Source organism: Mycobacterium sp., assembly GCF_050701515.1.
Taxonomy (GTDB): Bacteria; Actinomycetota; Actinomycetes; order Mycobacteriales; family Mycobacteriaceae; genus Mycobacterium.
Genome location: NZ_JBOGDB010000168.1, coordinates 1 through 46,117 on the forward strand (window position 1 = coordinate 1; position 46,117 = coordinate 46,117).

A 46,117-nucleotide genomic window follows, 5' to 3' on the forward strand; every position below is an offset into this window, starting at 1 on the left:
TTGCTGGCCGATGTGGAACCGGCACAGCGGGAACGCATTACCGCGGCCTATCCGGGCTATCCGGATCCGGCCGCGTGTATCCAACTCGGCGGTGACTTCGCATTCGGGTCGGCGGCGTGGCAGATAGCCGAGGCGCACAGCGCGCACGCACCGACTTACCTGTACCGGTATGACTACGCGCCGCGCACGCTGCGCTGGTCGGGTCTGGGCGCCACCCACGCCACGGAACTCCTGGCCGTGTTCGACGTGTATCGCACCCGGTTCGGCTCATTGCTCACCGCGGCCGCCGACCGCAGGGCGGCACTGCGGGTCAGCGACGACGTGCAATCGCGGTGGCGGCAATTCAGCCGCACCGGAGTGCCCGGCGAGGACTGGCCGGCCTACGCCGACCCCGATCGAGCGGTGATGGTGTTCGACCGCCGCTCCAGGGTCGAACACGACCCGGACGCCGACCGGCGACTCGCCTGGGAAGGTTTCTCGCTGGCCGCACGGTAACCGAAGTTCCTGCGCAGATTCGGCCGATGTGATTGCGTGATCGGGTGGACTACCCATTGGATCCGCTCTCTGGTGACGAGTTCACGGCGGTGGCAACAATCCTGCGGCGCGAGCACGACGTAGTCGCCGGAGCCGCTGGGTCGGCGACATCAGACCTGGGTTGGCGGATCGCCTCGATCGAACTGGTCGAGCCGGGCAAGGCCGAATTGGCGGCGTTCGACGACGGCGGGACGACTCCGTCGCGCCGCGCCGCGGTGATCTGCCTGCAGCGCGCCAACAACGCCACCTACAAGGGCGTGGTGTCGCTGACCGACAACCGTGTCGAATCGTTCGAACACATCCCGGGCGTGCAAGCGAACTTCACCGTCGACGAGTTCGTCGAGTGCGACCAACTGGTGCGCAACCACCCCGATGTCATCGCCGCACTGGCCAAGCGCGGCATCACCGACATGGACCTGGTGTTCATGGACACCTGGACGTACGGCGACGCCGTGGCTCCGCCGGAATATCGCGACCGGCGGCTGGGCTGGTCGGACACCTGGCACAAGGACGCGCCCGGCGCCAACCCCTACGCGCATCCGGTGAGCGGGCTGCACGCCGTCATCGACCTCAACTCGATGGAGGTGCTGCGGGTCGAGGACAACGGCGGAGTGGACGAACCCGACGTGATGGGCGAATACGTGCCCAAGCACATCCCCGAACGGATCCGCTCGGCGTCGCGCCGCGAGCCGCTCAAGCCGCTGCACCTCACCCAGCCGGAAGGAGTGTCGTTCACCCTGGACGGCAACCTGCTGCAGTGGCAGAACTGGTCGCTTCGGATCGGCTTCAACCATCGCGAGGGGATGACCCTGCACACCATCCGCTACCGCGACGGCGACCGGGTCCGCTCTGTGGCACATCGGATTTCGCTGGCCGAGATGGTCGTGCCCTACCGGGACGCGTCCGAGGACCATTACCGGCGCACCGCATTCGACATCGGCGAGTGGGGCCTGGGCTTCATGACGACATCGCTGGAACTGGGCTGCGACTGCCTCGGCGAGATCCGATACCTGGACGCGGTGCTGCACAACAGCAAGGGCGAGCCGTACACCATCGCCAACGCCGTCTGCATCCACGAGGAAGACAACGCCGTGCTGTGGAAGCATGTCGACCACGACGCGGGTGCCGAGGTGCGGCGGATGCGACGTTTGACGGTGTCGTCGCACATCACCGTCGCCAACTACGAGTACCTCATCTACTGGCGGCTCTACCAGGACGGCAACATCGAGTGCGAAATCCGGGCCACCGGCATCATGGTGACGACACCGGTGGCTGCGGGTCAGCCGCATCCGAACGGCACCCTGGTCGACGAACGCACGTATGCGCCCTTCCACCAACACTTTCTGGTGGCACGACTGGATCTGGACATCGACGGCGGCGACAACACGGTCTACATGTCGGAGTCCTATGCCGAGCCGATGGGCCCGGATAACCCGCATGGACTTTCGCTGGTGCTGCGCGACATCGCACTGCGAACAGAGAGCGAAGGCAAACAGGACGTCAGCTTCGCAACACAGCGATCATGGAAAGTGGTGAACACCAACGTCGTCAACGGGCTCGGCACGCACCCGTCGTACAAGTTGGTTCCCGGCGGTGCCATTCCGATGATGTTCGATCCAGATTCTCCGGTCTTCCAGCGTGCCAATGTGATAGGACACACCTTGTGGGTAACCCCGAATCATCCCGACGAACGTTGGCCCGCAGGTGAATTCGTCAATCAGTCCTCGAAAGACACCGGCCTCGCCGAATGGACGAAGGCGGATCGCAACATCGAGAACACCGATGTGGTGCTCTGGTACGTCTTCGGCATCCACCACATCACCAGGCCCGAGGACTGGCCGGTGATGCCTGTCGACGTGGTCTTCTTCTGGCTCAAGCCGTACGGGTTCTTCGACCGCAACCCGGCGCTCGACGTGGTGGGCACGCCGCCCGACACCTGCCACACGGACAGCACGAGTGCCCAGCACTAGGGTGGAGCGCCCGGCGGACCTGACCGCGGAGTGGCTGACAACCGCCGTCGGCGCCGGCACGGTCGAACGCTTCAGCACCGAGCGGATCGGCACCGGCCAGATGAGCGAGTGCTACCGCATCACGATGGCTTACTCCGACGAAGCGGCCGGTCCGGAATCGGTGGTGCTGAAGGTCGCCGCCACCGACCAGGTCAGCAGGCAGACCGGCCTGGCACTGGGTCTATACGAACGCGAAGTGCGGTTCTACACCGATATCGCGCCCCGGATCGGCGGTCCGCTGGCACCCTGTTACGACGCCGGTTTCGACGCCGAATCGGGTGTGTTCCATCTGCTGCTCGGCGACGCCGGCCCTGCGGTGGTCGGCGACGAAATCCGCGGCGCGACAATCGAACAGGCGACGCTGGCGCTCAGTGAGCTGGGGCGGCTGCATGCGCCGCTACTGGGCGACAGTGCGATGGCGGAAGCGCAGTGGCTCAACCGCGAGTCGCCGATGAACCAGGCGCTGATCGGGCAGCTGTATGCCGGGTTCGCCGAGCGCTACCGCGAGCGCATCGCGCCCGAGCACCGCGCGGTGTGCGAACGCCTGGTCGCCGGCTTCGACGGCTACATCGCCGACGCCGCCGATCGCGTCCAGGGCCTGGTCCACGGTGACTTTCGGTTGGACAACATGCTTTTCGGCGAGCAGGGCGCCGATCGGCCGCTCACGGTGGTGGATTGGCAGACCGTCACCTGGGGGCCGGCGATGACCGATGTCGCTTACTTCCTCGGCTGCGCGCTGCCGGTGGCGCAGCGCCGCGACCACTACGAGGCACTGCTGCGCGCCTACCACGACGCGTTGGGGCCAGATGCCGCGGTGAGTCTGGAAGATGTTCGCGAAGGTGTTCGCCGGCAGAGCTTCTTCGGCGTGATGATGGCGATCGTGTCGTCCATGCTCGTCGAACGCACCGAGCGCGGCGACGAGATGTTCATGGTCATGTTGCAGCGACATGCCCAGCACGTGCTCGACACCGATGCCATCGCGATGCTGCCCGAGCCGTCGAGTCCCGCGCCGCTGCAACCGTCGGCCGGGGACGAGGACGCTCACCCCGCCGGTGAGGAGCCGCTCTGGAGCGAGAGTTGGTATGCCGATTTCGTCGACGAACGGCAGGGCGTGGGCGGCTGGTTCCGGCTTGGCGTGATCCCGAATGAGAACACCGCGTGGGTCAACGCCCTGCTGTGCGGGCCCGACATGCCCACCATCGCCGCCAACGACTTCGACGCGCGAGTACCCGACGATCCCGGTGTGGTGCACACCGGTGACCTTGAGCTCACCCAGACGGCCACCGAACCGTTGCGGGTCTACCACGTCAGCCTGCGAGGTCACGCCCGGGCCCATGACGACCCGGCCGCGCTGTTGCGGGGCGAACCGGGGCGGCCGGTCGAGCTGGCCATGGACCTGACCTGGACGACGGTCGGCATCCCGTACCGGTACCGGCTGACGTCGCGGTACGAGATTCCGTGCACGGTGTCGGGCAGCGTGTCCGCCGACGGCCGGACGTACTCCGTGCAGGGCGTGCCGGGTCAGCGCGACCACTCCTGGGGTGTGCGGGACTGGTGGAGCATGGATTGGGTATGGAGCGCGCTGCACCTGGACGACGGCTGCCATCTGCACGGTGTGGACCTGCGGATTCCCGGATCACCGCCGATCGGCGTCGGTTACATCCAGCCGCCCGGCGAGCCGCTCATCGAACTGCAAACTGTGTCGGCACGGGAAACCTTCGGCGACAACGGTTTACCGCTAACGACGATCCTGAGTCTCGATCCCGGTGACGTCGCTGCGACGGTTGACATCCGCGGGCACGCACCGGTGCGGCTGACCGCGGCCGACGGCCGGGTGAGCCAATTCCCGCGCGCCTGGGCGACTGTCAGCACCACCGACGGCCGTCGCGGTGTCGGCTGGCTGGAATGGAACCGCAGTCAGCGGCCCTGAACTCGTTCAGGCCAGATCGGCGCTGTCGTCGAGGCCGTCTCGACTCAGGCCCATCGGTGTGTCGATCGGGAGGTCGCCGGCCGCGACGACCGCCCTGGTGATCGGGGTGAGAGTCCGGAAGAGCTGCTCGACCTCGGCGTCGTCCAGCGCGTCGAGCGCGGTCAACGCCAGCGCATCGGTGGTGTCCTCGATGCTTTGCTCGAGGGCGCGGCCGGCATCGGTCAGTGCGCCGTCACGGTCCAGCAGGCCGCGTCGGGCCAGCCGGTCTTGGTAGTGGCGCCACTGCTCGTCGTCGTAGTGACGGCTGCGCTCGATCATCTCCCGCGTGACCCGACCCGCCACCGCATGCAGCACGTTGGCCTCGCGACCGCTGATGCCGGATGCGGCCAACACCGCCACATGCCCGTCGCCGCGCTGTTCTCGTAACAGCGTGGCCGCATGCCACAGCGCGGCCAGCGGTTCGGACGGCCACGACAGCGCGAGATTGGCGGCGAACAACGGGCGGGCGTCGAGCGGGGCACCGCGCGCCGCCTTGCCGGCCAGTTCGGCTGCGATGCGAACGCCGTCGTCGGTAAGGCCGTACCGCCGCAACGCGGCGACGGCCGAGTCCTCGCGGGCCCGCAACGCCGCTGCGGGAGATGCGATCTCCCAGGCGGCCGGCAGTGACTTGGCGACCCGGTCGGGCGCGAAGTTGTAGAACAGCGCCGACACCACTTCGGCCGGCACGACGCCCAGCGGCGCCGACCGACCGGCGAAGTATCCCATCCAGAAGCCCCGGAAGCCGAGGCCGTCGAAGGCCGCGCGGGCTTCCGGCGAAAAGTAGGTGACGGCGTGCACCGGCTCGAACCGATTGAAGAGGCGGCGGGCCAGTCGGGGATCTCTGTTCACGTCCGCAGTTAATCATCGCGGCGGCGCTCCGGTGCGAACTCGTCCGCCACCGCCGCTGCGTCGATGATCGCGCGCATGGCGCGTTCGGCGGCTTCCTCGTCGCGTAGCCGGATGGCCCGGGCAACCTCGTCATGTAGTTCGATGACCGCGGGGTTCGGTGTCGCCGGCATCATGTGACGATGGGTTTGGCCGGTGAGGATTTCGGCCACCATGTCGTTGAGCGCGCGGAACATCTCGTTGCCGCTGGCTTCCAGCAGCGTGCGGTGAAAGACCTTGTCGGCCAGTAGGTAAGACTCGAGATCGCCGGATCGGCCATGCATCACCATGTCCGACACTGCCGCGGCCATCACCCGGCACTGATGCGGGTCGGCACGGCGTGCGGCCAGAGCCGCTGCCGCCGGTTCGAAGCCACGGCGCAGCTCGGATAGCGTTACCAAAAGCGCTGCGCGGTTACCGGATTCGAGCCGCCAACGAATCACCCTTGGGTCGAAGACATTCCAGTCCTCCGACGGCTGGATGGTGATGCCGACCCGGCGGCGGGATGCGACCATGCCCATCGATTCGAGCACTCGGATGGCTTCGCGGGCGACGCTGCGTGACACGCCATGCTCGGTGCTCACTCCCTCCAGAGTGAGCACCTGCCCGGCCGGGTACTTTCCGGACGCGATGCGGGCGCCGAGGACAGTCAGCAGGTTCCGGTGCAACGCGCCGACGTTTGATGGCGAGGCCACCCATACATCTTGTCATAGGTTTGCCAACGTCACTAAGAACAGATGTTTTTGTGACTGACTCTACGATAGTATGATGATTAGTGCATGCCGTGTGCCGCCAGGACAACTGGTTAGGTGGAGGGGGATGGCTTCACCAATCGTCGTCATGGGTGTGTCCGGCTCCGGCAAGTCCGCGGTTGGCGCGGCGCTGGGTCAACGTCTGCGGGTGCCGTTCGCAGACGCCGACGACTTTCACCCGCCGGCCAACATCGCCAAGATGACGGCCGGCGAGCCGCTTAGCGACGACGACCGGTACCCGTGGTTGGAAGCCATCGGAGAGTGGTTGGCGGCGCGCCGGGACAGCGGCGGCGTGATGAGCTGCTCGGCGCTCAAGCGAATGTATCGCGACCAACTGCGACGGCATTGCCCGGACGTGATTCTGCTTCATCTCACCGGCTCGCCGGAGGTGATCGCCAGGCGCCAGGCCAGCCGGCCGGGGCACTTCATGCCCGCAGCACTGCTGGCATCCCAGTTCCAAACACTCGAGCCCCTCGAGCCCGGTGAACGCGGCGTCACCATTGACGTCGACCAGGACATCGATTCCATCGTGGAAACCTATCTCGCGTTATCCGCTTCCGGCGCAACCGAACGGGAGAAGAATTGACAAGTACGGAACCGCCGACACAAACGTGAAGGCGCTACGGACCGCCGACTTCGCCACGAAGTGAAGGTCAGTACACCGGAGAGCAGGCCGATGATCGCCGATGATCCCAAACTTGCCGCCACTCACGCGGTCCGGGCGGCTAACGATGCGGCCGAAGTCAGGCCCAGCGGCGGCGACGTTGCTTAGTTTGGGTGCGGGCCGTGTCGGCCAGTTCACCGCCTCGCTCGCGGGCCACGTCGGCGAGTTCGGCGGCTCGCTCGCGTGCTACCTCCGCCAACTCGGGCGCTCGTTCGCGGGCGACGTGCGCGAGTTCACGTCCTCGCTCGGTGCCGACTTGGAGCCCGTGGCCCAACTTCTCGGCAATCGCGCTGTCGGCGAGATGTCCGCCCGACGCCGCCCCGGAGGGCACTGCCGCGGTCACCGCCTCGGACACCTTGCGGGCCGCGCGTCGGCCGCGCCAGCCGAGTGAAGGTTTGCCCTCGGTGTCCACGGTGGCGATGATCAGCCCGCCGAGCAGGCTGAGGTCGGTCATGAATGCGCGCCGCTCGTCGACCTTGCGCTGCGGATCGGACTCGTTCCAAAACATGTGTCCACCGAGGCTGCCGGGAATGACGGTGAATGCCAGCGCTGCGGACGCCAGCCGTGGCATCTTGCCGGTGGCGAGCAACAGTCCGCCACCGATCTGCACCGCGGCATTGATGCGGGCGAAGGCTTCGGCGTCAGTCGGCACATTCGTCCCGACGGGATCCGGCAGCTTGCGCATGCCGTCCAGCGCGGGACGGGCCGCATCCGCGGCGGGTTTGGGGTTCCGAAGTGCATCCACCCCTTGCCCGATGAAAGCCACTGAAAGTAGGGGACGGGCGATTCGTCGGATCAACATGGGCCAGGAGTTCCCCGGCGCAGCGCTTCACAAACCCGTCAGGAGTTGTCCTCCGGGGTCCTTTCCCGCATCGGCAGAAGGAACCAAAACAGGGTCAGGGCCACCAACAGGCATCCACCGGCAATCCACGCCCCGGTGGTTCCGACGACGAGGAAGAAGACCATGATCGCGACGCCGGCCAGCGCGATGCCCAACAACATCAATCCGGCAATGGCATAGCCATGGGAGGCCGACACCAGCACGCTCAACCGATGCCGGCGAAACAGCACCCGATGCATGCCGACCGGCGCCACCAGCAACGCCGTCGCTCCGAGCGAGCACGAAACGGTGACCAGGTACACGCCGCGCATCACGCCGTCAAGCTCGGTGAATCGCTCCTGGAACGGCAGGATCAACAAGAACCCGGTGAGCAACTGGACACCCGTCTGCGCGACCCGCAACTCCTGCAGCAGGCTGGCCCAATTACGGTCCAGCCGTTCGGTTTCCGTCTCGGCGCGATCCGGGTCCCAGCGTTTGTGCGAACCCGGATGCTCGATGTCCATGCGCTGATTGTCGCAAGGCCAGCTCTCAAAGTGGCCCGATCGGTGGCATTCAGGTGGCGTAACGCAAGAGGGTAATCCCGGACCGGAACGACTTCGGCGGCTCGACCAACCTCAAAGTCGGAATCGACATGCCGTCGGGGACCAACCGGCGGCCGCGACCCTGAACGGCGGGGTAGACAAACAACCGGTATTCGTCCACCACGCCCGCGGCAATCAGGGTGTGCGCCAGGCTGATGCTGCCGGTGAGCACGATGTCTTTGCCCGGTTCTTCCTTGAGCGCTCGTGCGCGCTGCACCGGATCCCCGGTGAGCACCGTGGAGTTCTGCCAACCGGGATCGGTCATCGTCGACGACACCACGTACTTGGCCACGTCATTGAGGTAGTCGGTTATCCCGGTCGCATCGTCGGTCTGTTGCGGCCAGTAGCCGCGGAAATCTTCGAACGTCTGGCGCCCGACCAGCAGGGCGTCGGCCTGCTGGTCCTGGCGGTGCGATTCCTCCAGGATGTCGTCGTCCTGCAGCTGCGGGTCGAACCAGTCGTCGAGCATCTCGATCGACCCGTCCAGCGTCATGTTCTCGGTGATCACTAGCTTGCGCATATCCATATAGACGGTCTGGTGGCCCCGAAGTCATCGCGGTTTGGCTGACTACGCTGGGAACGTGGCTCTTGTTGCCGGGATCGACTCGTCTAGCCAGTCCTGCAAGGTGCTGGTGTGCGACGCCGACACCGGCGAGATCGTCCGCTCGGCGACGTCGCCGCATCCCGACGGCACCGAGGTAGCTCCGCAACTGTGGTGGGCCGCCCTGCAGGCGGCGATCAACGCCGCCGGCGGCCTTGATGACGTGGCGGCCTTTTCGGTGGCGGCCCAGCAGCACGGCATGGTGTGCCTCGACGAAGCCGGTGAGGTCGTTCGGGATGCGTTGCTGTGGAACGACACCCGGTCCAGTGCGGCTGCGGCGGCGCTGGTCGACGAGCTGGGTGGGCCGGGTGAATGGGCGAAGCGCGTCGGCGTGGTGCCGGTCGCCGCGATAACCGCCAGCAAACTGCGCTGGCTGGCCGAGCATGAACCCGCACACGCCGCGGCGACCGCCGCTGTCTGCCTGCCGCACGACTGGCTGACCTGGCAACTGGCCGGTGCGGCCGATATCGACGCGCTGCGCACCGACCGCAGCGATGCCAGCGGAACCGGGTACTTTTCCGCCGAATCCGATACCTACCAACACGATCTGCTCGAACTGGCGATGCAAGGCAGGCGGCCCGCGCTGCCGACGGTGCTCGGCCCGCACGACGCCGCCGGGCAGACGGCGAGCGGCGCGATGCTGGGCCCCGGCGCCGGCGACAACGCCGCCGCGGCGCTGGGTCTCGGTGCCCAACCCGGCGACTGCATCGTCTCGCTCGGCACGTCCGGCGTGGTGAGCGCCGTCGGGCAGGTCGCGCCGCACGACGCCGAGGGGATCGTGGCCGGGTTCGCCGATGCGACCGGCCGGCAGCTGCCGCTTGTCTGCACCCTCAACGGCGCGCCGGTGCTGGCCGCCGCGGCGACGGTGCTCGGCGTGGATTTCGAAGAGTTGGACCGACTGGCGTTGTCGGCGCCCGGCGGAGCGGAGGGGCTGACGCTGGTGCCGTACCTCGACGGCGAACGGTCGCCGAATCTGCCGGACGCCGCCGGCGCGCTGCACGGCATGACGACGCGCAATCTCACCGCGGCCAATGTGGCCCGCGCCGCGGTCGAGGGCCTGCTCAGTTCGATGGCGTACTGCATCGACAAGATTTCCGGGCAGGGCGTCGACGTCGAACGCATCATCTTGATCGGCGGTGGGGCGCGCTCGGAGGCGATCCGCGGCATCGCGCCGGCGATCTGGGGCAAACCGGTTCAGGTGCCGACGCCTGCGGAGTATGTGGCGCTGGGCGCCGCCAGGCAGGCGGCATGGTCACTATCGCGGGCGGATTTGCCGCCGGACTGGTCGTTCGGAATCACCGCGACGTTCACCGCTGACGCGACGCCCGAGGTGCTCGACCAGTATCGGCATGCCCAGCCGCTGACGCTCGGCCGCTGATCAACACGGTGTGACGAATTTCGCACTGTTGGCGTGACCTGATTCATTGCTTTTTCGCCCCAGGATAGGGCACCCTAACTTACTTAAATCGTGTGACTGAAGGATGACAGGTACCCATGGCCGACCTCGACTTTGCCTATGACATGACGCTGGACGAGGCGCGCCGACGCACCGCGGTGCTGGAGGCGATCGGTGACCACTGGGACCCGATCGAGGTCCTGGCCGAAGAGGAGAAGGCCTACGACATGCTCTACTCCGGCCTCGACGGCGAGCAGCAGCGCATCTACGACGAGCTGGTCAACGCCGGCGTGCTGCCCGACCGGGGAGGTGAGCGTGTTGCCGATTGATCCCACCGCCGACCGTGCCCGGCGCGCCTGGCTGGCGTGCCCGCTGTGTGACCACGGCCGTGACTGCGCGGTCTGCCAGAGCAGCCGGAATTGCGGAACGCATTGGCAATACCTGCTGAGTAACCGGGGCACGGTGGTGCATCTGCAATGCCCCGACTGTGCGTATCTGTGGTCCACCGATACCCGTAAACGCGTCGCCGCGAAGTCCAAAGCGGCCTGACCTGATCGCGGTAGGTCAACTTGTCAGGTTCTGATACTGCTGAATGATGACCAAAACCGAAAGCGTGCCGAATAGGGCGACCGCCCACACCAGCGCGAGGAGCCGCAGCCCACGGATCCGCAGCGGTCCAGACAAGATGGTGCGGTTGATCCAGATCAGAAGGCCGGAGTAGATGAACATCATCAATCCGCCGACGACAGCCGAGATGACGATCAGCACCAGCGGCTGGTCGAAGCCCACCAGCAGCACGACGCAGCCGATGAGCACGATCGCCCACACCAGCCCGAAGTAGAGCTTGCTCTCGTTGGCCTCGCGGACGTAGGCGGTCTTCAGCACATCGGCGACCAAGCGGCAGGTGTAGTCCACGATGCCGAGGGCCGCGGCGAACAGGGCGAACGCCCCGATCACCCAGAAGAACGCTCCGAACCATGCTCCGACGCTGTTTTTGAGCGCCTCGCCCTCGTCCTGCAGAAAGCCGATGTCGTCGCTTAGTTCCGGGTCGCCGAACACGGTGGCGTACGCGAGCAGGGAGGTGAAGAAGATCGATACGAACGTGATGAGCACGAACGTCGTCAGCTGCTCGGTGTTGGCGAAGCGCCACCACGTCCGCCACCGAGCGAGGTTCGACTCCGTCGGCTCGAAAATGAACCCGGTGCTGGGCGCCGCCTCGGGCTCGCCGGTGACCGGGCTTTCGATTCGTGGCACGTAGGCGCCCATGCCGAAGCCCTTGTCCCGGATCCAGTTGCTCTGCACCAGATTTTGCCCGCCGCCGCCTCCGGCGAAGGCCAACGCGCCGAGGAGTACCGCGAAGCCGAGCTCGGCGACGGGAATGCTGGCGGTGGTCACGATCTTGGGTACGTCACGCCAAGCGTCGGCGCCGACCGCCACCACCGCGCCGACGACGAAGAGCACGATTACCGCGGCGACCTTTAGCATCTGGATGCGCTCCAGCGCGACGTAGACGACCGGTGCCAGGGTCAAGATGACGGCGATGGACAGCAGCATGCCGATCGCGATGTAGTTTGCGTTACCGCCGAACAGGTACGTGACGAGGGTGGCCGAGCTGGTGGCCCAACCCGGCCACAGGTTGGCGAAGAACGTCATCAGAGCGAACACCAGGCCCCAGTGCCTCCAGTAGCGGCTGAAGCCGGTCAGCGCCGTCTCGCCGGTCGCCAGCGTGTAGCGCTCGATCTCCATGTTGATGAAGAACTGCGTGACGACGCCGACCAGGGCGGCCCAGACGAAGACCAGCCCGACCTGGGAGGCGATGTAGGGATACAGGATGAACTCGCCGCTGGCCAGGCCGACGCCGGCGGCGATCACTCCTGGGCCGATTAGCCGCCACCAGTTTGCCGGCGGCTCGGGCAGCTCGCGAACCTCCGGACGGGGCATGACTTTGGCCGGAAACTGGTCAGCCGCGGTACTCATGCATTCGTATTACCACACGGCTCATCCCTCATCCATTAGGTCAACGTGACGCCTATTCCTTAGGTGCGGACAGTGGGGCGGGGCCAATCTTGCTGTGCCGGCGGTCGGGCGGCGTGGGCGCGGAGCCGGTCGAGAATTAGCCGGAGTGGCGGCCAGCGGGAGCGGCCGTGTCGAGTTACGGCATAGGCGGTGAGGATAACCCTGGGATCCGACAGCGGCAGCACACGGATGCCTTCGCGGGTGGGTCGATTGATAGGCAGCAGTCCCACGCCGTAACCCGCCAGGATGAGGTCTTCGACGAGGTCGAGACTGTCGATCTGGTGGGCGATGCGCGGGGTGAAACCAGCAAGGGCCGCCAGTGTACGGACTGCGTCTTCGTCAGCGGTATTGCGTGAGTTGACAATCCACACAGAATCCGCATACGCGCTCACGTCGGCCACTGCGCTGGCAGCGATGCTGTCGGGGACACCCAATCCCCAGGGAGTTGACCACAAACCGACGGCTTCGAGCACCGGGTCGGGGGAGGCGGGTGCAAGGTTGTAGTCATAGGTGATGGCCAAGTCGAGGTCATCATTGACAAGCAGTTCGAACGCCTCGATGGGTTCGTACTCGCTAATCACGACATCGACTTGCGGGTGGGCGACGGACAGATCGTGCAGGATCGGCAGCAGGGATACGCGGATGCCGGTGGCGAAGCCGCCAACGCGAACGGTCCCGGCCGGCTCGGCGTCCGGATCGAGGTCCAGCCGGGCGGCGTCGACGGCGGCCAAGATGATGACCGCGTGATCGGCCAGCCGGCGACCGGCCGGAGTGAGACGCACTCGTCGACCATCCGGCTCAATCAGCTGTTCTCCGGCCTCCCTCGCCAGCGCCGCGATCTGCTGCGACACCGTCGACGTGGTGGTGTGGTGCGCCTCGGCGACCGCACGCATGGATCCGAGCCGTGACAGCGAAAGGAGTAGCTGCAGTCGCCGGGCGTCCATGACTAGCCGCGCATCAGGCTGTCGGCGGAGAACCCGTCCACGATCGCTTCGCGCGACGCGAACAGCCAGCGGTCCGCAACCGGAATCAGGACGTCCCGATACCGGCCCCAATGATCGACACCGATGTCGGTGAGAGCCAGAAAATAGCTACTCACTTCGACGCGGTCGCGAGCCACCGCACCGAACCGCACGCTCGAGACATGGTGTCGGACATGGGTCAAGGGCACCGGCCCTGCCCGGAACCGCTGCGCCTGGGCACCCAGGCCGGCCACGATTGCCGCCGGCCCGACCATCGGCTCCCCGCCGCTGAACTCGAGCACACCAGTCGGAGCGAAGCACGCCGCAATGTCGTCGAGTCGATTGCGGTCGGTGCCCGCCGTGTAGTCGGCCAGCGTCTGTCGGACGGACTCGCGGATCGAAAGTTCCCAGATCTCCACCCATCTACTGTTCATGATTATCGAACGGTATGTCCAGGAAAATCACGTGGACGCGAACGTTTGTGGTGTCGTTCAATGCAGGGGTGACCGACAACCAAGCCCGCACCGGAGCCCTGATGGCGATGGTGTCGATGCTGTGTGTGCAGCTCGGGCTCGCGATTGCCGTCACGTTGATCGACCGCATCGGCGTCGAGGGCGCCGCGTGGCTGCGGCTGGCATGGGCCGGCCTGCTGATGCTCGTCATCGTCCGGCCGCGCGCCGCGGCGTTCACCCGGAAAACTTTCGCGGTGTGCGTGGTGCTCGGGGTGGTCACCGCGGCGATCACCCTGTTGTTCATGGCCGCACTGGACCGGATCCCGTTGGGCACCGCCAGTGCGTTGGAGTTTCTCGGGCCGTTGGGAGTCGCGGTCGCGCATGGCAGGGGACGGCACCGCTTGGTGTGGCCCGGGCTTGCCGCCGTCGGTGTCGTGCTGCTCACCCAGCCATGGGATGGCGCCGTCGATCCGGTGGGCGTGCTGTACGCGCTCGGCGCGGCCGTCTGCTGGGCGGGCTACATCCTGCTCACCCAGCGGGTGGGCGACGAGGTCGCGGGCATCAACGGGTTGGGGGTGTCGATGCCGGTCGCTGCCCTGGTGGCGACCATCACCGTCGGCCCTGCGGTGTTCGACCGGATGACCCCGGACATCCTGCTGATCGGAATCGGCCTGGCGATCCTGTTGCCCGTGGTGCCGTTTGCGCTGGAGCTGCTGGCGCTGCGCCGGTTGACCACCGCCGCATTCGGGACGCTGATGGCCCTCGAGCCGGCGTTCGCGATGCTTGTCGGGCTGGTGATCCTGCACCAGGTGCCGGGCCCGGCGGGCGTGGTCGGCATATGCTTCGTCGTGGTCGCGGGCATCGGGGCGGCGCGCACCGGCGCCAGGTCCTCGCCGGTGCCGGCCGAAGTCAATTCTTGACGCCGACTTCTGCGTCAGGGTTGTGATGTGGTGCCCGCAACGACCATGGTGCAGATTTCGACGAATCGTCGTGAGATTCGAAGTTTAGCCTTCGAATCGCTTGCGCCGGTAGAGAGTTCCCACCGCCAGCAGGATCAGGCTGACCACCAATATGGCGGTGGCCAGCACGTTGATCTGCGGGGGAACCGCGGCCTTCACCGCCGCATTCACGTACAGCGGATATGTCACCGTCGACCCGCTGACGAAGTACGTGATGATGAAGTCGTCGAGCGACAGCGCGAACGACAGCATGCCGGCCGCGACGATGCCCGGGATGATCAGCGGCAGCGTGACTTTGAAGAATGTCCGGGTCGGGCTCGCGCCAAGATCCATCGAAGCGTCCTCGAGTGTCCAGTCGAACCCCCGCACCCGGGCCCGCACGGTCATCGCGATGAAGCTGATCTCGAACGCCACGTGCGCGATCAGGATGGTGGTGTAGCCGGCCGCCCAGCCGAAGTCGAGAAAGAGTGTCAGCAGCGCAGCGCCCATCACCACCTCGGGAGCGGTGAGGGGCAGTATCAGGAAGGTGTCGACCGCGGTCCTGCCACGGAAGCGTTGGCGCACAAGGGCTATGGCGAGCAGCGTGCCGAGCACCAACGCGATCAGGGTGGACACCGCGGCGACGTTGAGGCTGAGCTTCAGCGCGTTTGTCAGTGCCGGGTACTTGAACGGGTCTGCCCAGTTCTCCAGCGTGAAACCCTGCCAGGTGTAGTTGAACTTGCCCAGGGGCTTGTTGAACGAGAACAGGATGATCACGAAGATCGGCAGGAACAGATACACCAGCACCAGGCCCGCAACGATGCGCAGCAGCAGGTCGCCGATCTTTCGGTTGCCCCGCACCCGATTGGGTTTGGGCGGCTGCTCGGCCGCGGTGGCCACCGCCGCCCCGGCCTGCACCGTCACTTTTGCTCCTCGCGTGCGCGTGTCATACCAGCTCCTCCGTGCCCAGTGCTCGCGTGTAGAGCAGCACGCCGACCAGGATGATCGCCATCAGCACCAGGCTCAGCGCCGCGGCGGCCGGGTAATCCTTGACCACCAGGAACTGTTTCTGAATGACGTTGCCGATCATCGTGGTTCGCGTGCTGCCCAGATAGTCCGCGTTGATGAAGTCGCCGACCGCCGGGATGAACACGAGCATGCTGCCGGCCAGCACACCGGGCATCGACAGCGGCAGGATCACCTTGCGGAAGCTGCGCGGAGCCGTCGAGTACAGGTCCCTCGACGCCTCCAGCAGCCGCGGGTCGATCTTCTCCAGGCTCACATACAGCGGCAGGATCATGAAGATGATCCAGTTGTAGATCAGGCCGCCGATCACCGCCCAACTCGTCGACAGCAGCCGTCCCTCACTGGGCAGCAGCCCGATCGTGTTCAGCGCGCCGACCACCCAGCCGTCGTCGGCCAGGATGGTCTTCCACGCGATGGTGCGGATCAGGAACGTGACGAAGAACGGCAGAATGACCAGGCCGAGGATGAGATTCTTGTACCGGCCCGCCTTGAACGCGATGACGTAGGCGAGCGGATACGCCAGCAGCAGACACACCACCGTGGCGACCAGCGCGTACGTGAAGGACCGGATGATCTGGTCCCGATACTGGCTGAACGCGTCGAGATAATTGCCGAAGTCCCACGCGAACGTCAGCGTCGGCAGGTACACCGAACCGCCGGCCGACGACAACGAGGTGCGCGCCAGTGTGAAGAACGGCACCACGAAGAAGATCCCGAGGTACAGCAGGCCCGGCAGGATCATCAAGTACGGGGCGATCTTGCTCCGCTGCCGACCGCTGCTCGCGACACCTGCCATCTGGTCAGCCGCCGGTTACCGCTGCGTACAACGTATTCCACTCCTGGGTCTGCTCGTCGGACAGCGCCGCCCAGCCCTTCGACCTATCCAGTACCGCCTGGGGCGGATTGATCAGCGGATTGTTCGCAACAGCGGGATCGAGTTTGTTGAGCTCATCGGTCATGTCCGACAGCACCGGAACGAACTGCACGTACTCGATGAGCTTGGCGTAGTTCGGGCGCTCGTAGACGTAGTTGATCCAGGCTTCGGCCGCCTTCTGGTTCTGGGTGGTGTAGGGGATCACCATGGTGTCGACGAATGTCGTGGCACCCGACTCGGGGGCGACGAACTGAAGGTCGGGATTGTCGGCCTGCAGCTGCACGACGTCGCCCGAATATGCCTGCGCGATGACCACGTTCCCGGACGCGAGGTCCTCGGTGTAATCGTTGCCGGTGAATCGGCGGATATGTCCTTTGTCCTTCTGCTCCTTGACCAGGTCCACCGCTTTTTGAATCGACTCGGTGTTGGGATCCTCCACCGAGCCACCCTGCGACAGCATGATCATGCCCAGGCCGTCCTGGAAGTCGGAGAACAGGCTGACCTTCCCGGCGAAGGCGGGATCCCAGACTTCGTCCATGGTCTTGATATCGCGGCCGGTGGCCGCTCGGTTGTAGGCCAGACCGACAAGACCCGACATGTACGGCGCGCTGAACTTTCGGCCCTCGTCAACGCTGGCCTCCAACAGGTCGGGCCGGATGTTCTTCTTGTTCGGCACGCCCGCGTCGCTGATGTCGTTGAGCCAGCCGAGGCCGTGCAGGCGGACGGCCATGAACGTGGTGGGCACCGCCAGATCGGCACCGATGTCCTGCTTGCGCGACAGCGGTTCCTTGACCTTGGCGAACCACTGCTCGTTGTCGTTGAGGTCTTCCTTGTAGTCCACGGTGAGGCCCGAGGATTGCTGGAATTCGGCGATGAACCCGTCGGCCATGTACAGCGGCCAGTTCGAGATCCGCAGCGTGCCGCTGGCCGGCCCGGTCTCAGTCGGGGTGGTTTCCGACGGCCCGCTGTCCGAGCCGCACGCGGCCAGGAACGACGGGCCGAGTGTCAGCGCCGCGGCGGCCGCGGCGCCACCGCCGAGAAACCGCCTGCGGGTGGTCCGGTTGATCGCCAGTCGGGAGAGAAGTCGGGGATCGATCTCGTTGGCCATGGCTTCTGTGCCTTTCGTGATTCGGGAAAAGGTTGATTGACAGCCGAACTCGACGGTCAGGAGTTGTCGAGCATCTCCTCGAGATCCTCGGTGGTGGGGATATCGGCGGCCGGAAGTACCAGTGAGGCATCGGGTGTCCAAGAGACGTGCACCTCGTCGCCAGGACGCAGCATCGGCAGGTCCTGTTCGGGGCCGACGTGAACCAGGATCGGCGAGTCGTCGGGTGCGGCGAGAGACAGCCGCACCACCGGGCCCTGGAAGGTGAGATCGGACACGGTGGCGGACACGGTGGCCACATCGTCGGTCGGCGGATCCATCGAAACCCGAATGCGTTCCGGACGGATCATCAGCGTGGCGTGGCCGCCGGGCTCAATGGTGGTTTCGCCGGGCCTGGCCTTCAGGGTGGTGCCGAGGACCTCGACCTGGACGAAATCGCGATTGCTCCTACCCGTCTGCCGACCCGCCCACAGGTTGGCCTGGCCGATGAAGCTGGCGACGAAGACCGTCGACGGCCGATCGTAGATCTCGGTGGGGTTGCCGATCTGGTCGACATTGCCGGCGTTCATGACCGCGATGCGGTCGCTCATCGTCAGCGCTTCCTCTTGGTCGTGGGTCACGTAGACGAAGGTGATCCCGACCTCGCGCTGGATGCGCTTGAGTTCGAACTGCATGACCTGACGCAGCTTGAGGTCCAGCGCGCCGAGCGGCTCGTCGAGGAGCAGCGCGCTGGGATAGTTCACCAGTGCGCGGGCCAGCGCCACCCGCTGTTGCTGTCCGCCAGACAGCTGGGCGGGCTTGCGCTGGGCGAAGTCGGTGAGGCGCACGATTTCGAGCAGTTCGTCGACCCGCCGGGTGACCTCGGCCTTGCCCTTCTTCATGCTGCGCGGTCCGTAGGCGACGTTGTCCCACACCGTCATGTGGGGAAACAGCGCGTAATGCTGGAAAACGGTGTTGACGTTGCGTTTGTGCGGCGGCACCCGCGACACGTCCGCACCCTCCAGCCGGATGGCGCCCTCGGTCGGGCTCTCGAAGCCGGCGATCATCCGCAGCGTGGTGGTCTTGCCGCAGCCAGACGGGCCCAGCAGTGAGAAGAACTCGCCCGAAGCGATGGAGAAGTCGGCTTCGGTCACCGCGACATAGTCGGAGAAGCGCTTGGTGACATGGTCGATCTCGATGACCGGGCCGCCCTTGGACCGAGGGGCCCCGTCCTGCCCCGTTGTGTGTTCTACGGCGGTGGTGTCTGTGCCGGTCAGGGCGAATCCTCCCTTACCCCCGAAGCTGTGGGTAAACCATCGCGGATTCCGTCGCCCTTCGCAAGTGATTCCGCAACGAATTTGCAGTTCCACAATGGAATCGCTCGCTATCCCCGCGTGGATGCGAGAGATTCCGCGGATTCGGCCGTGGACGGCCATCGCCTGACCGTCGGCAGGCAGCGGCGATGCGGCGGCAGGGAACGATGGTCGCCTGGTCAGTTTCGCAGCCCGCGGGACCGCAGTCCCGGAAACCACCCGACGGCGTTTTCACGAACCCGGCCTTGGGTAGGAGACGTGCATGGCGACGATCGATGTGGCGGTCTCGACCGACCTGTCGGCTCAGCGTGCGTGGGCCTTGGCGTCGGACCTGCGTCGCTTCGATGAATGGTTGACGATCTTCGGTGGCTGGCGCAGCGACGTGCCGGCAGAGATCGAAGCGGGCATATATGTCTCGGCGTGCATCAAGGTCAAGGGGTTTCGGAACATCATCCACTGGCGGGTCACCCGCTACGACGAGCCCAAGTTGATCGAGCTGAGCGGTGCAGGCCGCGGCGGAATCCGGATCGGACTCACGATCGAGGTGCAAGACAATCACCCGGGGTCGACGTTTCACGTGGTGGCCGAGCTGTCGGGCGGATTGCTCAATACCCGGATCGGGCGGCTGGTCGCCAAGGTCCTCGGGTCGGAGATCCGCAAGTCAGTGGAGAAACTCGCCTCACTGCCTTAACCCCATTCGTGGTTCATGGCACGGGATTCGAACCTTGCCTCGACGGTATCGATAGCGCGTTCTTGCGTTCGGGACACCGCGATCAGCACCATCGCCAGCGCGGCGGTCACCGCACCGCCGATGAAGATGACGACGAAACTGCTCTCCACCGGCACGTTGGTGCCGACAACCGTGCGGCCGAGCAGAACCGCGACGAGGGCGGCCGCGGTAGAGCTGCCGACGGTGCGGGCGATCGCGTTCATGCTCATGGCCACACCCGTTTCACCGGCCTCGACTTCACTGACCACCAGGGCAGGCAGCGCGCCGTACCCGAGGCTGATGTAGGCGTTGGCCAGGATGCCGGCCACAATGATCTGCCACGGCGCCGAATGGGCCAGCGCAATGAAAAGGAACCCGGTGATCCCCGCCAGCGCCGCGACGACGAGCACCGGTCGGGCGCCGAGCCGGTCGATGAACCTGCCGCTGACCAAAGCCACCAGAAACCCGGTGACCGCACCGGGTAGCAGGTAGACGACGCTGGCTTCGAGCACGGTTGCACCAAAGCCGTATCCCGCTGCCTCGCGCGGGATTTGGACGAACAGCGTCAAGCCCAAGAAGGCGAAGTACAGTCCCATGCCGACGAATATCGTGGCCAGATTGGTGAGCATTATCGGCCGCCGGGTCAGCATCCGCGTCGACACCAGCGGCTGTTTGACGCGCCGCTCCCAGTGCCACCAGCCGACCACGACGACGACGCCGCATGCCGCGCAGGCAAGTGTCCATGGCGAGGTCCAGCCCCAGGAGTTGCCCTGCGTGATCGCCAGCAGGATCGCCGACAATCCGGCGGCAAGGCCGCCGGCGCCCAGCCAGTCGATGGATCCGGTCGAGCTGCGCGGGCGCGCGGGGACGATAAGCGCCACGATCGCGATGACGAGGATGGTGAAGGCAGTGGTCAGCCAGAACACGCGGTGGTAGTCCGCGTTACCACTCATCAGCAGGCCGACCACTACCAGTCCCATTCCGCCGCCGAAGCCCAACGTTCCGGAGAGCACCGACATCGCCGAGACCATCCGGTCTTCGGTCAACTCCTCCCGCAGGATGGCGACGCCGATCGGGTAGAGCGCGAACGAGGCGGCCTGCAGGACCCGACCCACGATCAGCAGCGCCAGGGACGATGTGGTGGCGGCAAGCACCGAGCCCAGCAGCACGACAGCCAGCACCCACAGCAGCACGCGCTTCTTGCTGTGCAGGTCCGCGAGCCGGCCGATCAATGGGGTCGCCGCGGCGGCGGCCAGCAGATTCGCGGTAACCGCCCAGCTCACCGCGACGGTGGATGCGTGGAGTTGCTCGGCGATGATGCCGAGCACCGGCACCACGGCGGTCTGCAGCACCGCGACGGTCAACACCACCACGCTCAGTCCCGCGATCAACAGCCGTGGTGGCGCAACGGTCGAGGCGTGCGATTGCGTCGCGTCGGCCTCGACCACGGCGCACTCCGATCGTTAGCACATCTTCGGTTCTTCCGATTATGTCGCCCGGCCCGGCTCAGCCTCGCGGCACCCCATCCGCGATGGCGTGGAGCTTGTCCGGGTTGGCGACATTGTGGACTGTCTCGATTCGGCCGTCGGCATCCAGGTCCACGGTCAGTGTGGCGATGATGCGACCAGCCCCGCGCATCACGATGCCCGGGCCGCCGTTGATGTCGACGACTTCCGCTGTCATGTCGGCGATTTCGACACCCTCGTAGGGTCGCTTGATCGTGCCCTCGATCCACCTGGCCACGTTCGCCGCACCGATTATCGGGCGCATTGCCTGCCGGACTTTTCCGCCGCCATCCGTCCACAGCGTGACGTCCGGCGCGAGCAACTCCATCAGCTCGTTGATGTCACCGCCGGTGGTGGCGGCGAAGAACCGCTCGGTGACCGCACGTTTCTTGTCCCGGTCGGCCTCGAAGCGCGGTCGGCGCGCCTGGATGTGGTTGCGGGCCCGGTGGGCGGCCTGACGCACCGCCGACTCCGAACGGTCAACGGCGTCAGCGATTTCGGCGTATGAGAAATCGAAAACCTCCTTGAGCACGAACACGGCACGTTCCAACGGGCTCAAGGTTTCCAGCACCACCAGCATGGCCAGTGACACCGACTCGGCGGTCGCGACATCCTCGGCGGCATCGGTCTCGGTGAGGATCGGCTCCGGAAGCCACGGCCCAACGTAGGTTTCCCGTTGGCGTCGCGTCGACCGGAGCCGCTCCATCGCCAAGTTGGACACGATCCGCGCGAGGTAGGCCTTAGGGTCCGACACCTGTGCACGATCGGCCGCCGACCACTTGAACCAGGCATCCTGGACGACGTCTTCGGCGTCTGCGGCAGAGCCCAGAAGCCGATATGCAATGGCGAACAACAGCTTCCGGTAATCGGAGAAAGTCTGCTCGTCGACGCTCATTGCTTCGACCGCCCGCCGCGGCGCCATGTCGTCGAACCCACCGCCGGCAACGACCTGATCAGCCGGTAGGTGGGCCATGGGCTGGAGCTCACGGTTTCTTTGTACGCCACCGCCAAGCGGCCGGCCAAGTAGAACCGCCCCGGGCTGTCGTCGGCGTGGGTGAACTGGATGACGGCGTCGTGCCGACCCAGGCTGACGGGCTGGTGCACATAGCCGAAGCGAAACTTCTTGGGCTGCTTGCCGTTCAGTTCACGCACGATCGAAGCAGCGGCGTGCAGTGCGGTAGGGATCCCGCTCTGGCAGGTGCCGTGCATGACGCCGTAGCTCTGCCGGATCGCGGCCGCATCACCGACGGCATAGACCGCCGGGTGCGACACCGACCGCAGCGACTCGTCGGTGACGATGCGGCCGCGGTCGTCGACCTGCAGGCCCGCGCCCGCTGCCAATGGCGAAACCCGCACTCCGGTGGTCCACAGCACCGCCTGCGCGGGGACCACCTCGCCGTCGGCGAGCGCGACCCCGTCGGACATCACTTTGACGATGTCGGCGCCCGCGCGGACCCGGACGCCCAACCGGGCCAGGCCGGAATGCAGCCGAGCACGGGCCTTTTCGCCCATCATCAATCCGGGTTGCTGTCTGCTCAGCAGCACCACGTTGAGATGTGGGTGCTGTTCGGCGATTTCGGCCGCGGATTCGATGCCGGTCAGGCCGCCGCCGGCGACGACGACGGTGGCGTCGGTAAGGCGAGCCAGCTGGTCGGCAAGCAGCGTGGCCTCGTGCGCACTGTTAAGCGTGTAGGCGAACTCGTCGACGCCGGGAACGGTCTCGGTGTCGGCGACGCTGCCCAGCGCATACACCAACGTGTCGTAGTGCAGCGCGTAATCATCGTCGATGCGAACCGTGTGCGCATCGGCGTCGATGGCCGTCACCCAGCCCTGGACGAACTGGACAGCGGCGGCCGCCAGCCGATCGGGAATCTGCAGGTCGGCCAGCTGCTGGCCGGCGGCCGTTTGGTGCAGCCGCAGCCGCTCGGTGAACCGGGTCTGCGGGTTGACCAGCGTGACGTGAACGTCGTCGCGACCCTTGAACCGGCCGGCCAGGCCCATGGCCGCACCCATGCCGGTGTATCCGGCGCCGACTATGAGGATCTCTGTCATTGTGCTGCCTTTCGCGTTCGTTGCCGTTGATATCCACCAGACGCATGCAGCGGCGCGATTTGTGACATGGGTGGGGTGAATCGGTCAGCAAATGGTCATGTTTGAAGACATTCGCCAGCGTCAATAAGTGTCGGTATGCGCCCGCGGTGACCGAACCGCTGAATTCGCCGACCAGGAGGTCGCGTTGACAAAAAAGAGCGACGCCGAGCACGAAGAAGAGGAGGAGGAACGGCAGCGCCTCGCCGACCGCGTACTCGGCAAGCTCGAAGACGCGGTGTACTGGGCGATCGCGGTGGTTCTCCTTATGGGATCGGTCTCGCTGCTAGTCGCGCAGTTCAACACCATGCTGAGGCTGCGCCGATTGCCGGCCGACACCGTCATGCTCGAAATCCTGGACGGCCTGCTGCTGATCTTTATTTTCGTCGAACTGCTCTATGCCGTCCGCGCCTCCCTGCGGTCGCACGAGATCGTCGCCGAACCGTTCTTGATTGTCGGCATCCTGGCCGGCATCAAGGAGATCGTCGTGCTGTCGGTGGAGGCGGCGACCCTGCTCGAGAAGGGTCCGGCCTTCTCGCGCGCCGTGGTCGAGATCGGCGTGCTCGGCGGCGTGGTCTTTGTGCTGGCGCTGGCAGCCTTCGTCCTTCGTGAGCGCCGCCGGGACACCGACGACGCGGGGGAGCAGGCCGCCGAGGAAGAGGGTCCCGAGTCCGGCTGACCTGCCCGGCCGAGTCATTTCGCCGGTAGACCTGGGCAAACTCGGTTATGTATGCCATCATATATAGGATGCCGACCAGAAGTCCTCGCGAGCGCATGGTGGTCTCAGCCGCGCTCTTGATCAGGGAACGCGGCGCGCACGCGACCGCCATCTCTGACGTGCTGGAACACAGCGGTGCGCCGCGCGGGTCGGCCTATCACTATTTCCCGGGCGGGCGGATGCAACTCCTCGACGAGGCTGTCGAGTACGCGGGGGAGTACATCGCCGCCCGGATCACCGAGGCTGCGCGGGGCATCGACCTCCTCGACAGTCTGGTAGCCGGCTATCGCGAACAGCTGATCCGCAGTGACTACCGGGCCGGCTGTCCGATCGTCGCGGTAGCGGTCGAAGCCGGCGAGCCCGAAAATGCGGAGCGCACAACACCACTCATCGAGCGCGCGGCGGCGGTTTTCGCGCACTGGACGGACTTGGTGGCCCAGCGCCTGGTGGCCGACGGCATTGCCACATCGCGGGCCGAGGAACTGGCGATGTTGGTGACGACATCGATAGAAGGCGCGATCGTCGTCGCCAGCGCATCCCGCGATCTCAAACCCCTTGATCTCGTTCATCGTCAGCTGCGCGCACTGCTGCAAGCCGAGACAGCCGAAAGGAATCCCCGCGATGACCAGTGACTGGCAGTCGACCGCCTGCATCCTGTGCGAATGCAACTGCGGCATCGTCGTGCAGCTCGAGGGACGTAAGCTCGCCAAGATCCGTGGCGACAAGGAACATCCGGCATCGCAGGGATACACCTGCAACAAAGCGTTGCGGCTCGATCACTACCAGAACAACCGCAGCAGGCTGACCACCCCGATGCGTCGCCGCCCCGACGGCAGCTACCAGAAAATCGATTGGGACACTGCGATTACCGAGATCGCCGAGGGCTTCAGACACATCCGCGACGCATACGGCGGGGAGAAGATCTTCTATTACGGCGGAGGCGGCCAGGGCAACCATCTGGGCGGTGCCTACGCCGGCGCGTTTCTCAAGGCGATCGGTGCCCGCTACCGGTCAAATGCGTTGGCGCAGGAGAAAACGGGCGAAGCATGGGTCGATGCGCACCTGTACGGCGGGCACACACGAGGAGAGTTCGAACACGCCGAGGTCTCGGTCTTCGTCGGCAAGAACCCGTGGATGTCGCAGAGCTTCCCACGGGCCCGCACGGTGCTCAACGAGATCGCCAAGGATCCGAACCGCGCGATGATCGTCATCGATCCGGTGATCACCGACACGGCCAAGATGGCCGACTTCCATCTCCGCGTGCGGCCCGGCACCGACGCATGGTGCCTGGCGGCCATGGCCGGGGTGCTGGTGCAGGAGAAGCTTTGCGACGAAGCGTTTCTGGCCGATCACGTCAATGGCGCGGACGCCGTCCGGGAGGTGCTGCGGGAGGTCCCGATCGCCGACTACGCGCAGCGCTGCGGTGTCGACGAGGAATTGATACGCACGGCGGTACGACGCATTGCAAGCGCCGACAGTGTGGCGGTGTTCGAGGACCTGGGCATCCAGCAGGCGCCCAACAGCACGCTCTGCTCGTATCTGAACAAGCTGCTGTGGATTCTTACCGGCAGTTTCGCCAAACGTGGTGGGCAGCACCTGCATTCGACCTTCGCGCCGCTGTTCACCTTCGGCGGGGTTGGGCGGACACCGGTGACCGGAGCGCCGGTGATATCCGGCCTGGTGCCGTCCAATGTGGTGCCGCAAGAGATCCTGACCGACCATCCCGACCGATTCCGGGCGATGATCGTCGAGAGCAGCAACCCCGCGCACTCGGTGGCCGATTCCGCAGCCTGCCGAGAGGCCTTTGCCTCTCTGGAGCTGATGGTGGTCATCGACGTCGCGATGACCGAGACGGCCAGGCTTGCCCACTATGTGCTGCCGGCGGCGAGCCAGTTCGAGAAGCCGGAAGCGACGTTCTTCAATCTGGAGTTCCCGCACAACACTTTTCATCTGCGGCATCGCTTGCTCGAACCATTGCCTGGCACCCTGCCCGAGCCGGAGATCTGGGCGCGACTGGTGCGAGCTCTCGGGGTCGTCGACGACGCCGACCTGCAGCCGCTCCGTCGCGCCGCCAAGGAGGGTCTGGAGACCTACGCGCAGGCGTTCCTCGAAGCGGTCGGCACCAATCCGGCGATGTCCCGGGTGCTGCCGTTCGTTCTGTATGAAACGCTGGGCCCGACCCTGCCCGAGGGTCTCGCAGGCGCAGCGGCGTTGTGGGGGCTGGCGCAAAAAGCGGCGATGGCCTATCCCGAGGCGGTTCGCCGCGCCGGCCATGCCGACGGTAACGCGCTCTTCGAGGCGATCCTGCAGAGCCGCTCGGGTGTGACGTTCACCGTGCACGAGTACGAGGAAGACTTCGATCTGGTCGCCAACGCGGATCACAAGATCGCCCTCGAGATGCCGGAAATGCTCGACGAGATACGCGGGCTGCGCGACGCGCGATCTGCGCTGACGACTCCGGCGTTCCCGGTAGTGCTCTCGGCGGGTGAGCGCCGGGCGTACACCGCCAACGACATCTTCCGCGACCCCGGCTGGCGGAAGCGTGACGCAGACGGAGCACTGCGCGTCAGCGTCGAGGACGCGCACGCCCTTGGCCTGGTCGCCGGCGGCCGCGCACGCATCACGACCGCCGCCGGCAGCGCCGAAGCCAGCATCGAAATCAGCGAGGCGATGCTGCCCGGACACGCGTCACTGCCCAACGGACTCGGCCTTGACTACACCGGCGATGACGGCCAATCATATGTTCCCGGAGTGGCTCCGAACGCACTCACCTCCACCGAGTGGCGCGACGCATATGCCGGGACCCCTTGGCACAAGCATGTCCCCGCGCGCATCGAAGCCATTGCATCAATGTAGTTGAGCGACCAGCGCTTCCGTCACCTCCATCGTCGAGGCGGTGCCGTCCAGGTCGGCAGTTCGGGTCTCCGGTTTGGCCAATGTGGCCTCCATCGCGCTGAGTACCTCGGCGGCTGCGGAGGCGTGGCCGAGATGCTCCAGCATCATCGCCGCCGACCACACCGCGCCGACAGGGTTGGCGATGCCTCTGCCCGCGATGTCCGGTGCGGAGCCGTGGACCGGTTCGAACATCGACGGGTATTGCTTTGTCGGGTCCAGGTTGGCCGACGGCGCGATGCCGATCGACCCAGCGACGGCGGCGGCGAGATCGGAGAGGATGTCGCCGAACAGATTCGATCCCACCACCACGTCGAACCGGTCAGGCTGCAATACGAATTTGGCGGCGAGCGCGTCGATGTGTTCGCTGTCGAAACGCATGTCCGGGTGCAGGGCAGCCCGCTCGGCGACGACCTCGTCCCAGAACGGAAGGGTGTGCACGATTCCGTTCGACTTCGTGGCCGAGGTGACGTAGCGGCGGCGGGTCAGCGCGAGCTCGAACGCATAGTCCGCGATCCGGCTCACGCCGACTCTTGTGAAAATGGACTCCTGCACGGCGATCTCGTCCGGGAAGCCGCGATTCAACCGGCCGCCGACCTCGCTGTACTCGCCCTCGACGTTCTCCCGGACCACGACGAAGTCGACGTTGTCAGCGGTGAGTAGCGGACTCTGAACACCCTCGAACACCCGGATCGGGCGCAGGTTGACGTACTGACGAAACGCCCGCCGGATCGGGATGAGCAGCCCCCATAGCGAGACGTGGTCGGGCACCCCGGGCCAGCCGACGGCCCCGAGGAGGATCGCGTCGAACCCGCGCAGCTGGTCGATTCCGTCTGCCGGCATCATCGATCCTTCGCGTTCGTAGCGCTGGCAGGACCAGTCGAACTCGGTGTACTCGAAGTCGATCCGGTAGCGGGCGCACACGGCGTCCAGCACAGCACGGGCGGATGCGATCACCTCGCCGCCGATTCCGTCGCCGGGAATCACGGCGATTTTCTGTGCGGTCATCAACCGCCCAGCCCGAGCACGCCGACCATCACCGGCAACAGAATCATGATGAGAATCGCGCCGAGGACGTCGAACGTCAGGCCCGACCGAATCATGGTGGTTATCTTCACGGCGCCAGAGCCGTAGACCACCGCGTTCTGCGGCGTCGACACCGGCAACATGAAGCCGAACGAGGCCGCGAACGTCGCTGCGAGCGCAGGCACGAACGGGTTGATGCCGGCCGCCACCGCGACCGGGATGATGATCGGCACCACGACCGCCGCCGACGCCGTGTTGCTGGTGGTCTCCGAGACGAGGATGGCCAGCAACACGGCGAAGATGGTGATGGCGACGACGCTCGTCAGGCCCAGCGCGTCGTCGATGGACGTGCCGATCGTCTCGGCGAGGCCGGTATCGGCGAGCAATGAACCGAAAATGATGCCGGTACCGAACAGCACGATTGTGCCCCAGTCGATTTCGGCGGCATCGCGCCAACGCAGGGTGAACTCCCGGCTTTCCCAGTCGATCGGCAGCAGGTAAAGCAAGGCCGCGCCGAATACGGCGACCATGCCTTCGTCGAGCCGGTCGCTGATCGCCTCGTAGATTCCGGAGTCGGTGCCGGTGATCAAGGCGACGACACCGGGCAGTATCCACAGCGTCACCGTGATTCCGAACGCGATGAGCGTGTTCTTCTCGGCGCGGGAGAGTGGGCCCATCTCCTCGCGCTGCTGCGCGACGTACTCTGAGACGCCTTCGATGTGTTTGATCTCCGGCTTGTTGAGCCGCAGCAGGATAAATGCGAGCGCAATGAACATCAGCAGGCAGATCGGGATGGCCATTACCATCCACTGCCCGAAGCTGATGCGCTCTCCAGTGGCCTCTTCGATGAGCCCACGTCCGATCAAGTTAGGCGGGCTGCCAACCGGCGTAAGCAGGCCGCCGACGCTCGCCCCGTAGGCGAGCATCAGCATGATGGCTGCTCCGACGCGGACACGCAACGGGTCGAAGTCCGGTTCGACGACACCGCGCTGCTGCATGAGTTTGGCGATGACGCCGAGGATGCCCAGCGCGGTGGGCAGCAGCATGGCCACAGTCGCGGTATTGGAAACGAACGCCGACAGCACGCACGTGATCGCACCGAACGCGATGATCACGCCCGTGGTGGACGATCCGGCGCGCGGCAGGGCCAGGATCCGGAATGCGAATCGTCGCGCCAGGCCGTGCTTGAGCATCGCCTGAGCGAGGATGAACGCCCCGATGAACGTGAAGATCGTCGACGATCCGAACGGCGCCAGGACGTCGTCGACTCCGTCCACCCCCAGGAACACGATGACTGCGACGCCGAGCAGGCCGCCGATGGGGATCGGCACCGCCTCGGTGATCCACAGCACGATGACACCGAGCAGCACGCCGGCCAGCGTCTGCTGGTGTCCCTCCATATCGAGGGGCAGGGCGAGGAAGACGATCGCGAGCAGGGGCGCCAGGAACAGCCCGATCGTGCGCCGGCCCTTCTCGAACCGTTCCTCCTTCGGGGACAGCCGCTGCTCGCCGAGACTGCGATAGGTGGCATGGCCAAGCAGAGCTTTGTCGACATCGGTTCGATTGGCCTGGTTTTCGGCGGTCATCGTCTACTCCCTGAGAACGAGCGGCAACGCAACGTGTGGCAAGGGTCACACATTCTGCTCATCCTGAATGCTCATATCGCGCGAATTAATCTCGCGAGCGCGAGAGGTGGAAGAGTGCAGATTTGATGGACATGTTCTCCGGGCAACGCCAGTTCTCGGCCTACGGGCCGTCGTACTGGGGTGCGATCGCCGTCTTCGTGGTCGGCGCCGCGCTACTCGTTTGGCTGGGGCGCCGGCAGACCGAATCGCAGTCCCGTCGCTTCGGCCGCATCGTCGGAGGCTTCACCGCCGCGCTATATGGTTCGGTGCTGGTGTACTCGGTAATTCCGCCGAGCCTTGACAGGTCGTTACCGCTGCACTTGACCGACCTCGCCACCGCCACCTCCGCCTACGCATGGTGGTCGCAGCGACACTGGGCGTTCGCGCTCACCTACTTCTGGGGCCTGTCGCTGAGCGCGCAGGCATTGATCTCCCCGGCGCTACGGGGTCCCGACTTTCCGCATCCCCAGTTCCTTGGTTTCTGGGCGATACACCTTCTTGTCGTCTGGGCAGCCATCTACCTGACGTGGGGCCGGAGAATGCGCCCCGACTGGCGCAGCTATCGCATCGCGGTTGTGGTCACGCTGGCATGGGCGACGATCACATTCACCGTCAACCGGATCGCCGGGACAAATTACGGTTTCCTCAATGGAAAGCCCTCCACCGCGAGTCTGCTGGATGTCCTGGGTCCGTGGCCGATCTACTTGTTGGTCGGCGGAACCCTGGTGTTCTCCGTGTGGGCGATGATGACCTGGCCATGGGTGAGGACCGAGGGGTCTATTCGGCGCTCGGACGCTTGAGTTGGTGACCGTGCACGCCTTCGGTGTAGGCGGTCTCCGCATGCTGAGCGAAGTCGATGCCCGACATCTCGTCCTCGCGCCGAATGCGGAATCCCATGGTGTCATCGATGACCTTCGCGATGACGAAGGAGACAGCGAAGGCGAATAACCCGACGACCGGGATGGCAAGAGTCTGCTTACCCAACAGGGTCAGCCCGCCGCCGAAGAACAAGCCTTCGGGGCCGCCGGATACCACCTCGGCCGCCAGCAGGCCGATCAAGAATGTGCCGACCACGCCGCCGACGAAGTGCACACCGACAACGTCGAGGGAGTCGTCATAGCCGGCCTTGAACTTCCAGCCGACCGCGAACGAACACACGACACCGGCAGCCATTCCGACCACCATTGCGCCGAGAGGCGAGACGAATCCGCACGATGGCGTGATTGCGACCAAGCCTGCGATGACGCCGGAGGCGGCACCCAACGTCGTCGGCCGGCCGTCCCGAATCCGTTCGACGGCAAGCCAGCCCAGCATGCCGAGGCAACCAGCGAGCAGCGTGTTGAATAAGACGACCGCCGCCTTGCCGTCAGCTGTGAGAGCCGAGCCCGAGTTGAAACCGAACCATCCGAACCACAGCAGTCCGGCACCGAGCAGAACGAGCGGCAGGTTGTGGGGCCGCATCGCCTCGGACCCGAATCCGATGCGCGGACCGAGGACCAGCGCGAGAGCGAGCGCGGACGCCCCGGACACGATTTCGACGACCAGCCCGCCCGCGTAGTCGACCGTGCCCAGCTTTGCCAGCCAGCCGTCCGGACCCCAAACCCAGTGGGCGACAGGCGCGTATACCGCCACCGTCCAGGCCGCTGCGAACACCATCCATCGCGAAAACCTCGCGCGATCGGCGATGGCGCCGCTGATCAGTGCGGCGGTGACGACGGCGAATCCCAACTGAAACATCACGAAGAGGAGCTCAGGAACGTTGGATCGAACGGTGGTCGGATCGATGCCGATCAGCCCGATGTGGTCCACGTTGCCTACCAGACCGCCGCCGGCATCCTCGCCGAACGCCAGAGTGTAGCCGGCCACCAGCCACGCGACCGTGACGACGGGGATCGAGATGAAGCACATCATGATCATGTTGAGCACGCCCGTCGACCGCACCATGCCGCCGTAGAAGATGGCGAGCCCGGGCGCCATCAACACCACCAGCGCGGTACAAGTAAGCAGCCAGGCGGTCGCGGCCGGGTCGATCTCCATGCGGACTCCTTTGTCTGGACAAACGCTCGGAGGAGATTATGACGCCCAGACGCTGGATTCTTGCCAGATTTTCCGTAGTGGTTCAAGATGCCGGGGACAGAATTTAGCTGGAGCCGGGGTTCCGTGGGGCGGAGGCGTCGACGTGGCATTCGATGTGGATGCTCTACGGAAGAAGTACGCGTATGAGCGCGACCGGCGTTTGCGCTCCGACGGGATCGCACAGTATGTCGAGATCGCTGGTCCGTTTGCCCGCTTCGCGGACGATCCTTGGAGCGATCCGGATTTCACCCGTGACCCACTGTCAGACGAGGTCGATGTCGCGATCGTCGGGGCCGGTTTCGGGGGCCTGCTGACCGGCGCCCGACTGCGGCAATTTGGCGTGCAGAGCATCCGGCTGATCGACAAGGCCGCCGACGTGGGAGGCACCTGGTACTGGAATCGGTATCCGGGTATCGCCTGTGACGTCGAGTCATACGTTTACATGCCCTTGCTCGAGGAACTGGGTTGCGTTCCGACCGAGAAGTACGCCAAGGGCGACGAGATCTTTGCACACTGCCGCCGTATCGCCGGACACTATGACCTGTATCGCGATGCCTGCCTTCAGACCGAGGTCAATGAGATCCGCTGGGACTCAGCCGTTTCACGCTGGATCATCTCGACGAACCACGGCGACGCGATTCGGGCACGGTTCGTGGCGATGGCCAACGGCTACTTACAGAAGCCGAAACTTCCTGGCATCGAAGGAATCACGGAGTTCGAGGGGCACGCTTTTCACACCAGTCGATGGGACTACGAGTACACCGGTCCAGACCTGGCCAGGCTGTCGGATAAGCGCGTCGGAATTATCGGCACCGGCGCGACCGCGATCCAGTGCGTGCCCCACCTGGCGAGGTCGGTAAAACATCTGATGGTCTTTCAGCGCACCCCGTCTACCGTCGATGTTCGCGCAAATCGTCCGACCGATCCGAGTTGGTCGGCCGATCTGGAGGAGGGTTGGCAGCGCCGCCGCATCGAGAACTTTCAGCTACTGACCGCCGGCGGTGAAGCCGACGAGGACCTGGTCAACGACGCATGGACCAGCATCGTCAAGAAGCTGTTCGTGATGCGGCAAACCAGCATCGCGGGCATGTCCGACGAAGAGCGTAAGCGGACCGTCGATATGGCTGACTTCGCCAAGATGGAGGAAATCCGTGCCCGCGTCGACGCGATCGTGACCGACCGTGCCACTGCGGAAGCGCTCAAGCCTTGGTACGGCTACTTCTGCAAGCGCCCGTGCTTTCACGACGAATATCTGCAGACGTTCAACCGCGAGAACGTCACCCTCGTCGACACACAGGGCCGGGGAGTCGAGCGGATCACGGACAACGGTCTGATGGTGGGCGGCACAGAACACACTGTCGACTGCCTCATCTTCGCGACCGGGTTTGAGGTGGGAACCGACTATTCCCGACGCACGGGTTTCGAACTCGTCGGCCGAGACGGCTTGACGCTCACGGACAACTGGCGCGACGGCGTTCGGACGCATCATGGCCTGAACATCCATGGCTTCCCAAACTGCTTCGTGCTCAGCATCGCCCAGTCCGGTTTCACCGTGAACTTCCCGTACCTCCTTGATATCCAGGCACGCCACGTGGCCTGGGTGGTGGCGTGGGGATTGAGTCATGCGGCCACGGAGCTGGAGGCTTCGGCCAACGCAGAGGAAGCGTGGGTCGAAATGGTGGTCGAACGGTCCACGGCGAGCGCTGAACGGGCGAAGTCATGCACACCCGGTTATTACAACCGTGAAGGCCAGGCGAACGAGAAGACTCGTCAGGGGAGCTTCTTCTTCGGCAGTCCAACCGAATACGCGGATATCCTCGAGGCCTGGCGGGAGCAGGGTCTGCTGGAGGGACTCGAGATCCGCGGCGAGCAACTCATCGGACATTGATCACGGTGGGCGATCGACGACGCACCCGCCGATACCTTGTGGGTCGGATGCGGGCGATGACTCGACGTCGTCGTCCACCGCGAGTGGTCATCATCGGCGCGGGTTTCGGCGGACTCGCCGCCGCGGTGGCGTTGCGACGCAAAGGCATCGACGATCTGTTGATCATCGAGCGCGCCGATGGCGTCGGTGGGACCTGGCGCCGAAATATCTATCCGGGCGCGGCCTGCGATATCCAGAGCCATCTGTATTCGTTCTCGTTTGCGCCCAATCGGTCGTGGAGTCGTACGTACTCCTACCAGCCGGAGATCCTTGCCTACCTCGAAACGGTCGCCGATGACTTCGACCTTCGCCGTCACCTGCTACTGGGAACTAGCGTGCGCACGGTGCGGTGGGACGAGAAAGGACTGCACTGGGACGTCGAGCTGGCCGACGGGGATACGAACCGCATGGTTGTCGCGGATGTGATCGTCAGCGCCGTCGGACTGTTCGGTTCCGTGAGGTATCCCGACATCGAGGGACTGGCTGATTTCTCCGGTGAAGTCATGCACACGGCGCAGTGGGACGCCACCGTCGACTTGACCGGCAAGCGGGTGGGGGTGGTCGGTACCGGGGCAAGTGGTGTGCAGGTCGTACCCGAACTCGCCAATACGGCGGGGCAACTGACGGTCTTTCAGCGCACGCCACCCTGGATGGTGCCGAAAGAGGACCGCGCCTACAGCGTCGGCGAGTTGTCTCGGTTCCGTCGCAGGCCGTGGGCCCCACGACGCGAGCGGTGGCGGTTGTGGAAATTCCAACATGGCCTCACCGCTTTGACCGCCGACCACCCGCGACTTGCCGAGGTCCAGGAGTTGTCTGCGGCCTTTCTACGGCGGAATGTCGCTGACGAACGGCTCCGCGATGCGTTGACACCTCGCTATCCGTTCCGCTGTAAGCGGGTCCTACTCGGTGAGAAGTACTATGCGGCTTTGCAACACGCACACGTCGGCCTGGTGACGGATCCAATTCAGCGCATCACCCCTACATCGATCATCACCGCGGCCGGCAAGATCGTCGATGTCGACCTGATTGTGATGGCAACGGGGTTCGAAACCACCAGCTATCTGTCCGGCATCGAGGTCATCGGGGTCGGAGGCGAAAGTCTGCACGAACGTTGGGGTTTGGACCCTCGGGCCTATCTCGGGGTGGCTGTCAGCGGCTTCCCGAATTTCTTCATGCTGTACGGCCCGAACACTAACCAGGGGGCGAATTCCATCATCTACATTCTGGAAGCCGGCGCCCGACTGGTGGCCAGTGCGGTGAGTAGGCTCGCACGCCACGGCGGCTTTGTGGATGTGCGACCCGAGGCCGAAAACCGGTTCAACAAGCAGATTTCGGCTGAGCTGGAACGTACCATTTGGACGCGATGCGACAGCTACTACCGATCGCCAACTGGCCGCATCGTGACCCAATGGCCTCATTCCGAACTCGACTATGCCTGGGCGACCTGGCGGCTACGTCTACGCGACTGGACTCACGACAGTTCGTCGCAGAAGGTCAGCCGATAGCGGACTAACACCCCGCGATGCGGAAGCAACACGATCCCGCGTCGGACTTGTCGGTCCTGACTCTTGTGTACAGCTTCGAAACTTCCGGAGCGCAGCAGCGTTTGGAGAGCAACGGTCAGCTCGAGAAGGCTGAAGCTTGCGCCGAGGCAGCGCTTGATACCACCGCCGAAGGGGATCCACCCGTAGGTCGGCGGACTCGCATCGAGGAATCGCTCCGGCCGAAACTCGTGCGGATGGTCATAGGTTTCGGCATTGAGATTGACCTCGCCGATGTGCGGGACAATCCGCGTCCCGGCCGGCACGGTGTACTCGCCGAGCCGATAGTCGCCGGCGGTGTAGCGACCGGTGAATGGGGAAGGGGGTCGAATGCGAAGCGTTTCGTTGATCACTGCCTCGGCGTACGTTGTCGATTCGGCTGCTTCGGCTTCGGCCCGCACTTTGGCCTGCACATCGGGGTGATGCAGCAACAAGTCGATCATCCAGGCCAACGTGGTGGCGGTGGTTTCGTGTCCGGCCAGCACCAGAGTGACCAGATCGTCTCGAATTTCCTTGTCCGTCAGGTACTCGCCGCCCTCGCTGCGGGTTGTGAGCAGTAACGACATAATGTCGGTGCGGTCGTGCAGATCGGGGTCCCGACGCCGGGCGGCGATCATGGGTGTCAGCAGCTGGTCGATTCCCTGGTTGGCGCGATCGAGCTTGGGCCAGCGCTTCAACCCTCCCAGCGAGTGCAGGGCGACGCGCAGAATCAGTTGTTCCGACGACCCCAGATCCAGCAGGGTCTCGAAGGGACGCCCTAGCCGGGTGCGCTCGTCGCGGTCTTCGACACCGAACATGACGCGGAGAATCACGTCGAGGGCGAGTTCACGCGCTGCGCGCAACATGCTGAACGACGTGTCCGTCGGCCAGGTGGCGAGCGCACGTCGCGTGCTGTCCTCGATGGTCGGCTTGTAGTTCTCGAGCGCCTTGCCATGCAGCGGGGGCGTCAACAGCTTTCGGCGGCGCAAGTGTTCGGGTTCTTCTTGCACGAACATCGAACCCGTTCCGTAGATGATGGCGGACGGACGCACGCCCCGCCCGCCCAACAAGACGTCGGGCTTCTCGGTGAACACCTGCTTGACCAGTTCCGGATCCTTGATGAGAACCACGGGTATGCCCGGCAGCGGAATCGAAACCACGGGTCCATAGATTGCGAACAGGCGTCGTGCCATCCATTGTCCGGCGACCAGATATCCGGCGCCGCAGGCGGCTGCGACCAGCGGGCGGATCGGGCCTATCACCCGCGGGCCCGGAGGTCGGCGCTCGGCCGGAGTCGTCGAGGTACGACCGTCGGCGGCCGTCATCTCAGTATCTGCCGAACGCGAGCACGACGTTGTGCCCGCCGAAACCGAACGAATTGCTGATCGCGTACCCGTAGTTGCCCGGCCGCGGCCCACCGGCGACTACGTCGAGATCAATCTCGGGATCGAGGTTGACCAGGTTGAGTGTGGGCGGGATGATCCCGTCGCGCAGCGCCAGTACGGTGAGTATCGCCTCGACCGCACCGACCGCGCCGACCGAATGGCCCAGAGCCGCCTTGGGTGCGTAGACGGCCGGCTTGTGACCGCCCATCGCGTTGTTGATCGCCTTGCCCTCGGCCAAGTCGCCGATTGCGGTGCCGGTGGCGTGCGCGTTGACGTGCTCAATGTCGGTGGGCGTCAGCCCTGCCAGCTGAATCGCCTGCGTCATCGCGTCACCGGCCTGTTCACCGTTGGGATCCGGCGCCACGATGTGGTAGCCATCCGAGGTGATGCCGGCACCCATCAGCCGGGCGAGGATGTTGGCGCCGCGCGCCTTGGCGTGCTGCTCGGTCTCAACAACCATCAGCGCTCCCGCCTCGCCGAACACAAAACCGTTGCGATCCCGGTCGAACGGGCGGCAGGCGCCGGGCGGGTCGTCGTTGGTGGTCGACAACACTATCCGCATCCCGGCAAATCCGGCGAGCGGCACCGCCTCGATCCTCGTCTCGACACCCCCGCAGATCGCGATATCCGCCTCGCCCAGCACGATGTTGCGCCACGCATCGGCGATGCCTTCGGCTCCCGAAGCACACGCCGATACCGGCGTGATGACAGCGCCCTTGGCCCGGCGCTCCAGCCCCACCGCGGCGGACACCGCACTGGGCATGTACTTCTGCACGGCGAACGGCGAGACCGCCTTCATGCCGCGTGCTCGCATGTCGTCGTAGCTGAAGACGAGTTCCTCGGTCGAGCCCATCCCGGTACCGATCGAGATCATCAAACGTTTCGGATCGACCTCCGGCGAGCCGGCGTTTTCCCACAGTCGCCGGCCCAGCACCGTGGACATCTTCTGCAGATACGACGGACGGCGCGGATCCACCTGCGCCGGTTCATAGTCGAAATCCTCCAGGAGATGGCCACCGATGCGAACGGGAAGGTCGTACTGCTCGACCCACGGATCCTCGAGCGTGCGGATGCCACTCTGCTGGTCGAGCAGCCTCTTCCAGGTGCCTTCCGCACTCGTTGCCAGGGCCGTCGTCATCGCGATGCCGGTAACGACCACATTGGGAAACCCACGCCCAGTAGCCAACGCTGCCATTTCGCCTACGCTGCTCCGTTCCTTTAGTCGTCGGCGCTTTCCATTTCCGCGGGGCCGCAAATTGACCCTACAGCTGCGCGATCACACATCACGCACAGCCGTGGGGGAGACGGCCTCCACGACAGGGGAGAGCGGCGCTACTGTAATGATCCGGGAAGTTGCAATCACCGGGTCGGGGCGGGATGGAGAAGCATGGCAGCGCTGACCACCGGCGGCGGGTTCCCCGACGTCGTCGTCACGGCCGTCGCATCGACCACTCCCATCGCGCCCGATGCGGAGGACACGTGGCAGGGTTTACTGGACGGCCGAAGTGGCATCCGCACTCTGGATAATCCCTTCGTCCGGGAGTTCGAATCGCCGGTTCGTATCGGTGGACGGCTGCTGGAGAGCTTCGACGAGCAGCTGAGCCACAAGGAGCGGCGCCGGCTGTCTTACATGCAGAAGATGGCCACTGTGCTGGGCCGGCGAGTTTGGGAAAACGCCGGATCACCCGACATCGACACTAAACGGCTGATGGTCTCGATCGGGCTCGCGCTGGCCACAACCGAGGACCTTGTCTTCCGCTATGACGACTGGCGGGCACGGGGCATGCGGGCGGTGTCGCCGCTGGAAGTGCAGATGTATATGCCCAACGCGCCGGCCGCCGCAGTTGGGTTGGATCGTCAGGCCAAGGCCGGGGTGATCGCACCCGTGTTGGCCGACGCCTCGGGTGCCGCGGCCATCGCCCGGGCGTGGCGACACATTGTTCTCGGCGGGGCCGACATCGCGATCTGCGGTGGGGTCGAGACCATCATCGAGGCGGTGCCCATCGCGGCGTTCGTGCAGCTTGGCATGTTGTCGACCAACAATGACGACGCGGCCGGTGCTTGCCGCCCGTTCGACGAGAATCGCGACGGCATGGTATTCGGTGAAGGCGGCGCGCTAATGGTCATCGAAACCGAGGAGCACGCCAAGGCGCGCGGCGCGTCCATCCTGGCCCGTCTGATGGGGGCGGGCATCACGTCCGACGGCTACGACGTCGTCGAACCGGACCCGAGCGGCGAGCGGGCCGGCGATGCCATCACTCGCGCGATCCAGCTGGCCGGTCTGACACCGACCGACATCGACCACGTCAACGCACACGCAACCGGAACCACGTTCGGGGACCTGGCCGAAGCGCTCGCCATCCGCAACGCCCTAGGAAACCACAAGCCGGCCGTCTATGCGCCCAAAGCGGCGTTGGGCAACTCGATGGGCGCCACCGGAGCGGTGGAAGCCGTACTTACCGTTCAGGCGCTGCGGGACGGTGCCGTGCCGCCCACCCTCAACCTCGAAAAACTCGACCCCGAGATCGATCTGGATGTCGTGGCCGGCCAGGCGCGCCACGGCAATTACCGGTGGGCCGTAGCGAATTCGTTCGGTCTCGGCGGGCAGAATGTCGCTCTGGCGTTCGGCGCGTACTGACCCGATTACGTCGTAAGGGTGAACTGTCCCACCTGAGTGATGCCTCGGCGGAAGAAGTCGGCACATCCCGTCAGGTACCTGCGGTAGCGCTCGTAGACCTCTTCGGACGTGACGGCGACCGCCTCGTCACGATGTGCCGCTAGATTCGCCGCCCATATATCCAGTGTCCGGACATAGTGCGGGTTCAAGAGCTGCATTCCTTCCAGCGAAAAACCGGCGTCGCGGGAGAATTCAACGATGTCTTGCTCGGATGGCACCCCGCCGCCCGGAAATATCTCCTTGGCGATGAACCGCATGAACTTCAGGTCGGTGATGGTGGGCCGGGCCTCTTTGGGCCAGTTGCTCAAGGGCAGTGGGCGCCCCATTATCGTCTGCAACACCATCCGGCCGCCGCTGGGCAGGATACGGTGGGCCGTTTCGAAGTATGCCGCATACCGCGTCTTCGGGAACGCCTCGAATGCCTCGATGCTGACGATGCGGTCGACCGGGTCGCCGAACTCCTCCCAGCCGTGCAAAAACACCTGGTGGGAGCGGTCGGTATCGACCTGGTCCAGAAGCTGCTGGCAGAAGGCGTGCTGATTCTTGCTCAAGGTCAGCCCGATGACGTTGACGTCGTGCTTCTCCATCGCGCGCTTCATCGTGGAGCCCCAGCCACAGCCGACGTCGAGCAGCGTCATCCCGGGCTGCAGGCCCAGCTTGCCAAGCGCGAGGTCGGTCTTGGCGAGCTGCGCCTCTTCAAGCCTCATGTCCTCGCGCTGGAAGAACGCGCAGCTGTAGGTCCGCGATGGATCCTGGAACAGCCCAAAGAAATCATCTGATAGGTCGTAGTGGGCCTGCACGTCCTCGAACAGGGGCCGCATCTTGGTCGAGCCCGAACTGCTGTCAGCCATTCTTGGTCGATCCCTCCAGGTGGATTGGATCGAAATCTACTGGTACGAATCCGTTGATGCTACTCGCCGCACCGGGGTGGATAAGCATTCCTTTCAGGTCGTGTTGCCTCGCGCCGGAGCTCCGTTTCGACCGTTTCGCGGCGGCCGAGCTATGCCTTTTCGCAGGTGAACTGGCAGACGTCGGTGTAGCCCCTGCGGAACAGGTCGGCGCAGCCGGTCAGGTACTTCATGTACCGCTCATACACCTCTTGGGAGGTGATCGCGATGGCCTCGTCCTTCTTGGACTCGAGATTTGCCGCCCAGATGTCGAGCGTCTTGGCGTAGTGCGGCCGCAGCGCCTGGACCCGGGTCAGGTTGAAGCCAGCCTTGGTGATGTGCTCTTCGAGCTGCGGGACCTGCGGCAGCCGGCCACCGGGGAAGATCTCGGTGAGGATGAACCTGATGAAACGCAGCAACGACATCGTGGTGGGCAGCTGGCGCTCCTCCACCTCTTCGTCGGTCGGTACGACGATGGTGTGCAGCAGCATCACGCCATCGTCGGGCAGTAGCTCGTAGGTCAACTTGAAGAAGGGGTCATAGCGTTCGAATCCCCAGTGCTCGAACGCGCCGATCGACACAATCCGGTCCACGGGCTCAGTGAACTGCTCCCAGCTCTGCAGCAACACCCGCTTGCTGCGCGGGCTGTCCGAGTCGGCGAACAACTGTTCAATGTGTGACTTCTGGTTATTGGAAAGCGTCAGGCCGATGACGTTGACGTCGTATTTCTCGACCGCCCGCATCATCGTGGAGCCCCAGCCGCAGCCGACGTCGAGCAGCGTCATCCCGGGCTGCAGGCCCAGCTTGCCAAGCGCGAGGTCGATCTTGGCGCGCTGGGCCTCCTCCAGCGTCATGTCATCGCGCTCGAAGTATGCACAGCTGTAGGTCTGGGTGGGGTCCTGCCACAGCCGGAAGAAGTCGTTTGACAGGTCGTAGTGGAACTGGACTTGCTCGGTGTTCGACCCGCGGACCTCCTTTCGGCCGCTAGGCGTCACGGTCGCTGTTTCATTTGGTGTCTGTGTCACTGCTGCCCCTGTTCGTGTTCGCTGCCACGCCGCGTGCGAGACTACACCCGCGCGTAACTACGTGTCGTCCTAGGAGTCGAGCGGACCTTGACGAAGGTTCCTACACGCTGTAGGAAAGATCCTACGTAGTGTAGGAAAGGTTTGGGGAGCCGTGAATATCCGCGAGTGGTTGTCGTTGCCTAAGGCAGAGCCCGCCGAGGACTACGGCTTTTTCGGCCCCGACTCGGTGACGTGGAGGGTGTGGAGTTATCCGACGTCGCTGTCGATCGGGTTCCAACGTGCGGTCGTCATCGAGGAGCTCGACCCTGCGCTAGTCGCGGCCGTGGACAGGACGCACGACATCTATGCCCGACCCCGCACCCGGTATGACCGGACGCTGCGCTACTTCGCGATGGTGGCCTTCGATGACAGCCGGTCCACCGCCAAGGCTGCGGACGTGTTGGTCAAGATCCATTCCAAGGCCGTCGGCGTCGACCCGGTCACCGGTCAGAACTACGACGCGAACGATGCGGCGTCCCAGCTGTGGATCCACCTCACCGCCTGGCACTCCATCCTCGTCGCCTACGAGAAGTACGGTCCCGGCCGGCTCTTGGCAAAAGAGGAGGCGCAATACTGGGACGAATGTGCGCGCGCTGCCGAACTGCAAACCTGCGACCCCGCCGACGTTCCGCGCAGCCGCGAGGGCATTCAGCAGTACTTCGAGAAGATGCGTCCGCAACTGGTGGGGTCGGACATCGCCATACAAGCGATGAGGCACCTGTTGCGAGCCGACGTGATGCTGCCGCAGATGCCGCTCTTGCTGCGCCCGTTCACCAAGGCCATCACGGCGTTCTTGCGTCGGGGCACGCTGGCGACGATGCCGCGATGGATGCGGGAGATGGTCGGGCTCAGCACATCTCGAGTTCTCGATGCGATGGTTGTGCCGCCGCTGCGCGCGGCGTTCACGGTGATCGGGATGAGCAAGCGCCTGCAGCTGATCCTGCTTCGGCTGATCTCCCCGGCGACGCTTCCGATCGGCACGCGTGTCCTGCTGTCCATCCCGCCGAAGGATCCGGCCATCATGACGCCGCGCGAAGCCCAGACGCGGTATGGCTATGCCGTTCCCAGCCAGGCGCACTTCGAGTTTCGCGAAAAGCAACTGGTCCGCGTTTTCGGCGAAGGCGTTGCGCCCAGCGAGGAGGGCATCCTCGAATCTCAGCCGATTCTCGGCGCGATAGGCCGATGACTTCGTCGCAGATTGCAACACCCAACCGCGTTCGAGCCGAACACCTCGGGCCCGAGCGGCGGCGGCCGCAGGTTCTCGACACCGCATTGCAAATCGCCGCCGAGGACGGCGTCACGAACGTGACGATGGCTGCCATCGCTACCCGCATGGGAGTCACCCGACCCGTTGTGTACGCCTGCTACGGCGGACGCGGGGAGGTGCTCGCCGCGCTGTTGGACCGCGAGACCGGATTGGTGCTTACAGGTTTGGCCGGTATGCTCCCGCCTCCTCGCACCGGATCGATCGAGCAGCTGTTCATCGACGGGTTCCGTGCTTTACTCACCGCAGTCCGCGATCGTCCCGCTTCGTGGCGGATCATGTTCGCCGGCGACCCAGATCCTGTGCTGGCCGGCACCTTCGCGCGCGGTCGTGCGCAGGTCGCTCGCCAGGTCGAGACGGTAATGCGGCCACTGCTGGAGCGATGGCAGGTCGACGAGATCGACCGCGTCTTGGCTCCGCTGAGCGAGGTGTTCCTCGCGATCGGCGAAGCGGCGGTGCGCATGATGCTCGATGCCGATCAGGAATCGACGCCAGAACGCCTTGCCGACATCTTCGGTAGGGCTGCTTACCGAGCCATGAGGGCGACCCGCTAGGTGCTGATCGTCCTATTGCTCACAAGCTTTCGCGCTATCGCCTCAGGAAGGAAACGCACTATGCCGCCCACCCGAAACATCATGGCCTGCGTGGCCGCCGCAGCTACCGCTGTACTCGCAGTTGGCTGCCAGAACGCGGAGCCCATCGGGTCAGCGACGCCTCTTAGCAGCGAAGTATCGACAAGTCGAATCGCCCAACCGGCGGGGCAATTCACCTTGCAGGGCGCAATTTTGGAAAAATTCCTTGACACCGGCAGCGCGAGCGGGCCGTTGGGCCAGCCCATTTCCGACGAGCAAGCAGGCCCAAATGGCGGGCGATACAACAAGTTCCAAAGCGGTGTCGTCTACTGGACGGCGCAGACAGGAGCCCACATCATGCAGGGCAAAATTCGCGCGGCTTGGGAAGATACCGGCGGCGCTGGTGGGCCGCTGGGGTACCCGACCACTGACGAAATAGTCATTGCCGGCGGCTCGCGAGCCGAATTTCAACATGGCGTTATCACCGTTATCGACGGCGAGCCTCGTGTCGAGATACGTTGAGCGCTAAGGCGATCAGGCGTGCGGTGCACGAGCAGACCGCGAGCAAGGTCTGAGTTTTGCACCTGTTGGATTGGCTGGCTACCAGTACCCGAGCATCCGCCCTGCCGTGAGGGCTGTCAGCCAGCTGATGAGCGACACACTACCCATCATCGCCAGCCGCCGGGCCTCGGCGTGGGACAGATCGCGGGTTGTGTGAGCCTTCCACGCCGCGGTGCGGCGCAGCACGAGGGCGTTGACGAATCCGAGTCCGATTGCCGAGAACTTCACCACCAGGAACGGGTTGTCCTCGTATTCAAGAGCACTGGTCGCGAGGAGGCAGACGCCGCTGGTCGCGGCGACTGCGAAGCCTGCTATCGCCACCGGGGCAGCAGTAGCCGTGATCGCAGGGAGCGGCGTGCGGCGCCATACCCCCACCAGCCGCAGATCGAGAATGAGCACGGCGCCAAACAGGGCCGCGATACCGAGGATGTGAATCAGGTTGACGATTGGGTAGGTCCACAGCCCGGAGCCGCGCATGAACTCGCCCAGCGCAGACGACTGTAGCCAGGCGAGCAGTTCATGCATGCGCGCACGCTGCAGAGCGGCGACGCCGGCACGCGCCTAGCGTCGGAGTCCTTGGATCGGCCGTCACTCGCGGTCGGGGTAGACGTTGAACACCGTGTCGTTCCACGTCAGGCGTTCTGTCTTGATTTCGAGCTTCGTCTCGTCGCGATGCCGGTGGCCGCTCGCGGTCACGGTGGCGCCGACTGGGACGGCATCCTCATCCAGGCCCGCACGTGCAGTACGTGCCGACGGAGCGAGCACGACCTCCCAGACCTCTTCATCGACGCTCATCTGCGCCGTGGCATGCGAGCCGGCAAGGCTTACGGGCGTCACTAGCTTGCCCGTGATTTCGAATTGCGCGTCCTGATATTCGCTCCACCCGTGGTGGGCGCTCACGGGCGCCGCCAAACCTACGGCCACGAGGACGACGGTGGCGGGTATCGCCACCCACCTGGAGTGCTTCCGCATATCGGACCTCCTAGGTGGACCCTACTCCCACATGATCGCCGCACTTGACCAGTCGGCCGTGACCGCCGATGACACTGGCGTTCGAAGCGATCCATTCTGTGAGGGTCGCGAATTGAGGTTCAGCGCTGGCATCGATCATCTCGGGCGAGCATGCTGACCCCATGACCAGAGATGAAGTCACCGCTCAAATCGTCTCGGCCCGGCTGGCAAAGGGTCTGTCGTGGCAACAGCTCGCCGATGCTATTGATCGGCCGGTTGTGTGGACAACATCAGCGTTGCTCGGCCAGCATCCGATACCGGCAGAGTCGGCCAAGGTACTGGTGCAGATGCTCGGTCTCGACGAGGCGGCGGTGCCGGTGCTCGTCGCGGTGCCGATGCGTGGCGGGCTACCAACGGCCGTGCCAACGGACCCGACGATCTACCGTTTCTACGAGGTACTTCAGGTATACGGCGGCGCGATCAAAGCATTGATCCACGAGAAGTTCGGCGATGGCATCATGAGCGCCATCAATTTCAGCGTCGATGTCCAGAAGAAACCGCACCCGGCGGGCGAGCGTGTTGTCGTGACGCTCGACGGGAAATTCCTGCCCTACGACTGGACAGCCGCCGAGGGTTGAGGTGCGCCGACTTGTCGCTGCGGCGCCAGAAGCGTTGTGCCGATGGATGTTCCGAGCCCCGCTACGCCACCTTAAATCGTCACAGTGACGTTTTAAGGTGGCGTAGCGGGACTACCGGAGGAGGGCAGTCGAAACCGGCATGGCGGCGGAGCACCCGGCAGACGCGTCCACGATGGGCGTTGAACCGCGTCTTAGTTGTGGTGTGTCGCACATGTGCCAGCGCCGGGCGATCCGGGTTGTTCTGTGCGTGTTCTCGGGGGGACTGTGTTGATACTCGCCGCACACGAAGCCGTTCACTCGATCTCCTGCCCAGTCGTCGGGTCGCGAGGAGCTCGGTTTTGTGTTTGCTGCTGCAGCCGGATGAGCCGGGGGAGTGCCTCGAAGTCCTTGTCACGGCCGGCTGCTTCCTTGGATGCGATTACATCATCGAGGCTGGCGACCAGAACCCGCACGCCGTCGATGCTCATCGGCGTCGCGCCGACCCGCAGCGCATCGAAACCGTCGACGAAGCCGGAAGGCGCAAATGTCAGGTCAAGATCCCCGAACCGGGTCGTCAGGTTCAGCACACTCATTCCCTGCAACGACTCCGCCGAGGCGCTGAACGGAAGTGCCTCGCTCCCCGCGGCGCGGATCTTCGCTCCGAGATCGGTCAGCGCGGCGGCGAGATTCGCCAGGTTAGGCGTGAGCCGCGCCGGCACGATGTCGACGTCAATCGTCGCCATTCCCGATCCCTGCAGCAGGGCGGCGTAGCCGCCGATCAACACGTAGTCGACGTCGTGGCGAGCGAGCACCTCCAGAATCGCCGCGGGGGCGAATTCAGGCATGTGTCGCTTCACGCGCAAGGCGTGCCTGCTCGGCCTGCATATGCTCACGCTCCGTGGGGCTGCGCCGCTGCTCTTGCTCCCAGAGCACATCGTCATGATCGTCGTATGGCACCAGCTGCGTGGACAGCGACAGGTCCACGGCTGCAAGGATTTTAGCCATCGTGGGGTGGGTCGGCTGACGCGCCCCCGACTCGATCTTGGCGATCGTGCTGTACGGCACGCCCGCATTGGTCGCCAACTGACGCTGCGTCAAACCCGTTTTCGCGCGCGCCACCCGCAGGACGTTTCCCGCCCACGTGTCTATGCTGCGC

46 protein-coding genes are annotated in these 46,117 nt (G+C 65.0%); 20 read left to right on the forward strand and 26 right to left on the reverse strand.

The window, feature by feature from the left end:
• From ACRDU5_RS14055 to ACRDU5_RS14065, 3 genes are all read left to right on the forward strand, one after another.
• Positions 1-495 (forward strand): carboxylesterase family protein (locus ACRDU5_RS14055; protein WP_526615181.1); only part of this gene is annotated, 495 nt, incomplete at its 5' end.
• Positions 496-539: 44 nt separating this feature from the next.
• Positions 540-2,504 (forward strand): primary-amine oxidase, encoded by a 1,965-nt coding sequence (locus ACRDU5_RS14060; RefSeq protein ID WP_526615182.1) that lies wholly within the window; start codon positions 540-542, stop codon positions 2,502-2,504.
• 1 nt (position 2,505) lies between these two features.
• On the forward strand, positions 2,506-4,473 hold the full coding sequence (locus ACRDU5_RS14065) for a DUF7064 domain-containing protein (RefSeq protein WP_526615183.1): 1,968 nt from the start codon (positions 2,506-2,508) through the stop codon (positions 4,471-4,473).
• 6 nt (positions 4,474-4,479) lie between these two features.
• Here the strand turns inward: ACRDU5_RS14065 and ACRDU5_RS14070 are convergent, their stop codons facing one another.
• Both ACRDU5_RS14070 and ACRDU5_RS14075 read right to left on the reverse strand, forming a co-directional pair.
• Complete coding sequence (locus tag ACRDU5_RS14070) at positions 4,480-5,361, reverse strand: SCO6745 family protein (RefSeq protein WP_526615184.1); 882 nt, start codon at positions 5,359-5,361, stop codon at positions 4,480-4,482.
• Positions 5,362-5,369: 8 nt separating this feature from the next.
• Positions 5,370-6,092 (reverse strand): FadR/GntR family transcriptional regulator, encoded by a 723-nt coding sequence (locus ACRDU5_RS14075; RefSeq protein WP_526615186.1) that lies wholly within the window; start codon positions 6,090-6,092, stop codon positions 5,370-5,372.
• A 124-nt stretch (positions 6,093-6,216) separates the two neighbouring features.
• Here ACRDU5_RS14075 and ACRDU5_RS14080 point away from each other — a divergent pair, with 124 nt between their 5' ends.
• A complete protein-coding gene (locus ACRDU5_RS14080; RefSeq protein ID WP_526615187.1) occupies positions 6,217-6,735 on the forward strand; it encodes a gluconokinase in 519 nt (172 codons plus the stop codon).
• Positions 6,736-6,892: 157 nt separating this feature from the next.
• Here ACRDU5_RS14080 and ACRDU5_RS14085 read toward each other — a convergent pair whose 3' ends face one another.
• The 3 genes from ACRDU5_RS14085 to ACRDU5_RS14095 are packed head-to-tail and all read right to left on the reverse strand — an operon-like array spanning position 6,893 to position 8,755.
• A complete protein-coding gene (locus ACRDU5_RS14085) occupies positions 6,893-7,615 on the reverse strand; it encodes a DoxX family membrane protein (protein ID WP_526615188.1) in 723 nt (240 codons plus the stop codon).
• Between the two features lie 38 nt (positions 7,616-7,653).
• Positions 7,654-8,157: a DUF6328 family protein gene (locus ACRDU5_RS14090; protein WP_526615189.1), complete on the reverse strand. Its 504-nt coding sequence runs from the start codon at positions 8,155-8,157 to the stop codon at positions 7,654-7,656.
• A gap of 49 nt (positions 8,158-8,206) precedes the next feature.
• A complete protein-coding gene (locus ACRDU5_RS14095) occupies positions 8,207-8,755 on the reverse strand; it encodes a dihydrofolate reductase family protein (protein WP_526615190.1) in 549 nt (182 codons plus the stop codon).
• A 61-nt stretch (positions 8,756-8,816) separates the two neighbouring features.
• Between ACRDU5_RS14095 and ACRDU5_RS14100 the strand changes: the two genes are divergently transcribed.
• The 3 genes from ACRDU5_RS14100 (at position 8,817) to ACRDU5_RS14110 (ending at position 10,781) form a co-directional block, all read left to right on the forward strand.
• On the forward strand, positions 8,817-10,214 hold the full coding sequence (locus tag ACRDU5_RS14100) for an FGGY family carbohydrate kinase (protein WP_526615191.1): 1,398 nt from the start codon (positions 8,817-8,819) through the stop codon (positions 10,212-10,214).
• 116 nt (positions 10,215-10,330) lie between these two features.
• Positions 10,331-10,561 carry a DUF6400 family protein gene (locus ACRDU5_RS14105; protein ID WP_526615192.1) on the forward strand — a complete coding sequence of 77 codons (231 nt, stop codon included), beginning with the start codon at positions 10,331-10,333 and terminating at the stop codon, positions 10,559-10,561.
• Positions 10,548-10,781, forward strand: a complete 234-nt coding sequence (locus tag ACRDU5_RS14110; protein WP_526615193.1) for a hypothetical protein — start codon at positions 10,548-10,550, stop codon at positions 10,779-10,781. Before ACRDU5_RS14105 ends, ACRDU5_RS14110 begins: the two co-directional genes overlap by 14 nt.
• A gap of 15 nt (positions 10,782-10,796) precedes the next feature.
• Here ACRDU5_RS14110 and ACRDU5_RS14115 read toward each other — a convergent pair whose 3' ends face one another.
• From ACRDU5_RS14115 to ACRDU5_RS14125, 3 genes are read right to left on the reverse strand one after another with little or no spacing between them, the layout of a single operon-like run.
• Positions 10,797-12,209: an Nramp family divalent metal transporter gene (locus ACRDU5_RS14115; RefSeq protein WP_526615194.1), complete on the reverse strand. Its 1,413-nt coding sequence runs from the start codon at positions 12,207-12,209 to the stop codon at positions 10,797-10,799.
• A 59-nt stretch (positions 12,210-12,268) separates the two neighbouring features.
• Entirely contained in the window at positions 12,269-13,192 is a 924-nt protein-coding gene (locus tag ACRDU5_RS14120; RefSeq protein ID WP_526615195.1) for a LysR family transcriptional regulator, read from the reverse strand.
• Between the two features lie 2 nt (positions 13,193-13,194).
• Positions 13,195-13,644 carry a nuclear transport factor 2 family protein gene (locus ACRDU5_RS14125; RefSeq protein ID WP_526615196.1) on the reverse strand — a complete coding sequence of 150 codons (450 nt, stop codon included), beginning with the start codon at positions 13,642-13,644 and terminating at the stop codon, positions 13,195-13,197.
• 68 nt (positions 13,645-13,712) lie between these two features.
• On the opposite strand from ACRDU5_RS14125, the gene ACRDU5_RS14130 reads away from it, so the two are divergent.
• Positions 13,713-14,582 carry an EamA family transporter gene (locus ACRDU5_RS14130; protein ID WP_526615197.1) on the forward strand — a complete coding sequence of 290 codons (870 nt, stop codon included), beginning with the start codon at positions 13,713-13,715 and terminating at the stop codon, positions 14,580-14,582.
• 84 nt (positions 14,583-14,666) lie between these two features.
• Here ACRDU5_RS14130 and ACRDU5_RS14135 read toward each other — a convergent pair whose 3' ends face one another.
• From ACRDU5_RS14135 to ACRDU5_RS14150, 4 genes are read right to left on the reverse strand one after another with little or no spacing between them, the layout of a single operon-like run.
• Entirely contained in the window at positions 14,667-15,524 is an 858-nt protein-coding gene (locus ACRDU5_RS14135) for an ABC transporter permease (RefSeq protein ID WP_526615198.1), read from the reverse strand.
• 22 nt (positions 15,525-15,546) lie between these two features.
• Complete coding sequence (locus tag ACRDU5_RS14140) at positions 15,547-16,422, reverse strand: ABC transporter permease (RefSeq protein WP_526615199.1); 876 nt, start codon at positions 16,420-16,422, stop codon at positions 15,547-15,549.
• Between the two features lie 4 nt (positions 16,423-16,426).
• On the reverse strand, positions 16,427-17,608 hold the full coding sequence (locus ACRDU5_RS14145) for an ABC transporter substrate-binding protein (protein WP_526615201.1): 1,182 nt from the start codon (positions 17,606-17,608) through the stop codon (positions 16,427-16,429).
• A 56-nt stretch (positions 17,609-17,664) separates the two neighbouring features.
• Complete coding sequence (locus ACRDU5_RS14150; protein ID WP_526615233.1) at positions 17,665-18,783, reverse strand: ABC transporter ATP-binding protein; 1,119 nt, start codon at positions 18,781-18,783, stop codon at positions 17,665-17,667.
• A 376-nt stretch (positions 18,784-19,159) separates the two neighbouring features.
• Between ACRDU5_RS14150 and ACRDU5_RS14155 the strand changes: the two genes are divergently transcribed.
• Positions 19,160-19,588, forward strand: coding sequence for a type II toxin-antitoxin system Rv0910 family toxin (locus ACRDU5_RS14155; protein ID WP_526615202.1), 429 nt, complete (start codon positions 19,160-19,162; stop codon positions 19,586-19,588).
• Here the strand turns inward: ACRDU5_RS14155 and ACRDU5_RS14160 are convergent.
• From ACRDU5_RS14160 to ACRDU5_RS14170, 3 genes are read right to left on the reverse strand one after another with little or no spacing between them, the layout of a single operon-like run.
• The gene (locus ACRDU5_RS14160) at positions 19,585-21,054 is read right to left on the reverse strand and encodes an MFS transporter (protein ID WP_526615204.1); all 1,470 of its coding nucleotides are present in this window, start codon (positions 21,052-21,054) and stop codon (positions 19,585-19,587) included. The genes ACRDU5_RS14155 and ACRDU5_RS14160 overlap by 4 nt on opposite strands.
• A 58-nt stretch (positions 21,055-21,112) precedes the next feature.
• The gene (locus ACRDU5_RS14165) at positions 21,113-22,033 is read right to left on the reverse strand and encodes an RNA polymerase sigma-70 factor (RefSeq protein ID WP_526615205.1); all 921 of its coding nucleotides are present in this window, start codon (positions 22,031-22,033) and stop codon (positions 21,113-21,115) included.
• A complete protein-coding gene (locus ACRDU5_RS14170) occupies positions 22,003-23,163 on the reverse strand; it encodes an NAD(P)/FAD-dependent oxidoreductase (protein ID WP_526615207.1) in 1,161 nt (386 codons plus the stop codon). Before ACRDU5_RS14170 ends, ACRDU5_RS14165 begins: the two co-directional genes overlap by 31 nt.
• Before the next feature lie 184 nt (positions 23,164-23,347).
• On the opposite strand from ACRDU5_RS14170, the gene ACRDU5_RS14175 reads away from it, so the two are divergent.
• The 3 genes from ACRDU5_RS14175 to ACRDU5_RS14185 all read left to right on the forward strand — a co-directional run bounded on the left by ACRDU5_RS14175 (position 23,348) and on the right by ACRDU5_RS14185 (position 26,773).
• The gene (locus ACRDU5_RS14175) at positions 23,348-23,878 is read left to right on the forward strand and encodes a phosphate-starvation-inducible PsiE family protein (protein ID WP_526615209.1); all 531 of its coding nucleotides are present in this window, start codon (positions 23,348-23,350) and stop codon (positions 23,876-23,878) included.
• A 68-nt stretch (positions 23,879-23,946) separates the two neighbouring features.
• A complete protein-coding gene (locus ACRDU5_RS14180; protein ID WP_526615210.1) occupies positions 23,947-24,549 on the forward strand; it encodes a TetR/AcrR family transcriptional regulator in 603 nt (200 codons plus the stop codon).
• Positions 24,539-26,773 carry a molybdopterin-dependent oxidoreductase gene (locus tag ACRDU5_RS14185; protein ID WP_526615211.1) on the forward strand — a complete coding sequence of 745 codons (2,235 nt, stop codon included), beginning with the start codon at positions 24,539-24,541 and terminating at the stop codon, positions 26,771-26,773. The genes ACRDU5_RS14180 and ACRDU5_RS14185 overlap by 11 nt, the downstream gene beginning before the upstream one ends.
• Here ACRDU5_RS14185 and ACRDU5_RS14190 read toward each other — a convergent pair.
• Positions 26,765-27,817, reverse strand: a complete 1,053-nt coding sequence (locus tag ACRDU5_RS14190) for a tartrate dehydrogenase (RefSeq protein WP_526615212.1) — start codon at positions 27,815-27,817, stop codon at positions 26,765-26,767. The two genes, ACRDU5_RS14185 and ACRDU5_RS14190, sit on opposite strands and share 9 nt — an antisense overlap.
• Complete coding sequence (locus ACRDU5_RS14195; protein WP_526615213.1) at positions 27,817-29,421, reverse strand: SLC13 family permease; 1,605 nt, start codon at positions 29,419-29,421, stop codon at positions 27,817-27,819. The genes ACRDU5_RS14190 and ACRDU5_RS14195 overlap by 1 nt, the downstream gene beginning before the upstream one ends.
• 131 nt (positions 29,422-29,552) lie before the next feature.
• Here ACRDU5_RS14195 and ACRDU5_RS14200 point away from each other — a divergent pair, with 131 nt between their 5' ends.
• Positions 29,553-30,260 carry a YwaF family protein gene (locus tag ACRDU5_RS14200; protein WP_526615234.1) on the forward strand — a complete coding sequence of 236 codons (708 nt, stop codon included), beginning with the start codon at positions 29,553-29,555 and terminating at the stop codon, positions 30,258-30,260.
• Here the strand turns inward: ACRDU5_RS14200 and ACRDU5_RS14205 are convergent.
• Positions 30,238-31,497, reverse strand: coding sequence for an ammonium transporter (locus ACRDU5_RS14205; RefSeq protein WP_526615215.1), 1,260 nt, complete (start codon positions 31,495-31,497; stop codon positions 30,238-30,240). The genes ACRDU5_RS14200 and ACRDU5_RS14205 overlap by 23 nt on opposite strands.
• On the opposite strand from ACRDU5_RS14205, the gene ACRDU5_RS14210 reads away from it, so the two are divergent.
• Together ACRDU5_RS14210 and ACRDU5_RS14215 are read left to right on the forward strand one after the other, a co-directional pair.
• Positions 31,496-33,424: a flavin-containing monooxygenase gene (locus ACRDU5_RS14210; RefSeq protein WP_526615216.1), complete on the forward strand. Its 1,929-nt coding sequence runs from the start codon at positions 31,496-31,498 to the stop codon at positions 33,422-33,424. The two genes, ACRDU5_RS14205 and ACRDU5_RS14210, sit on opposite strands and share 2 nt — an antisense overlap.
• A gap of 56 nt (positions 33,425-33,480) precedes the next feature.
• Positions 33,481-34,968, forward strand: a complete 1,488-nt coding sequence (locus ACRDU5_RS14215; protein WP_526615217.1) for a flavin-containing monooxygenase — start codon at positions 33,481-33,483, stop codon at positions 34,966-34,968.
• Here ACRDU5_RS14215 and ACRDU5_RS14220 read toward each other — a convergent pair.
• Positions 34,935-36,308, reverse strand: coding sequence for a cytochrome P450 (locus ACRDU5_RS14220; protein WP_526615218.1), 1,374 nt, complete (start codon positions 36,306-36,308; stop codon positions 34,935-34,937). The genes ACRDU5_RS14215 and ACRDU5_RS14220 overlap by 34 nt on opposite strands.
• A gap of 1 nt (position 36,309) precedes the next feature.
• Complete coding sequence (gene kasB, locus ACRDU5_RS14225; protein ID WP_526615219.1) at positions 36,310-37,563, reverse strand: 3-oxoacyl-ACP synthase KasB; 1,254 nt, start codon at positions 37,561-37,563, stop codon at positions 36,310-36,312.
• A 192-nt stretch (positions 37,564-37,755) separates the two neighbouring features.
• Here kasB and ACRDU5_RS14230 point away from each other — a divergent pair, with 192 nt between their 5' ends.
• Positions 37,756-39,006 carry a KasA/KasB family beta-ketoacyl-ACP synthase gene (locus ACRDU5_RS14230; RefSeq protein ID WP_526615220.1) on the forward strand — a complete coding sequence of 417 codons (1,251 nt, stop codon included), beginning with the start codon at positions 37,756-37,758 and terminating at the stop codon, positions 39,004-39,006.
• Between the two features lie 5 nt (positions 39,007-39,011).
• Here ACRDU5_RS14230 and ACRDU5_RS14235 read toward each other — a convergent pair whose 3' ends face one another.
• Together ACRDU5_RS14235 and ACRDU5_RS14240 are read right to left on the reverse strand one after the other, a co-directional pair.
• Positions 39,012-39,896, reverse strand: a complete 885-nt coding sequence (locus ACRDU5_RS14235; protein WP_526615222.1) for a cyclopropane mycolic acid synthase family methyltransferase — start codon at positions 39,894-39,896, stop codon at positions 39,012-39,014.
• A 149-nt stretch (positions 39,897-40,045) separates the two neighbouring features.
• The gene (locus ACRDU5_RS14240) at positions 40,046-40,927 is read right to left on the reverse strand and encodes a cyclopropane mycolic acid synthase family methyltransferase (protein WP_526615224.1); all 882 of its coding nucleotides are present in this window, start codon (positions 40,925-40,927) and stop codon (positions 40,046-40,048) included.
• A 205-nt stretch (positions 40,928-41,132) separates the two neighbouring features.
• On the opposite strand from ACRDU5_RS14240, the gene ACRDU5_RS14245 reads away from it, so the two are divergent.
• From ACRDU5_RS14245 to ACRDU5_RS14255, 3 genes are all read left to right on the forward strand, one after another.
• On the forward strand, positions 41,133-42,182 hold the full coding sequence (locus ACRDU5_RS14245; protein ID WP_526615225.1) for an oxygenase MpaB family protein: 1,050 nt from the start codon (positions 41,133-41,135) through the stop codon (positions 42,180-42,182).
• Complete coding sequence (locus ACRDU5_RS14250) at positions 42,179-42,814, forward strand: TetR/AcrR family transcriptional regulator (RefSeq protein WP_526615226.1); 636 nt, start codon at positions 42,179-42,181, stop codon at positions 42,812-42,814. The genes ACRDU5_RS14245 and ACRDU5_RS14250 overlap by 4 nt, the downstream gene beginning before the upstream one ends.
• Positions 42,815-42,904: 90 nt before the next feature.
• A complete protein-coding gene (locus tag ACRDU5_RS14255; protein ID WP_526615227.1) occupies positions 42,905-43,354 on the forward strand; it encodes an LGFP repeat-containing protein in 450 nt (149 codons plus the stop codon).
• A gap of 78 nt (positions 43,355-43,432) precedes the next feature.
• Here the strand turns inward: ACRDU5_RS14255 and ACRDU5_RS14260 are convergent, their stop codons facing one another.
• Positions 43,433-43,918 carry a DUF6644 family protein gene (locus ACRDU5_RS14260; RefSeq protein WP_526615228.1) on the reverse strand — a complete coding sequence of 162 codons (486 nt, stop codon included), beginning with the start codon at positions 43,916-43,918 and terminating at the stop codon, positions 43,433-43,435.
• A gap of 63 nt (positions 43,919-43,981) precedes the next feature.
• Positions 43,982-44,365, reverse strand: a complete 384-nt coding sequence (locus ACRDU5_RS14265) for a DUF6152 family protein (protein ID WP_526615229.1) — start codon at positions 44,363-44,365, stop codon at positions 43,982-43,984.
• Between the two features lie 161 nt (positions 44,366-44,526).
• Between ACRDU5_RS14265 and cynS the strand changes: the two genes are divergently transcribed.
• Positions 44,527-44,982, forward strand: coding sequence for a cyanase (gene cynS / locus ACRDU5_RS14270; RefSeq protein ID WP_526615230.1), 456 nt, complete (start codon positions 44,527-44,529; stop codon positions 44,980-44,982).
• A 293-nt stretch (positions 44,983-45,275) separates the two neighbouring features.
• Here cynS and ACRDU5_RS14275 read toward each other — a convergent pair whose 3' ends face one another.
• Both ACRDU5_RS14275 and ACRDU5_RS14280 read right to left on the reverse strand, forming a co-directional pair.
• A complete protein-coding gene (locus tag ACRDU5_RS14275) occupies positions 45,276-45,806 on the reverse strand; it encodes a DUF6036 family nucleotidyltransferase (RefSeq protein WP_526615231.1) in 531 nt (176 codons plus the stop codon).
• A partial coding sequence (locus ACRDU5_RS14280; RefSeq protein WP_526615232.1) for a helix-turn-helix transcriptional regulator occupies positions 45,799-46,117 on the reverse strand: 319 nt, incomplete at its 5' end. The genes ACRDU5_RS14280 and ACRDU5_RS14275, both read right to left, overlap by 8 nt.

Bases quoted from the DNA above. Each gene is read 5' to 3' on its own strand.
- ACRDU5_RS14215 (WP_526615217.1), top strand. From the start codon at position 33,481: ATGACTCGACGTCGTCGTCCACCGCGAGTGGTCATCATCGGCGCGGGT.
- ACRDU5_RS14155 (WP_526615202.1), top strand. From the start codon at position 19,160: ATGGCGACGATCGATGTGGCGGTCTCGACCGACCTGTCGGCTCAGCGT.
- ACRDU5_RS14090 (WP_526615189.1), bottom strand. From the start codon at position 8,157: ATGGACATCGAGCATCCGGGTTCGCACAAACGCTGGGACCCGGATCGC.
- ACRDU5_RS14095 (WP_526615190.1), bottom strand. From the start codon at position 8,755: ATGCGCAAGCTAGTGATCACCGAGAACATGACGCTGGACGGGTCGATC.
- cynS (WP_526615230.1), top strand. From the start codon at position 44,527: ATGACCAGAGATGAAGTCACCGCTCAAATCGTCTCGGCCCGGCTGGCA.
- ACRDU5_RS14185 (WP_526615211.1), top strand. From the start codon at position 24,539: ATGACCAGTGACTGGCAGTCGACCGCCTGCATCCTGTGCGAATGCAAC.
- ACRDU5_RS14220 (WP_526615218.1), bottom strand. From the start codon at position 36,308: ATGACGGCCGCCGACGGTCGTACCTCGACGACTCCGGCCGAGCGCCGA.
- ACRDU5_RS14120 (WP_526615195.1), bottom strand. From the start codon at position 13,192: ATGGACGCCCGGCGACTGCAGCTACTCCTTTCGCTGTCACGGCTCGGA.
- ACRDU5_RS14235 (WP_526615222.1), bottom strand. From the start codon at position 39,896: ATGGCTGACAGCAGTTCGGGCTCGACCAAGATGCGGCCCCTGTTCGAG.
- ACRDU5_RS14170 (WP_526615207.1), bottom strand. From the start codon at position 23,163: ATGACAGAGATCCTCATAGTCGGCGCCGGATACACCGGCATGGGTGCG.
- ACRDU5_RS14125 (WP_526615196.1), bottom strand. From the start codon at position 13,644: ATGAACAGTAGATGGGTGGAGATCTGGGAACTTTCGATCCGCGAGTCC.
- ACRDU5_RS14200 (WP_526615234.1), top strand. From the start codon at position 29,553: ATGTTCTCCGGGCAACGCCAGTTCTCGGCCTACGGGCCGTCGTACTGG.
- ACRDU5_RS14080 (WP_526615187.1), top strand. From the start codon at position 6,217: ATGGCTTCACCAATCGTCGTCATGGGTGTGTCCGGCTCCGGCAAGTCC.
- ACRDU5_RS14140 (WP_526615199.1), bottom strand. From the start codon at position 16,422: ATGGCAGGTGTCGCGAGCAGCGGTCGGCAGCGGAGCAAGATCGCCCCG.
- ACRDU5_RS14145 (WP_526615201.1), bottom strand. From the start codon at position 17,608: ATGGCCAACGAGATCGATCCCCGACTTCTCTCCCGACTGGCGATCAAC.
- ACRDU5_RS14275 (WP_526615231.1), bottom strand. From the start codon at position 45,806: ATGCCTGAATTCGCCCCCGCGGCGATTCTGGAGGTGCTCGCTCGCCAC.
- ACRDU5_RS14085 (WP_526615188.1), bottom strand. From the start codon at position 7,615: ATGTTGATCCGACGAATCGCCCGTCCCCTACTTTCAGTGGCTTTCATC.
- ACRDU5_RS14250 (WP_526615226.1), top strand. From the start codon at position 42,179: ATGACTTCGTCGCAGATTGCAACACCCAACCGCGTTCGAGCCGAACAC.
- ACRDU5_RS14265 (WP_526615229.1), bottom strand. From the start codon at position 44,365: ATGCGGAAGCACTCCAGGTGGGTGGCGATACCCGCCACCGTCGTCCTC.
- ACRDU5_RS14210 (WP_526615216.1), top strand. From the start codon at position 31,496: ATGCGGACTCCTTTGTCTGGACAAACGCTCGGAGGAGATTATGACGCC.
- ACRDU5_RS14165 (WP_526615205.1), bottom strand. From the start codon at position 22,033: ATGGCGCCGCGGCGGGCGGTCGAAGCAATGAGCGTCGACGAGCAGACT.
- kasB (WP_526615219.1), bottom strand. From the start codon at position 37,563: ATGGCAGCGTTGGCTACTGGGCGTGGGTTTCCCAATGTGGTCGTTACC.
- ACRDU5_RS14205 (WP_526615215.1), bottom strand. From the start codon at position 31,497: ATGGAGATCGACCCGGCCGCGACCGCCTGGCTGCTTACTTGTACCGCG.
- ACRDU5_RS14115 (WP_526615194.1), bottom strand. From the start codon at position 12,209: ATGAGTACCGCGGCTGACCAGTTTCCGGCCAAAGTCATGCCCCGTCCG.
- ACRDU5_RS14230 (WP_526615220.1), top strand. From the start codon at position 37,756: ATGGCAGCGCTGACCACCGGCGGCGGGTTCCCCGACGTCGTCGTCACG.
- ACRDU5_RS14195 (WP_526615213.1), bottom strand. From the start codon at position 29,421: ATGACCGCCGAAAACCAGGCCAATCGAACCGATGTCGACAAAGCTCTG.
- ACRDU5_RS14260 (WP_526615228.1), bottom strand. From the start codon at position 43,918: ATGCATGAACTGCTCGCCTGGCTACAGTCGTCTGCGCTGGGCGAGTTC.
- ACRDU5_RS14105 (WP_526615192.1), top strand. From the start codon at position 10,331: ATGGCCGACCTCGACTTTGCCTATGACATGACGCTGGACGAGGCGCGC.
- ACRDU5_RS14180 (WP_526615210.1), top strand. From the start codon at position 23,947: ATGCCGACCAGAAGTCCTCGCGAGCGCATGGTGGTCTCAGCCGCGCTC.
- ACRDU5_RS14190 (WP_526615212.1), bottom strand. From the start codon at position 27,817: ATGACCGCACAGAAAATCGCCGTGATTCCCGGCGACGGAATCGGCGGC.